Here is a 45,493-nt window from a genome sequence, read left to right as displayed (position 1 = left end):
ACCCTTCACCCTTCACCCTTCACCCAGAGATTAAAAAATAAATCCCATTCGCAATAAAAATTGCGTTACATCAAACAAAGTAAAAGTTGCATTAAAAACTCCTTTTTCGAACGCGATGCCAGGATTACCTTTAAAAAGGCATAATAAATACAACTTTAAAAGAGGGTTTTCCATGTACTGCGTTCAATGCGAGCAAACCATCCGTACCCCGGCCGGCAATGGCTGTTCCTACGCCCAAGGGATGTGCGGCAAGAGTGCTGAAACCTCCGACCTGCAAGACCTGCTGGTCGCCGCACTGCAAAGCCTCTCCGCCTGGGCGCTGCTGGCCCGCGAGCTGGATATCCGCGATCGCACCATCGACAGCTTTGCGCCGCGCGCCTTCTTCGCCACCCTGACCAACGTCAACTTCGACTCTGCGCGCATCATCGGCTACGCCCGCGAGGCGCTGGCGATGCGCGACAGCCTGCGCACTGCGTGCCTGGCCAAGGCACCGGGCACGCAGTGCGACCATCCGCTGGCCGATCTGCGCCTGCAGGGAGAGGATGTGGCGACCCTGCGCCGCCAGGCGGCAGAGTTCGCCCTGGACAGCGATCGGGCCGAGATCGGCGACGATATCCACGGCCTGCGCATGCTCAGCCTATACGGTCTGAAAGGCGCCGCGGCCTATATGGAGCATGCCCATGTGCTGGGCCAGCATAGCGAGGCGATCTACGCCCAGTATCACCACTATATGGCCTGGCTCGGCACCCGGCCGTGCGATATGGATACCCTGCTGGACAATGCCATGGGCATCGGCAAGATGAACTTCGCCATCATGGCGCAGCTGGATAAGGGGGAGACCGAGGCCTACGGCGATCCCACCCCGACCTCCGTCAACGTGCGGCCGCTCGCCGGTAAATGCATCCTGATCTCCGGTCACGATCTGAAGGATCTGCAGATGCTGCTGGAGCAGACCGACGGCCTCGGGATCAACGTCTATACCCACGGTGAAATGCTGCCGGCCCACGGCTATCCCGAACTGCGAAAATACCGCCACCTGGTCGGTAACTACGGCAGCGGCTGGCAGAATCAGCAGCAGGAGTTTGCCCGCTTCCCCGGCCCGATCCTGATGACCTCCAACTGCATCATCGATCCCAACGTTGGCAACTACAGCGATCGCATCTGGACCCGCAGCATCGTCGGCTGGCCGGGCGTACGCCATCTGGAAGGCGATGATTTCAGCCAGGTGATCGCCCAGGCGCAGGTCTGCGATGGCTTCCCCTACAGCGAGATCGAACACCTGATCACCGTCGGCTTTGGCCGCGCCACCCTGCTCAACGCGGCGGACAGCGTGATCGATCTGGTTGCCCAGAAAAAGCTGCGCCACGTATTTCTGCTCGGCGGCTGCGACGGCAGCCGCGATGAGCGCAGCTACTACACCGATTTTGCCCGCGCCATCCCACAGGATTGCCTGATCATGACCCTGGCCTGCGGTAAGTACCGTTTTAACAAGCTGGAGTTCGGCACGCTGGAGGGGCTGCCGCGCCTGCTGGACGTCGGCCAGTGCAACGACGCCTACGGCGCCATCATGCTGGCGGTCAATCTGGCAGAGAAGCTCGGCTGCGGCATCAACGATCTGCCGCTCAGTCTGATCCTCTCCTGGTTTGAGCAGAAGGCCATCGTCATCCTGCTGACCCTGCTGGCGCTGGGCGTCAAAAACATCTACACCGGGCCGACCGCACCGGGTTTCCTGACGGATAATCTTCTGGCGATCCTCAACCAGCGCTTCGGCATGCGCGCCATCAGCACGGTCGACGCCGATCTGAACGGTATACTCGGCCACGCCTAACCCGGCAATCTGAAGTGCCCCGAGCCGTCTGGTACGGGGCGAAATACTGACTGCGAGACGCCATCACCATGACCATGCCAACCCCCCTTTGCCCCCACCGGATGCAGGTTCACTCTCTGCGCCGGGAGACCCCCGATGTCTGGACGCTAAACCTGATCTGTCCCGACTTTTATCCCTACCGTCCCGGTCAGTATGCACTGGTCAGCATCGACGGCAGCGAAGAGACCCTGCGTGCCTACACGCTCTCCTCAACCCCAGGGCTCAGCCCCTTTATTACCCTGACGGTACGCCGCCTGGACAACGGCGTCGGCTCCGGCTGGCTGACCGGCCGGGTACGGCCGGGTGACGAACTGTGGCTTTCACCGGCGCAGGGCAGCTTCACCTGCCCGCAGGCGGACGCCACCCGCTATCTGATGCTGGCAGCCGGGTGCGGCGTAACCCCGATCATCTCCATGACCCGCTGGCTGCTGGTTAACCGACCCAGCACGGATGTCGCGGTGATCTACGCGGTCCGTACACCGCGCGACCTGATCTTCGCCGACGAGTGGCACCAGCTGGCCGATGCTCACCCGCAGCTGCAACTGATCCTGCTGGCCGAAGCGGAAGCAACAGGCGCTATCCTGCCGGGACGCCTAAATCGCGGGGTGCTACAGGGCCAGATCCGCGCCCTGACGGAGCGTACGGTGATGATCTGCGGCCCGGCGCCCTATATGCAGCAGGCTCAGACCCTGGTTGGTGAACTGGGGGTCAGCCCACAGCGGGTGCATCAGGAGATCTTTCGCCCGCAGGTGGGAAACAGCTGCGGCGGCGATCTGCGCATAACTTCCTGCAGCCACCCCGGCGAATATCGTACCGCCGTCGGCGTTACCCTGTTGCACGCCATGGAGCAGAACCGGCTGCCGGTACAGGCCGCCTGCCGCGCCGGGGTCTGTGGCTGCTGTAAGACCCGTATCCTGCACGGTGACTATCAGGTCAGCAGCACCATGACCCTCACCCCGCAGGAGATAGCCCAGGGCTATGTATTGGCCTGCAGCTGCCAGCTGGAGAGTGACATTACGCTGGCCTGATAACAGTATCCCCACTCCGGTACAACGAGCCAAAGCGGCCATGGGCAGGGCACCGCATGATCATCAATGGTATGTTCTGGGTGCTTTGTTCAGACGCACCATGATGTGATTTACCTGAACGATACGGCCCATGGAAAACCGTTTACAACCGATTTAATCGATGATCAAAGCGTTACATCCCCACCATTCGCTGTGCGCTTTGCATCCAGGATTCCTTGAATGCAGGATCATTGGCGAACAGCTTATAAAGCGCCAGCTCGTCTTTCCTTCGTGCCAGCATGACTTCTCTCATGATCTTTTCGAAGGCCAGCTCGCGGTTAATCGGATCACTATTGTTTTGATACTTTGATTCAAAGTCTGGGTGTTTTTTCACGTTATCGAGGATATTCACGAACTTCACCCGCTGCTCTTCCGGAGTTGAACTCCAGCCCTGGAACCACTTCTCGTTAAAGCTCTTGATGATCTCATCCAGCGGATCAGTTTCCTCGCCCGAACCGTGGACGCCACGTGGATTGGAGTTTTGCGGATCCAGCACTGACTCATCAGCATCTAAGGTGATCGCGTGGTTAAGCTTCACACGCTGTAGACCGTAGGAGGAGAGGTCCACTGACTCAAGCAGCTCATCAAGCAAGTCGGTATCCGGGTCCTGCACCTTGAGTTTAGGGATCAGAAACTTGAGGAACCAGAACAGCTTCTCCCAGGTCAGCATATCGTAAGGCATGATGGCGGCCATCTGACCGTAGATCTTCACGAACTGCTTGGCCTTGATCTTGATATCGGCTTTTTCTTCGTTACTCAGTTCCAGCTCATGGTTGAAGCGGTCCGCGGCCACATCGATGATGGCACTGAGCAGTTGCGCATCTTCGTTATTGAAGTAACGTGCAACAAACTTTTCGACTTCGAGCCACTCATAGACGCCGGTATCATCCAGTGCATCCTTGAGTTCATGCAACACATTGATGTCGGTGGCGCCAGAGAGCGAGGTCGCGGTATAGAAGGGATCAAACGATGCCTTGATCGCTTCAACCGGATTGAAGAAATCGAGAATAAAGAGATCTTCGGTCTTCTTGCCCCATTTTGGCGCAGCCCGGTTAAGGCGGGATAGCGCCTGCACGCACAGAACACCACTCATTTTTTTGTCGACATACATGGTGCACAGCTTGGGCTGATCGAAACCGGTCAGGTATTTGTTGGCCACGATGAGCAGGCGATATTCGTCGGTATCAAACTTGTCGCGGGTATCGCCCTCGGCAAAGCCGTTGAGCTCAGCCTCAGTGTACTCGACGCCATCTACCTCCTTGCTGCCGGAGAAGGCAATCAGCACCTTGAACGGGTTCCCCACCGCCTCCAGCTGGCGGGTGATGGCCCTGTAATAGCGGATAGCAGAGACGATGCTCTGCGTCACCACCATCCCCTTGCCTTTGCCCTTGAGCTTCTTGGCATTCACCACATGGGGGATGAAGTGCTCGAGCATGATCTCAGCCTTGACGTCGATCGTCTCCTGACTGCCTTCCACATAAGCCCGCAGCTTCTTCTGCGCCTTTTTGCTGTCAAACAGCGGGTTCTCGTCGATGGACTTTCTGATCTCGTAGTAGCTGCAATAGGTGGTGTAGTTGGCTAATACGTCAAGAATGAAACCTTCCTCAATCGCCTGTTTCATCGAATAGAGGTGAAACGGCTGGAAGGTGCCATCCGGCTGCAACTGGCCGAACTTCTCCAGCGTGGTGTTCTTCGGCGTGGCGGTAAAGGCGAAATAGGAGGCGTTGCCACACATTTTGCGCGAGCGCATGGCCTGCAGGATCAGATCCTGGGTGTCCTCCATCTCCTCTTCCTGCTTCTTGCCCATCGCCGCGTTCATCTTGCCGTGGGCATCACCGGATTGTGAGCTGTGCGCCTCATCGATAATCACCGCAAAACGCTTGTCGCTCAGATCGCTGATGCCATCGACGATAAACGGGAACTTCTGGATGGTGGTGATGATGATCTTCTTGCCGTTCTCAAGGGCCGACTTGAGCTCGGATGACTTGTTGGCTGGCGCAATGATGTTCTTGACCTCAGAGAACTCCTTGATGTTCTCACGCAGCTGTTTGTCCAGCAGTCGCCGGTCGGTAACCACGATAATCGAATCAAACAGCGGCTGATCGACGGCCTTGGCACCCTGTACGTCAGCGCTATGCGGGTAAACCTCGATCAGCTGGTATGCCGCCCAGGTGATGGAGTTGGATTTGCCAGAGCCCGCTGAGTGCTGAATAAGATAGGTCTGGCCAACCCCATGTTGAGCGGCATGGTCCACCAGCTTGCGCACCACATCCAGCTGATGGTAGCGGGGGAAGAACAGGGTGCGTTTGTTCAGTAACTCTTTGGTTGACCCATCCAGCCGCACAAAGTGCTGGATGATATTGGCCAGACTCTCCTTGCTGAAGACCTCTTGCCACAGATAGGCGCTCTTATGGCCGTAGGGGTTGGGCGGATTCCCCTTGCCATGGCGATGCCCCTGGTTAAAAGGCAGAAAGAAGGTCGCCTTGCCAGCCAGCTTGGTGGTCATATAGACCTCGTCGGTATCCACCGCCATATGCACCAGAGCGCGACCAAAGTGCAGCAGGGGTTGGCTGATATCGCGATCTTCCCGGTACTGCTTCTGGCCGTGATAGCTGGCATTCTGGCCGGTCCAGTGGTTTTTCAGCTCAAGGGTTATCAGCGGGATACCATTGATAAACAACACTATATCAATCTCTTGCTTGGGGTTTTGCGCCGAGTAAGCCACCTGGCGGGTGCAGCTAAAGAGGTTGGCGGCAAAATTCTGGCTCACCGTCGCGCTGCTGCTGGCCAGCGGCGCCGGGTACATCAAGGTCAGGTGGGCATCATCAACGCTCAGGCCCTTTTTCAGCAGATGCAGCACCCCCTGCTTTTTAATGATGCGATCGAAGCGCTCGAGTACCTTGCGTTGCCAGTCTTGGGGGTGATGCTGCTGGAGTTTGGCCAGCTCCATAGCCTGGGTGGTTTCGAGAAACTGCCAGAACAGCCGCTTATCGATGGCGTACTGTTTGTCAAAATCGCAGGCTTGCCCCAATACAAAACCATGGTGGGGTATGGTGTAGACGGCAGCCCCCTCGCCAATGCCATTGCCGAGCGTTTCCAGACACTGGCCGGTCAGGGCCTGCTCAATGGCCGCTTCAAGGGCCTGTTCTTTGGTGTTGCTGACCATCTGTATCCCCGCTCGTTATTGCTTGTTAATCTGCCAGTGGCCGTTTTTCTTGGGCCCGATAAATGTCAGCGCCCCTTGGGCTTTAAGCTTGGCGACGGCTCGCTCGACAGTGGACGGAGCCTTACCCAGCCGCTGCGCTACCTCAGCCAGACTGATCTGCGGATGCTGTTGCAGCAGACTCAGGATCTGTTCCGGGGTTTTGGGCGGTGTTTGTACCCGCATTTCCACCTGCGTTTCTACCCGCACTTTACCCTCTGATTGGGTATGGATGGCGTCTTGCAGGCTGTCTTCAATCGCTTGCAGCAAAAACTCAATCAAGGCGGCGCAATCGCTTTTCTGATCCGATTCGGTCAGCAACTGGTAATAAGTTTGCTGGCGATGTTTGATGACGGTTTCCACCGGCAGAAACGCCAGCATGGGTTGCCAGTGGCTTAAGATCAGGGTTTGCCACAAGCGCCCGATACGGCCATTGCCATCACCAAACGGATGGATAAATTCAAATTCGTAGTGAAAAGCGGCTGAGGCGATCAGCGGGTGGGCATCGGTGTGCGCTAACCAGTCGAACAGATCGGCCATCAGGCGCGGGATCTGACTGGCCGGTGGGGCCATATGCACTAGCTGTTCACCGCGATAAATACCCGCCCCTTTACTGCGCCAGTGACCGGCATCATCAATCAAGCCATGCAGCAACAAGGCGTGTGCAGCCAATAAATCGTCGATGTGATGCGGATACCACTGCTCCATCGCTTCATAAGCGGCAAAGGCGTTGCGCACCTCCTGGATCTCTTTGGGTAGCCCCAGCACGGTTTTGCCCTCTAACACGGCCGTGACCTGCTCCAGCGTCAGGGTGTTTTGCTCCACGGCCAGCGTGGCCTGAATGGTTTTGATGCGATTGCCACGGCGCAGCTCTGGCACCAGCCGGTTTTGGTTGGCCGCTTTCCACATGCCAATCAGTTCGCCGATACGGGCCACATGGCGCAGCATGGTGTGGGTGAGCTGAAACGGTGGTTGATAGGGCATGGCTAGACCACCTTAATCTTGCCAGTGACGGCACTATTAATCAGGGTGGTTTTGTATTCCTTTAGTTTTTCTATTTGACCTTTAAGGTGTTCAACCCCCTTATTAATCTTTCCTTTTTCAGACTCTATAAATTCAACGATTTTTTCTTGCTCATCAGAAGGTGGCAGCACCATAAACCTAGAGGCCAAATTATTAAATCTAATCCTGACTGCACGCTGCCTTACTGCATTGCAGATAACTTGAATGTATTTTGCCAATGCCATCTCACGAAGCAAATAGGCGAAATAGTATTGGGAGACATCTGCTCTAACAGGGTCACAAATTACGTATTCAGGAGTACACTTACCATCAGACTCAGATACTCCTATAGCACCTTCAAACGCATCCATTGAGTTTAGAACGAGCTGCCCCTTTCGAATACCCTGATACCCCCCCTCAATAATGGCTTCTGTGTAACCGTCTAATCGCCGATTTGAACGAAGAGTGACCTGCCCATCTCGATACGAAGTCACTACTCCATCTTCTTTCCGAACAGGGATTCGGCTTTGTGAAAACAAATTTTTAAATCGAATGACCTGCCAATGTTCTGGAATTTTTCCAATCCAATCAACACCGGAATCTTTCATCGGTACACAGGGGTCGAGGCCTTGAGTTGCTGCCTGCTGAATCAGGATCTGCTTGCGCTCTTTTAGCAGGCTAATTTGCTGCTCTTTAGTCGTAATCGCTTCATCTATTTGAGATAACTTTTTACTGAGAAAGCTAGCAATGGCTACTTGTTCAGTTGGCGAAGGCAATACAAGCCAAAAATTCTTGATTGCTGAAATTGAAACCCCACCGATCAAACCTGTCATTGAGTTAAAAAACTGACTTTTAAAAGTAACACTGCTTAAGTAGTAATAAAGGAAATGACTATCAATGCGTTTACTTGCCAAAAAACACGCCAGCTTATTAACAAAGCAAACCTCTTGATTGGTATATGCAATCTTCTTACCTGCGCTACCACCCTCAATACACATTAAAGTTGAGTTCGATGGGCAAACCTTATAGCTACTTCCTTTAGGAATACGTAGTCCATTCTGGTAGTTGATTTTTGAGTAATTTACATCTATATCCTTTGATGAAATATATGAGCGATGACTCTGGTCCTCAGATTCATACTTGGCTTTTTGTTTATCATTTAAACTATCACCATTAAAAACATCAGCGTAGTTCTTAATTTTTACGAGCCCCCATCCCTCTGGAACTTGCTCAATCCACTCGACCCCAGAGTTTTTATAGGTATCATATTTCGGCATGGCAGTTAGCGTCATCTGTATTGTCTCCTGCTTATGCCTGGGTATTGGGTGCAGTGAGCCCCAAAATCTGGGCAATCAAGCCATCGGCCTGCTGTTCCAGCGTCAGGATCTCCTGGGCGACTGTCTCGAGTGAACGCAGCGATTTATGGCGGTAGAAATATTTGTTAAAACTCACCTCATAGCCAATCTTGACCGACTCCATATTGAGCCAGGCCTCTGCCACATGGGGCTTGACCTCGTCAAGGAAGTACTGGTAGATACTCTGGGTAAGCGGCACCGATTCGCTATCGCGCAGATCGCTGCTGCTCTCATAGGTAACGAACTCGCCTTTTTTGCCCCCTTGTTCTGGCGGATAAGGGTAGTAACCAAAATCGGGCAGGTCGGCCTCTTCACAGCTGTAGAGCTCCAGCAGTTCACCCAGCTTGTCGGCACTGAGCTTCACCACCTTTTTCACCACCTTAGCGGCAGTTTCGTCATACCAGCTCACGGCATTGAACAGGGCATTTTTTTCTGTGACGGAGAGTTTGAGCTTTTGCGCCTTGAGCGTTGCCTCAACCTGGGCCTTAAACCGGTTGAAATCGTTAAACTCGGCTTCGCCGATCTCCCGCATCAGGGTATGCGCCGTGTCGAACAGGGTGCGGGCCGCGCACCAGAAAGTGCTGCTCTGCAGCTTCTCTTTGGCCTTGTTGTTCAGACTTATCTCATTTTTCTCGCACCACTCCAGGATCGGCTTGCTGTGGCGGGTCAGGCCCCCCTCCTGATAGACCTGCTCGCCATACTCAGCAAAGCAGTGTGCCATCACCTCGTGTAAGGATTTATCAAAACGCAGGGCGTTGAGACGTTCACTACTGAACTGGGCCTTGCGACGATCCGGGCGCTCTACTGTCACCTTGTAGTAACCAAAGTCCTCGTTTTTAAACACCTTGCTGGCGATGCCGACCGGATCGTTATTGCTATCCAGCTGGCGCTCTACATTGGCACAGGCGAGGCAAGTTTGGGTGATCTCCTCGATATGTTCGGGAGAGAGTTCGCAATTTTTTTCGCCCAGATTCTTGCGCAGCTTGCGATAGAGCAGGCTGGCATCGATAAGCTGCACCTTGCCTTGGCGAGAGGCAGGCTTGTGGTTGTTCAGCAACCAGATATAGGTGGTGATGCCGGTGTTATAAAACAGGTTGTTCGGCAGCTGGACAATCGCCTCGAGCATGTCGTTTTCGATAAGGTAGCGACGGATATTGCTCTCGCCACTGCCCGCATCGCCGGTAAACAGGCTGGAGCCGTTATGCACCGAGGCGATTCGGCTGCCCAGCGGGCTTACCGATGGGGATTTCATCTTGTTGACCATCTCCATCAGGAACAGCAGCTGACCATCGCTGGAGCGCGGGGTGGCATCACAGTCTTTGGGAGCGACCACACCCCAGTAATCGGCCAGTTTTACCTTGAAGCGGCTGTCGATCACCTCGTTGCCATCTTTGATGTGTTTTTGCTCTGAGGCCCAGCTTTTGCCGTAGGGTGGGTTGGAGAGCATAAAGTCAAAGCGCATATGGGAGAATTCATCGGTGGACAGGGTGGAGCCCACCTTAATGTTGGCCGGGTCATTGCCCCGGATCATCATGTCGGACTTACAAATCGCATAAGTCTCGTCGTTGATCTCCTTGCCATAGAGGTAAATATCACGGCTGACACCGGTAGCTGGGTACTTCTCTGCGATAAAGCCCTGGGATTCGGTCAGCATACCGCCGCTGCCACAGGCGGGGTCATAGATCGTCATGGTGAGCGGCAGTTGATCCTTGATAGGATCAAATACCAGGTGGGTCATCAGTTCGATCACCTCGCGCGGGGTGAAGTGTTCCCCGGCCTCCTCGTTGTTCTCTTCGTTGAATTTGCGGATTAGCTCTTCAAACACATACCCCATCCCAAGGTTGGTCAGCGCAGGCAGCTTGTTACCTTCCGGATCTTCAATATCGTTGGGGGTGAGGTTGATATAGGGGGAGACGAACTTCTCGATCACATCGAGCAGCACCTGCTTGTCAGCCATATGGCGGATCTGCGCCCTGAGGTTAAAGCAGTTGACGATCTCCGTGACGTTATCGCTGAAGCCGTTGAGGTATTCATTGACGTTTGCCAGCAGAATTTGCTGGTTGTTGGTGGCTGCGTTCAACAGGGATTTGAGCGTCCACTTGGAGATGTTGTAGAAGACATAGCCAGAGGCGGCCTTGAGCGGCTCTTCGTCCAGTTCAACTGCGTTCATCTCCTGCTGCTGGAAGCGGACCTCTTCCAGAACCGCTTCCTTGGTGGGTTCGAGCAGGGTATCCAGGCGGCGCAATACCACCATCGGCAAGATCACATCACGGTATTTGCCACGGACGTAAACGTCGCGCAGGCAGTCGTCGGCGATGTTCCAGATAAAAGAGACGAGTTTGTTATGAACACTGTGATCCATGTTGTTTTCCTGTCTCCGGGTTACCCCGGAATGCAAAAAGTGGGGCCTGAGGGATTCACCGCATACGCATGGCCCTTGGTTTTGCCGGATGATGGGAAGCGATAGCGGACTTCAGGTGGAGGAGTATCGCCAACCCTTTATCACGACGATCAAATCGGCATTGGCTCGTGATGGTTCGGGGAGATTGGCACAACCTCAAAGTGACGGTAAGTCTACCAGAAATGGCAGACCGATTGCAGGCATGCGGCCTTTAATTAACAGCAGAAAAAACAAGAGAAAATCACTTATTGGCACTCTTCTCGGCTGAGATGGTTATCATGGGTAATGCGAAAAGTCTGGTAAAACATATGACAGTGAGAACCTACCTCCTCTCGTTGCGACTTTTTTCGCCGCTTTTTCTTTTGGCACTCTGCCGACAGCATGATACAACAGGAATTTCCCCATGGATTTTGCCGACCAAGGAGTACCCCATGTTAGATCTGCGCAGCGATACCGTTACCCGCCCGAGCGAGGCTATGCGTCTGGCCATGTCACGCGCCGACGTCGGTGATGATGTCTACGGCGACGATCCCAGCGTCAACCGCCTGGAGCAGGAGGCCGCCGAGCTGAGCGGTAAAGCGGCGGCGCTGTTTCTGCCCAGCGGCACCCAGGCCAATCTGGTGGCACTGCTGAGCCACTGCCAGCGCGGTGATGAGTATATCGTCGGGCAGAAGGCCCATAACTACCTGTATGAGGCCGGTGGCGCGGCTGTGCTCGGCAGTATCCAGCCCCAGCCCATCGATGCCGCCGCAGATGGCACCCTGCCCCTGGATAACGTGGCAGCGGTGATAAAACCGGACGACTTCCATTTTGCCCGCAGCCGTCTGCTCAGTCTGGAAAACACCCATAACGGTAAGGTGCTGCCACTGGACTATCTGGCGCAGGCCTGGACATTCAGCCGTGAGAAGGGGCTGGCGCTACACATCGACGGCGCCCGCATCATGAACGCAGCGGTGGCCCTTGACGTGCCGCTGACGGCCCTGACCCAATACTGCGATACCCTGACTGTCTGTCTGTCCAAGGGGCTTGGGGCACCGGTCGGCTCCCTCCTGTGCGCCGATGCCGAGTTTATTCAGCGTGCACGTCGCTGGCGCAAGATGACCGGTGGCGCCATGCGTCAGGCCGGTATTCTGGCGGAGGCCGGGCGCTACGCCCTGCGCCATAACGTCGAACGCCTGCGCGACGACCACGCCAACGCCGCCTGGCTGGCGCAGGCCGTGCAGGAGTTAGGATTGACGCTGCTGCCTCCCGGCGCCCAGACCAACATGCTGTTCGTTCGCATGCCTGCCGACGAGGCCGCCGCACTCGGCCCCTGGATGCAGCGCCACGGCATCCTGATCAGCGCGGCAGCCACCACCCGCCTGGTGACACATCTGGATGTCAGCCGAGCCGATCTGGAACGGTTGATCGCCCTGTGGCACACCTTCCGTCAGGCGTATCGTCCGGCGAACGGCGCGGTGCCGGCCCCAACCCCTTACGGCTAATTGATTCCCTGCGAGGTGTGCATGCGCGGATTGCGTATTCTGGTATTAGGCGCCAGCGGCTACATCGGCCAACATCTGATCCCCCAACTGTGCGCCCAGGGGCATCATGTGCGCGCCGCTGCGCGCCGTATTCGCTGGCTGCAAGAGCGTAACTGGCCCGGCGTCGAATGTCAGTATGTCGATCTCTACCAGCCGCAGAGCCTGAGCACGGCGCTGGATGGCATCGATCTGGTCTACTATCTGGTGCATGCCATGAGGGACGGCGATGACTTCGTACGCGCCGAGCTCCAGGCGGCGCAAAACGTCAGCCGCGCGTTGAGCATCTCACGCGTCCAGCAGGTGATCTTTCTCGGGGCGCTGCAGCCACCCGACGATCCTTCACGTCACCTGGCCGCACGGCGTGAGACCGGCGAAATCCTACGCACCAGCGGAGTGCCGGTCACCGAGGTCCGCTCCGGGATCGTCATCGGACCCGGCTCCGCGGCCTTCGAGGTGATGCGTGACATGGTCTATAATCTGGCCATCCTGACGCCGCCGCTCTGGGTGCGCTCCAAAAGCGCGCCCATCGCGCTGGAGAACCTGCTGACCTACCTCTGCGCGCTGGCGAGTCTGCCGGACAGCGACAACCGGGTGTTCGAAGTCGCCGGCCCCGAATACATCAGCTATCAGACCATGTTCGAGCGCTTTATCCGCGTCAGCGGCAAGCGGCGCTGGATGATCCCGTTGCCGATCCCCACCCGGTTGATCTCGGTCTATTTCCTGCACCTGATCACCTCCGTTCCCACCAGCATCGCCCGCGCGCTGATCGAAGGGCTAAAGCACGATCTCCCGGCCGACGATGCGGCGATCACCCAGTTGATCCCGCAGACGCTGATCGGCTTTGATCGCGCGCTGAGCGACACTCTTGCCCGCGAGCGCGAGGTGGTCGACTGCGCCGATTGGGGCTACGACACCCAGGCGCTGGCCCGTTGGCGGCCGGGCTACGGTTTCTACCCTAAACAGGCGGGGTGCCAAATCGAGACCTCCGCCTCGCGCCGGGCGCTGTGGCATGTGGTACAACAGATCGGCGGCGACAATGGCTACTTCTTTGCCAACCCGCTGTGGCAGATCCGCGCCCGCCTTGACGATCTCACCGGCAACCGGATCACCTATGGCCGTCCGGCGCGCCAAACCTTGCAGATAGGCGATCTCATCGACGGCTGGAGAGTGATCGCCCTGCGGCCCGGGCATCAGTTGACCCTGCTGTTTGGGATGAAGGCACCGGGGCTGGGACGTCTCAGCTTCACCCTGGACGAGCACAACGGCCTACGCACACTGGACGTACGCGCCTGGTGGCATCCCGCCGGTTTTTCCGGCCTGCTGTACTGGTTTGCCATGATGCCAGCGCACCTGTTTATCTTTCGCGGCATGGCACGGCGCATCGTCGAGCTGGCCGAAGCCTGGGACGATGCCCAGCCGACGCCGGGCAGCGATAGCCGCAGCGCGACGCTTGACGGCACACCAGGCGCCTCTGAAGTGGCCAGGGGGGCGGGCAACGCCCCCGGTGAGTAAGTCAAGTGGATAGGCAGGCACAGACCCGGTAGCCGCCACTCCTGAGCCTGCTGTCGCAGGCGCGAAAGCAGGCTCACCGTTTTAGGTCATCCCCGTGATAAGCGAACGAGATAAATGCAGCAAGATGGCCACAGACGGGGGCATATAAGGCAGAACGACGCCTCACCGCACGCACCTATGGCCGCTCTAGCGATTGGGCGGGATCATCTACCGTGGTGTGGGCCATTTCTGGAAAGGATAAAAGAGTTTGTTCAACGTTTTCATGACGATTTGTATCCGTGCACTATTCAGTGTGTCCGTATGGGTCACTAGCCATAGCTCATAGTTACTGTTCGTTTCATCCGCATCCAGAAGCGCGACTAGATGATCTCTTTCCGCCATGAATGCCGGGAGAAAACCTACGCCGATCCCTTTCTTTATGGCATCTCTGAGCAATAGGCTGCTATCCGCTAAAAATGCGATGCGCGCATGTTCTAATGACAATCCGAACAACGTACTTGAACAGTGAGCCAGCATTGGCGCATAGATCACCACATCCCGATCATCCAGCGGCGAGGGGCCATCAGGATACCCATGTGTCTGCACATATTCGGCACTCGCATACAGCTTCATCGGAGAGGTCAATAGCTGCTTAGTCACCAGATCCGGCGTATTAGGTCGAATATTTCGAATAGCAATATCGACACCGCGGCGTGTCATATCACACAGCGCCGTACTCGCATCCAGTTTGATTCTAATTCCTGGTGCCAACATGCCTAACTCTTTTACTGCCGTAGTAATGAAGTCGACCGCGACTGAGTCGGTAGTAGAAATAACAACATCCCCACTTAACTGTTGGTCATAGTCCGTCACCTTTTTGACCAACAATGCTACGGCCCGTTCAACGTTCTCCGCCTCATCAACAGCACTATTCCCCACAGGGGTTAATTCATATCCTTTATTACTTCTTAGAAAAAGTTTACATTTAAGTTGATTCTCCAAAACTACGATTCGTCTCGCCACAGTCGCCTGATCAACAAATAAACGTGCGGCGGCTTTACGTAAAGTTTTCTCTCTGGCTAATGCCAATAAGTACTGCGTATCATCCCAATTCATAACATGCTGCAAACTTGTCTATGTATCACTACATTATTGCAGCATTAACACGCCATGTCTTCTTTTATAATGACGGATAAAACATTACTGTCTATGTCATTGATTCAGTGGCATAGACACCGCTATAGCCGAGGTAACCATCATCGTTTCTTCGCGCTATCCTCATTATGGAGTCAAATATGAAAGCAAATGATCTATATGGAACATGGCGTCTACGCTCTTTTAAACATACGGTTCTGGAGAGTGGCATCGAGAGTAATATTATGGGAAATCAGCCGCAGGGTGCGATTACCTTCACGCAGGATCATTGCGTCACCGTTATTATTACTGCTGAGCGCCAACATCAAATAGCAGAAAACGAAACTGATATCAGGGAAAAGTTACTGTATGAAAATATGATGGCCTATATGGGTAGGTTTGTACTGCATGACGACCTCTGCGACTTCTACATTGATATTGCTTGGAAACCCGCTTGGGTCGGCTTGCAGTTACAACGGAAAATTACGTTGCAAGATGATATATTAACCATTGATACCCTACCGCAGCTCGGTATCGATGGCAAGAGGATTACAGCCAAGCTGGTCTGGCAAAAACAGCCAACCCCATCCCTGTAAGATCAGACGATAAGGGTTCAGCCATGCTTACAACAAAAAATATGCCAGCCAATGCTGGGCTGGCAGCGTTTTCTGCTCAACAGAGAATCGCTTTCATATTAATCGTGTCCATATCTTTTTTGATGGGAATCAGCATCGACCTTTACGTACCATCGCTTCCCGCCATCTCACACTATTACCACTCCACCATTGCGAGTGTCGAGATCAGTATTAGCCTATACTTGTTAGGTTATGGTCTCGGGCAAACAGTATTGGGTATTTTATCCGATAGCTATGGCCGAAAAAAAATATTCATTTACTCCTCGCTGTGTTTTTTATTATCCAGTATCTTCTGTGTCCTATCAGACTCTAGCACCATGATGAACGGCTGGCGATTTGTGCAAGGTGTTGCGGTTGCAGGCTTAGCCTCTGGTATGAGGGCCATTATCGTCGACTTGTTTTCCGGCCTGACACTAAAGAAAATGGCTAACTATTTTGCGTTGAGTTGGGCATTAGGTCCTATCATCGCCCCCTGGATTGGCTCTAATCTGTCTCACTATTGTGGCTGGCAAGCTAACTTTTATTTATTTGCCGTTTATGGTGGGGTAATATTTCTGATTTGCCTATTTCTTTTCCGAGAATCCAATCACAACCCCAGCAGATTCGAACTTAGCTCTATCAAGAATAATTTCATTGAGATTATCAGAAACAAGAAATTCACTCTATTAAGTATTATCTATGGCTTAAGTTATAGCTCAGTCTTAGTTTTCAATACTGCTGGACCATATTTAATCGAAGTGGTCATGCACCATAGCGAGTTATTCTATGGCTATCTTGCCATGTTCTTAGGATTAGCATATTTTGTTGGCACAATTATTAATAGGTACCTTATCACAAAATTTGATAACGAAGCCATTCTCAAAGTGGGTGGGACCATGGCTCTCATCGTAGCCATATTGTTATGGCTTCTATTATCTTATGTGCCAAACATTTTTACCCTTATCATCCCCATATTTTTAATGTTTGTCTGTATTGGGCTTATTGTTCCTAACGCTATTGCCATTACCATGGTTATCTTTCCTGAAAAAGCAGGTTTTGCCACATCGCTGTGTGGTACTATCGTGGGATTGGTCGTTTTTTTAGTGACTTATCTCATCGGCCACGTCAAGATCTCTGCCCTGGAACTATCCCTGTGCTACTTCGCTCTTTTCCTGTTGCTCAATGTCATTAAACTGGCTGTCTATCATCAGAAAAACAGACCATCACCACCAGAGCATCTTCCCCCTTGCTAAGCGGCTAGCCATGACAGCACACGACCGCGATGTGAAGCCAAAGGTGCAACATCGCGGCCACGTCTGACGCCTCAATAGCCCCGTAACGCCCGGCACTCCCCTAGACCAGCCTTCTCGCGGCGTACCGCATTGCATCGCGTAGACGTGTCGTCGGAGACATCCGAACCCTTATCCATACTGCACTACACTTATATCGCCATAGCGCCTCATTCAGACACAGACGACAACAAATCTGCTGAGTAATCCGATTGCATGTCGGGCGGATTCACGGAAAAATGGCACCCTTATTACACAGTCGGAGCCGAATCGTGTTCCCGGCAGTCAGAACGGCCGCTAACTGGCCGCAACGAATGGCCTGATCAAAGCAGGCTCACGGTGGATAGGCAAGTATGAAAGTTTTAGTGACCGGTGCAACCAGCGGTCTCGGGCGTAATGCCGTTGAATATTTACGTCAGCGGGGGATCAGCGTCCGCGCCGCGGGGGATAATCTGGCCATGGGGCAGATGCTGCAGAAAATGGGGGCAGATTTTATCCACGCCGATCTGAGCAACTTGGTATCCGCGCAGGCAAAAGCGATGCTGAACGGCGTCGATACTCTGTGGCACTGCTCTGGATTCACCTCGCCATGGGGGGCGCAGGCGCTGTTTGAAGCCGCCAACGTACGGGCCACCCGCCGCCTGGGCGAATGGGCTGCTGCCTACGGCGTGGGTCAGTTTATCCATATTTCCTCCCCCGCCGTCTACTTTGACTATCGCCACCATCACGACATTAAAGAAGAGTTTACGCCTACGCGCTACGCCAACTACTATGCGCGCAGCAAGGCTACAGGCGAAGAGGTGATCCGCACCCTGGCGCTGGCCAACCCACAGACCCACTTTACCATTCTACGTCCGCAGGGACTGTTTGGTCCCCACGATAAAGTGTTGCTGCCCCGCCTGATGGGTACGATGAAAAAGCATGGCTATCTGCTGCTGCCGCACGGCGGCTCCACCCTGCTGGATATGACCTATGAAGAGAACGCGGTGCACGCTATGTGGCTGGCCACTCAGCACCCCGACACCGCCTCTGGACGGGTATATAACATCACCAACCACCAGCCGCAGACGCTGCGCCTGATGCTGCAGCAGCTGATCGATGAGCTGGGGATCGCCTGCCGCCTGCGCACGATCCCCTATCCGCTGCTGGATATTATCGCCCGCAGTATGGAAAAACTGAGCATGCGCAGCGCCAAAGAGCCGACGTTGACCCACTACGGCGCGGCCAAACTGAACTTTGATATGACGCTGGATACCGCCCGGGCACAGAGCGAGCTCGGCTATCAGCCTATCGTGACGCTGGAAGAAGGGATCGTGCGTACCGCCCGCTGGCTGCGCGACCATGGCCACCTGCAGCACCGCTGAGCGATTAACCGGCGGTGCCGTACTGCGCGATCAGCGCATCGACGATAGCAATGGTTTCCGCATCCGGTTCCCCGCGGAAATCCGTCGGGCGGAAGTGCATCTGAAACGCCGCAATGGCCCGGCGGGAAGCCACGTCATTAATGCCGCTGGGCACAATCTGATATCCCCACTGTGCCAGCCGCCGCTGTAGATAGGCGACGTCCGGCAGGTGTTGCCGATAGCGCTGCAGATAGACCCTGACCCGCGCTGCCTCCGGCCAGGCGCCGATCCCCTGCTGCGCCAACATCTGCCAGGGAAACAGCGGACCGGGATCCACCTTGCGCTGTGGCGCAATATCCATATGCCCGACCACATTCTGCGGCGCGATGGCGTAGCGTCGGACAATATCCTGTGCCAGCGCGCGGACGGCGGTCATCTGCTGAGGAGTAAAGGGATACCAGACAATACCGTACGGCGTACGCCGATAGCCTGGGTTTTCAATTTCAATACCGATCGAGTTATCGTTGAGGTGGGTCTGGCCACGCCAGTAGCTGACCCCGGCATGCCAGGCGCTACGCGACTCTGGCACCAGCTGCCACACCACCGGCCTGCCGTCCCGCTGCGGCGGCAGGCCGGGGACCAGATAGTGTGCGCTGACCTGTTTGCCCATCAGCACCCGCAAGGACGCCGGAAAATCCTCTGCGGTATAGTGCAGCACCAGATAGCGTACCCGGGGCTCGGCGCGCAGCGCGCGCTGGCTATCATCCACCCAATAGCCGCCGCGCTCGCGCAGCACCGGTGGCTGCTGGCAACCGACCAGCAGTAATAGCGCCAATAGGACAGACGTTTTTACCCTCATCGCTTCTCCTTGCGTATTCTCCACCGCAGATATTACCCACCGTGGCCTACGACGTCAGCCCCGCTGCTGATACCCTCCCTATCCACACAGGTGAGTATCGGCCCATATCACCGCCTGGATCCGATTTTTCACTGATATTTTCTTAAAAATATTATATACATGCGTTCTTACCGTATTTTTACTGATATACAGGATGCGCGAGATATCCAGATTACTGGCCCCCTGCTGCATCGCCTTCAGTACCTCCAGTTCACGCAGAGTCAGGCGAGGCGTGGGAGTCATATAGCCCGGCCCCTCCTCCTGCGCGGCCATCAACAGGGTTCGTAGCCGGCGGATCAGTGCCTGCTGATGCGTCTTGGCTGGAAAAACGGCAATGATATTCCCATGCTGGCACCACGCCAGCACCTCATCATAGGTACCCACGTTGATCAAAATAATTCGCGGGCCTACCCGCCGGTTAAATATAGCCTCAAGCCAACACGCTCGCTGCGTCGGATCACCATCAAGTAACATTGTATCAAATATAATCAGACTACAGTCACCCAATAAATAATTTGAATTTCTGGTTGCATCACACAGACAAATTGGCACACCAAGGTAATTATTAAGCACATCGACCAAAAGCATCGACTGTAGCGTGGGGTAGGTAATTAATGATAGTCCGTTTTTTTTCTTAAGTATGTTATGGCTGGTCGCCATCATGAAATCCTCTTCATGGAAACGCAGATGCTAATTTTTAACGATAAGGCCAAGCACTGACTAATAACCAATTGAAATATCATAACGTGTTCTAATTATAAAAAAGAAATATAAAGATGGCTCCACATCCACGCCCTCTACACAAACGATACATTACGCAATAAAAAACATATATTTCAATACATTATCACCGATATCACGCCGTTTTCCTCAGGAGGGAAAGGCCCATACAAGATAATGGAAGGAAGCCTGCCAGATAATTATTCAGCTGTAAAAATATCCTATCCTAATATTGCCACAATAAAAATCACTCATTCCGATAGAGTGATAATAAGTATGATGCTTATCATTTTAAATTAGATAACAATACCAGCAAATTAAAATACTATTTTTCCCGAGATAAATACGACTTTAGCATTAGTTACAAACTAAAAAACCAAGACAAAATAAAGAAGACAGAAAAAGCAATAGCCATTCAGTCGTGATTTTATTTTTTAACGATGAGAGTTCCCGCCCAGTGATACCCCCATCACACGGCGAAATACCCTCCATCCTAAAACAAGGAATTGTCATGAAGATCGGTATTATTTCCATAACGATATTAAGCGGACTTTTTATTTCATCTACGGCATTCTCCGCATCCGTCCCCTCAGGTCAACTGCGGATTCAGGGCGAAATCGTGGGCGCCTCCTGCACTATGCAAAACTCAGATCAGCTACTCCAGCTGCCGCTGGTCGGCGCCGATCAGTTTACTGACATCAATCCGGGTGAAATTTATACCGGTGCCTCCGCGCAGGCCGATATTAATATCCTCTGCAGCGGCTATGAGGGTGATACCCTGACGCTCAGCTTCGCCAATAGCAATATGACAGACAAAGGCGTGATCACCCCGACCAGCGGTGCCACCACCGGGGTCGGGTTTCAGCTGAAAATCGATAATACGCTGATCAATGGCTATAACACCCAGCATACGCTGACCGGCTCGGGCGGTAGCTATGTCCTGCCCATTACCGCCTACTACCACAAAATCGGCGACACCGTGGCCAAGGGCACAGTGAGCTCTGCCGTCACCTACACCATTACCCACGATTAACCTTAACCAGCGGGACTCCGCAGGGAGTCCCGGTTCCCAGTGGTGACCCCATGAAAAAAACTCTGCTCGCCCTGCTGTGCGCCATCGCTGCCTGGCCAGCTTGCGCCACCATCGTCATTTACGGCACCCGGGTTATCTACCCGGCCCAGCGCCAGGAGATTACCGTTCAGCTGGCTAACCGCGGTGACAAGCGCTCCCTGATCCAGGCCTGGATCGATGACGGAGATCCCAACGTCCCCCCTGAAGAGGTTAAGGCTCCCTTCCTGCTGACACCACCGATCGCGACCGTCACAGCCGGTAACGGTCAGCAGCTGCGGATTAGGGTGCTGCCCAACACCCTGCCGCAGGATCGTGAATCGCTGTTTTACCTCAACGTGATCGACATTCCGCCGGATAACCCGGCGCGCAGTGGTAACCTGCTTAAACTGGCGATGCAAAACCGCATCAAACTGTTCTACCGTCCCCAAGGGATCGCAGCGCTCGACGAAAAAACCGTCGGCCAGCTCTCCGCCCGCCGCGATGTGCAGGGTGTGACGCTGAATAACCGTTCGCCTAACCACATCACGATTACCGCGATCGGCACCGGTGAACGGGAGCAACTGCTAAAGGCAACCCTGATGCTGGCCCCCTTTTCCCAACGGCACATCGCCGTCTCCGCTCTGCCGGGCAGTATCTCCACGCTGAGCCTCTCCTATCTGAATGACTATGGCGTTAAACGCCAGCAGGCCATTCCCCTTAATTAATCGCAGCGAGTGAGAAACGGATGCTCAGGTTAAACGCCATTACCCTCTCCCTGGCCCTGCAGCCTCCCGCTGCCTGCGCCATGGCCAGCGCGACAGATACCTTCGATACCCATTTCCTTAAAGGCACGGCGAAAGACCGCCAGCCGGGCCGGATTACACTGGATCCCAATACACCCTACCCCGGCGAATATCCGTTGGATATCATGGTCAACGGTGAATGGCGCGGCGTGTATACATTGACCGTCCGCCAACAGCCCGACGATACCTGTCTGAACGGGTCACAGCTGCGCGGACTGGGCATTAAGCTTCCCGCAGCACCGAAGGATACGCGCTGTATCCCGCTGCGCCAGGCGCTGCACGGCGGTAGCTACCGCTTTAACACTGGCCTGCTGCAGCTGGATCTGACCGTTCCACAGGCCTTCGTGATCGGCAGGGAAAAAGGCTATATCGCTCCGGAAAGCTGGGATCGCGGCATCAACGCCATTTTCACCAGCTATAACGCCAGTTACTACTACAGCGACTATCGTGTCGGCGGCCACAGCAGCAATACCTATCTCAATCTTAACAGCGGGTTGAACCTGTTCGGCTGGCAGCTGCGCGCTGCCACCAGCTATAATCAGCACGATACCCAACGCGGCAGCTGGAGCAGCAACAGCGCCTATCTGCAACGCAGCTTTGCCCCGATCAACGGGATGCTGCGCGCCGGCGACATGTACAGCGCCTCCGATCTGTTTACCGGCGTGCGCTTTCACGGCGTCCGTCTGTATAGCGATCTGCGCATGCTGCCCAGCGCCAAGCAGAACTTCACCCCACTGGTGCGCGGCGTAGCCCAGAGCAACGCGCTGGTCACCGTCGAGCAAAACGATATCATCGTCTATCGCAAAGAGGTGCCGGCAGGGCCGTTCTCTATCGAAGATCTGCAGCTGGTCGGCGGCGGCGGCGATCTCAACGTCAGCGTGCAGGAGGCGGACGGGCGCATCACTCGCTTTATTGTTCCCTACTCCTCCCTGCCTAACATGCTGCAGCCGGGGATTGGCAAGTACGATCTGGCGCTGGGGAAAACCTATCTCAATAACATCAACGATCAGCGCAGCTTCTTTCAGGGCAGCTACCAGCACGGTATGAGCAGTCTGCTGACCCTCTATGGCGGCGCCCAGGCCAGCCAGGACTACTATGCCCTGCTGCTGGGCAACGCCCTTAACACAGCCATCGGCGCCTTCTCGCTGGATATCACCCACTCCACCAGCCGCCTGACGGATCGCGGCGAGCAACGCGGACAAAGCTACCAGATAGCCTACAACAAATACCTGACCGCCACGGCAACCCAGTTTTCGCTGGCCGCCTACCGCTACTCGTCACGCCACTACCGCACCCTGAGCGATCATCTCTATCTCAACGATAACTGCGGTAGCCCAACCAGTAACTGGGACTATTACCGCTACGATCCGGGCCGTAAGAATAGCTATGCCATCAACCTGAGCCAGACGCTGCCGCAGGGCTGGGGCTCCGTGTTCTTCTCCGGCACCTGGCGCGACTACTGGGACAACGGCGCCCGCCGTCAGGATTACCAGGTGAGCTACAGCAACGGCTGGCAACAGCTCAGCTATACCCTGGCCGCCAGCCAGACCTACGATCAGGGGCTGAACAGCGACCGCCGCATCTATCTCTACTTCACCCTGCCGCTGAGCTTTGGCGAGCCGCGGCGTACTCTTTATCTCTCAAATGCCACCACTTTTGATCGCGATGGCTACCAGTCCGGCAACACCTCCCTGAGTGGTTACGCCGGCGAATGGCAGCAGTTTAACTACAGCGTTAGCCTCAATAGCCAGCGCCAGGATCGCCTCACCGCGCTGGGCACCAACCTCAGCTATCGGGCCCGCTCTGCGACCCTGAACGCCAGCTACAGCCAGTCGCAGGATTACCGGCAGGCCAGCGCCGGCATCAGCGGTGGCGTGGTGGCCTATCGCGGTGGCATGCTGTTCAGCAACGCCCTGACGGACACCATGGCGATCGTCGATGCCCCGGGGCTGCGCGACGCCAGCGTCAATGGCTATGGCTATCACGCCACCAACGGCGCTGGTCAGGCGCTCTACGCCGCCCTGACCCCCTACCGCGAAAACAGCCTGCGTCTGACGCCGTCACCGCAGGACGCTACGGTGGAGCTGAAGGGGAACATGCAACAACGGGTGCCCTATGAGGGGGCCGTCGTGCTGGCACGCTTTGAGACCGATACACGTCAAAGCTTCTACTTCAAGGCGCGCCGCGCCGACGGAACTCCGCTTGGCTTCGGCTATCCGGTCAACGGCCCCGACGGAGAGACGGTGGGACTGGTCGGTCAGGGCAGCATGATCTCCCTGCGCAGTGACTCCCTGCCTGTACAGGTGACAGTACCGCTGGATCCGCAGGCGGATACCCGCTGCACCATTACCCTCTCAGCTGCCACGCTGAGCAGCCAAACCCACCTTTGCCGCTGAGTCTAATGAGGTTGCATCATGAAATATCACCGTTATTTTTTTACCGCGCTGTTACTGCTCAGCGGCCCTGCGTTCTCCTGGTGCAAGTTGGATAGCCCGGGCATAGAGAGCCAGCGAGGGCAGGTGCTGATGAGTAACCAGAATATGTTTCCCGGCGGGCAGCAGATGTCGGTGCCGCTGCCGTTATTCAGCAAGCAAACCCTATGCTCCGCCTATAGCAGTGAGCAAAACGAGGTACATCTCGGCACGCCCTACGAGCGGGGTGTCGTGGTCAAGTTCTATGACAATGTCTTTATCGATATCGCCATCCAGGCACCGCCCCTGGCGACCATCAAGCTACAGAAGGGCAACTATACGGCGGCACAGTTTCTCGATCGGCTCACCGTCACCGCCAGGCCGGTCGCCCCCACCCAGACCAAGCGGGTAGCCATAGACGGAGAGTATCTGTTGGAATCCGCGATGGTGATCAGCGCCGGCAGCGGTACCTCCGGCTCTCTGGGGGAGTTTCTCCGGCGCTTTATCACGTTTCTCTTTACCGGGAAATGGCCCGCATCGGAAAACGATCTGTACCAGGTGCACCTTAATCTGACGCTGGATTACAAAGCGACCACCTGCCAGTTTACTGACACCCTGATCAGGCTGCCGCCCCTCTCCATCAGTGACCTGACGCAAGGCGGTGCTGTCACCAGCGCGATTGCCAACCACTCACTGGTCGCACAATGCGACTCGCTCAGCGGTGATGACAGCAGAGCTCAGACCAACCGCACCCTACGGGTGACCCTGAGCAGCGACGCGCTGCTGCCGGAGAATCCCCGCGTCGTACTGCCACACTCGGGGACTGGCGGCGTCGGCTTTATACTGTACAACGAGCAGCAGCAGCCTATCACGCTGGGCGGCGCGGCGGCTCAGCCCAGCGTCATCCGGCTGATCCCCCAGTGGACGACGCTGCCCGAGCGTGGATTCAATATCCCCATCCACGCCGGTTACTATGTCTATAACCGCAGCCTGGCGCAGCCCGGCCCGCTGGAAGCCAACGTTACCATCAACATTGACTATGACTAAACGATAGTCGGGCGGCCTCAGACCGCCCGCGCCGCCTTAGCACACCCTTTTTCCCTGCGCCATCCGACGAACCATAACCCGATATCGTACTCTTTCTGAGCGGTCAGGGTACGCATTCTTAAATTTTAAACCACAAATATTGCATAGTTATTCTGATGAAGTTACTCTTTGCCTTATCAATTGCTATTCAGATTAAGCGCATGAGTATTCAGATTGACGGAATTAACTGCTACTACGGCGCACACCAGGCGCTGTTTGATATTACCCTGGCATGCCCGGCCGGCGAGACGCTGGTCCTGCTTGGGCCGAGTGGCGCAGGAAAAAGCTCCCTGCTACGGGTGCTAAACCTGCTGGAGATGCCACGCTCCGGCGCCCTGAATATCGCCGGCCACCAGTTTGACTTTCGCCAGCCGCCGGGGGAAAAGGCTATCCGCGATCTGCGTCGTAACGTCGGCATGGTATTCCAGCAGTACAACCTGTGGCCGCACCTGACAGTGATGCAAAATCTGATCGAGGCGCCTTGCCGGGTGCTGGGGCTGTCAAAAGAGGCGGCGCTGGCGCGGGCCGACAAACTGCTGCAGCGCCTGCGTCTGGGCAAGTTCGTGGCACGCTATCCACTGCACCTCTCCGGCGGTCAGCAACAGCGTGTCGCCATCGCCCGCGCGCTGATGATGGAGCCACAGGTGCTGCTGTTCGACGAGCCGACCGCCGCGCTGGATCCAGAGATCACCGCACAGATCGTCAGCATTATTCGAGAGCTTGCCGAAACCGGGATCACCCAGGTGATCGTGACCCACGAAGTGGAGGTCGCGCGCAAGACTGCCAGCCGCGTTGTCTATATGGAGCAGGGGCGCATTATTGAGCAGGGCGATGACAGCCACTTTAGTGATCCGCAGACCAGTGAGTTTGCCGGATATCTGTCCCACTGATGGCCACGAGGCCAAGGGTAACCCGTTGGAGTCTGCGATGAAAAAAATCATAATTGCTGCGATATTAACCGGTATCAGCGTCTCTGCCACGGCGGCACAAACCATCCGTTTTGCCGCCGAAGCCTCATATCCGCCATTCGAGTTTATGGATGCACAGAATAAAATGCAGGGATTCGACGTCGATCTGGCCAACGCCATCTGCCAGCAGATGAAGGCCACCTGTACCTTCAGCAACCAGTCCTTTGACAGTCTGATCCCCAGTCTGCGGTTCAAACGTATCGATGCGGTGATCTCCAGCATGGATATCACGCCAGAACGGCAGAAACAGGTCGACTTCTCCCAGCCCTACTATGACAATTCCGCACTGTTCATCGCCGAAAAAGGCAAGGTTGCCGACGTAGCCGCGCTGAAGGGCAAGCGCGTCGGGATCCAGAACGGCACCACCCATCAAAAATACCTGATGGATAAACACCCCGAGCTGACGCCGGTGCCCTATGACAGCTATCAGAACGCCATCCTCGATCTGAAGAATGGCCGTATCGATGCGGTATTCGGTGACACGGCAGTGGTCAATGAGTGGATGAAGCAAAACCCCAATCTGGCGCCGGTCGGTACCAAGGTCACCGATGCCGACTACTTCGGTACCGGGCTGGGGATCGCCGTGCGCAAGGGCAATGGCCCGCTGCTGGAGCAGTTCAACGCGGCGCTGAACCAGCTCAAACAGGATGGCCAGTATCAGACTATCTATGACAAGTGGTTCCAGAAATAACCCCCGGGAACACCAGTAGGGCCTCTCTCCGTAGGCGTTATGGTTAGGATCATCCAGGCGGCGCGGGTCGCCTGATGGGATAGGCGTCAGAAAATGATTGAATTGACCCCCTTATTACATGCCGCCGGCATCACTGTCGGTCTGGCTCTCTGCGCCCTGCTGCTCGGCCTGGTGTTCGCCATGCTGTTCGCCGTCTGGGAATCCGTCCGCTGTCGTCCGATGGCGCTGCTGGGCACCGCCTGGGTCACTCTGCTACGCGGACTGCCGGAGATACTGGTGGTACTGTTCATCTACTTCGGCTCGGCCCAAATGCTGCTGTGGCTCTCCGACGGCATCGGCCTGAACCTGGGCTTTACCACGCTGCGACTGCAGCTGAATATCGAGAATTTCGAAGTCAGCCCGTTCCTGTGCGGCGTGCTGGCGCTGGCGCTGCTCTACGCCGCCTATGGCTCGCAGACCCTGCGCGGTGCGCTGAAGGCCGTACCGCAAGGGCAACGTGAGGCCGGAATGGCACTGGGGCTGAGTAACAGCCAGATATTCTTCCGCCTGGTGATGCCGCAGATGTGGCGCCACGCCCTGCCGGGGCTGGGCAACCAGTGGCTGGTGCTGCTCAAGGATACCGCGCTGGTTTCGCTGATCAGCGTCAACGATCTGATGCTACAGACCAAGAGCATCGCCACCCGAACCCAGGAGCCCTTCACCTGGTACTGCATCGCGGCGGCGATCTACCTGGTGATCACCCTGTTCAGCCAATACGTTCTCAAGCGTATTGAGCTGCGTACCACCCGCTTTGAACGGAGTGCCGCATGATGTTGAGCTATATTCCGGATCTGCTGCAGGGGCTGCATACCAGCCTGTCGCTCACCGTGGTCTCCCTGCTGGTCGCCCTGGCGCTGGCGCTGTGCTTTACCGTGATCCTGACCCTGCGGCCGCTGATCCTGACGCCGCTGGTGCAGGGTTACATCACTCTGTTTACCGGCACTCCGCTGCTGGTGCAGATTTTCCTGATCTACTACGGCCCCGGGCAGTTTGCCTGGATCCGTGATACACCCTGGCTGTGGAGTGCCCTATCTCAGCCCTGGCTGTGCGCCATGCTGGCGCTGGCGCTCAACAGCGCCGCCTACAGCACCCAGCTGTTTTATGGCGCGATGCGCGCCATTCCCAACGGCCAGTGGCAATCCTGCGCGGCGCTGGGCATGTCCAAGGCCCAAACCCTGCGGATTCTGCTGCCCTATGCCTTTAAGCGCGCGCTCTCCTCTTACTCCAACGAGGTGGTGCTGATCTTTAAGAGCACGTCGCTGGCCTACACCATCACCCTGATGGAGGTGATGGGCTATGCCCAGCAGCTGTATGGGCGCACCTACGACGTGATGGTATTCGGCGCCGCCGGCCTGGTCTACCTGTGCGTCAACGGCCTATTGACGCTGATGATGCGCATGATTGAGCGCCGGGCGCTGGCATTTGAGCAACGTAGTTAAACGGTTCAATGTCTTGAAAGGTCGGTTATCCACGGCCTTTTTTTACACCTGACAAGAAATACAGAAAATATATTTACCCACTTCTATTGCATAATAATGCACTCGGTGGCACATTCAACTCCAGCCCCGTCTGTGCCATCGCGCCGATCGTTTCCGGCACGCGCCCAAGGCAGAGGGGAATCGACAGACGCCCTCTATCCTTATCGGGATTAGCCTTGTACAGGAGTTAAGCATGAAGAAGTTACTGGCCTGCGCCATCGTTGTCGCCTGCAGTTTCAGCGCCCAGGCGGCAGAGAATATCCGCTTCGCCTCATCGGCCACCTACCCGCCGTTCGAATCCCTGGATGCCAGCAACAACATCGTCGGCTTCGACATCGATCTGGCCAAGGCGCTGTGCCAGGAGATGAAGGCGAACTGCACCTTCAACAACCAGGCGTTTGACAGCCTGATCACGGCGCTGAAGTTCAAACGCTACGACGCCGTTATCTCCGGCATGGACATCACCCCGGAGCGACAGAGGCAGGTGGCGTTCACCCAGCCTTACTACGCCAACTCGGCGATCATCATCGCGCAGAAAGGCAAATATCACTCGATAGCCGATATGAAGGGGCTGCGGGTCGGCATGGAAAACGGGACCACTCACCAGAAGTACCTGCAGGATAAACATCCGGAGATCAAGCCGGTGGCCTATGACAGCTACCAGAATGCGATTCTGGATCTGAAAAACGGGCGTATTGATGGCGTCTTCGGCGATACCGCGGTGGTCAATGAGTGGCTGAAAAACAATCCGCAGCTGGCGGCGGTCGGCGAGTATGTCACCGATCCGCAGTACTTTGGCATCGGGCTGGGCATCGCGGTGCGCCCGGACAACCAGGCGCTGCTACATCAGCTGAATCAGGCGCTGGCCGCCATCAAGGCGAACGGCACCTATCAGAAGATCAGCGACAAGTGGTTCCCGGCGTCCTGAATGCATCCGGTTGGCGCTCCGGGCGCGATTTGTTAGCATGTCGCCTCCGCCCGTCGGCGCCACGCCACGCTTCAGGATACGCTATGGACTATGACCACTATGACTCCCCCCTCGGCCCACTGCTGATGGCCGCCGATGGCGGCGGCCTGAGCCAGCTATGGCTGCCCAATGAGGTGATCGCGCGAGTGATCCCCACCGACTGGCGCCGCTGCGGCGCACATCCCCTGCTGCGGCGCACCCGCGCCCTGCTCGATGCCTACTTCGCCAAAGAGCGTCCCTGCTGGCAGGATCTGCCACTGACGCCGCAGGGCACCGCCTTTCAGCGACAGGTATGGCAGCAGCTGAGCGAGGTTCCCTATGGCCAGTGCAGCCACTATGGTGAACTCGCCCGGCGGTTGGACAATCCGCGCGCCGTGCGGGCGGTCGGCGGCGCCGTCGGGCGTAATCCGATCGCCATTCTGATCCCCTGCCATCGCATTCTTGGCAAGGGCGGTAACCTGACCGGCTACAGCGGCGGACTGGCCATCAAACGGGCCCTGCTGGCGCTGGAAGGGATCCCCTACCGCCCCTGACGTTCGGCGGCGGTCTATGCAGATGCGCGCACCAGCAGCGTAAGGACCTCATAGTGCGCGGTATGGGGAAACATGTCGAACAGACGGACCTTTTCGATCCGGTAGTCGGCCAGACGCTCAATATCCTGCACCATGCTCTGGGCATTGCAGCTGGAGTACAGAATATAGGGCGGCGCCATGCGATTCATATAGTCACACAGCGCCGCACCGATACCGCGCCGCGGCGGGTTTACCAGCACCAGCTGCGGCACAGCGCTGTGCGCGTCGGCAAAGGCGCCGGAATCCAGGGCGGCGAAGCTTACCTTCGTGAGCCCCAGCTGGGCCGCAGAACGGCGGGCGCAGGCGATGGCCCCGGCGCTGATCTCAATGCCGGTCAGCGTCATCTCCGGGGTCGCACAGTGCAGGCCAAACCCCCCGACACCGCAAAACAGATCCCACATTTCCGTCACCCCCAGCGCCTGAACCCAGTCGCGCGCCTGCGCGTACAGCGCCTGAGCCACCGCGGGGTTGGTCTGAAAGAAGCTCTGTGGGCGGATATAGAGCGGCACGCCGTTAAAAGACTCACTCAGCACCTGCTGCGACGTCAGAAAAATCTCCCGCTCTCCCTCCAGAATGGCCATGTGCACCGGCTGGATATTGACGCTGATTACCGCCAGCTGCGGCAGCTGCGCCTGTAGCCACGGCAGCGCCTGACGCAGCTGCGCCAGCTTGGTCTCTGAGCGCAACACAAAGCGCAGCATCATCTCGCCATTGAGACGGCTTTCGGTAAGCAGCAAATACTTAAGCTCCCCGCGCCGACGCGCTACGCTGTAGGGGGTCAAACCGGCACGGGGAATAAAGGACTTCAACGCGGCGAAGACGACGGCAAAGCTGTCCGGATACAGCGGACAATCGCACAGATCCACCCCACTGCCGTCGCGCTGCAGCATGCCCAGCAGAGGGCGCTCGACGCTTCCGCTGACCACCATTTTCGCCTTGTTACGCATCGCCAGCTCAGCGCTGGGCTGCGCTGACAGCCACTGCGCAACGGAATGCCCACTCAGCAGCGCGGACAGGTGCCGCTGTTTATCCTCCAGCTGACGGGAATAGGGAATGGAGAGCCACTGGCAGGAATGACAGCGGCCCGCCTGATACTGGACACAATGCATCACAACTCACTTGATGGAAATGAAAATGGAAACGGACGGGGTGGCGGATTGTATCACAGCCGCTGCCGGAAGTAGCGACGGCTGGCAGAGGGGATAAATAACAGCGCCAGGATCAGCAGGTCGGGCAGCTTTTGCCCCAGCAGCGCGCGCACGATTTGGCCGCTGTCATCGCCATCCACGCTGAAAAGCTCAGGATGAAAACCGCCGAGAGAGGAGCACAGCATATAGCCGGTCACCAACAGCTGGCAGCCGAGGTAAATCCCGCAGCCGTAGGCGCTGCCACGCATCACCGCCGCACCGCAGCCCAGCTCAGCCAGCCACAGCCCCAGGCAGGCCAACAGCAACGCACCACCCTCCCAGGTCTGCCAGGCGCCACCGATAAAGTCAGTGAGCCCCGCGACCCCCTGCGTCACCAACAGCAGTAGGGCGCCAGCCAGGCGAATGCCAATGATAGCCATACCGGCAACCAGAACCGGAACCGGCGCGAAACCGCCTCCATCGCTGCGCGGCGGCACTTGAACCCTCTGCAACATATCATCCAGCCCTGAGAAATACCGGGTTTTCTACTATAGGGACTCCACACGGATGACACAAGTCAACCATGCATGTTCAGATGCGATATCAATATATTAGATGATAAATGTCAGTGGATGACCGGTCCGCTGGCACTCTCGGCGCTAAACTCACCCTCGCCCTCTTCACCTTCCCCCAGGAACAGCATACCGTTGGCCCGTGCCTCCATCATCACCATCGAGATTTGCTCCTCGCCCTGCTGCATAAAGGCGGCAAACTGCGCTTGAGACACACCGACGCTGACATTCAGCGACATACAGGCAATAAACTTGGGTAAGTTGTCATCCTGAATATCAACAAAGGCCTTGACGCCCAGCGTGCTGGCATTAATCTGACTAAGCTCGCCCACCAGCGCGATCAGCGCCGTAGGACGCACCTCTGCCAGTGCGGTGAACAGGATAGTGTTATCGATTAGGTCAACCTTCGCGTCGAATACCCCGTCAAAATTCTGCATGTGCGGTAAATGCAGCGCCTGGCAGGAGTCACACTCAAAGAACGTGATGCCCAGTTGATCCAGCCAGTGCCGCAGCACATCCAGATCGGGGACGATTAGTGGATCCATAGCGCTCTACCTTACAAAGATAAATCAGGTAATAATAAACTGTCAGAAAGGGGACATAGCTTACGGAACTTTAGCCACTTTAGCCATGCCCGGGGGCAATTTATTGCCCCCGGGCATGGCTGCCCACCAACCATCAGGAGACTGCCATGCCGCTATCCCGCTACGCCACGATGGAACCACTGATGCTGCTGAGTATCATTAATATGAAGCTGCGCGACGAGTGCGACTCGCTGCAGGCGCTATGCGATACCACAGCCCCTGCTGGAATCGCGCCTCGGCGCCGCCGGCTTCCGCTACTACCGCGACAGCAACCAGTTCAGCGCCCACTGAGCACTGCGCGCCGGCGCTCAGTGGGTGATCCAACCCTGACGCCGCAGGTAGGCCAGCATAAAGGGACGCTGCTCCTTCTCCAGGGTACGGCTCATCTGTTCGCTCCAGCTCTCTTGGCGGACGTTATCGCTACGCTGGGCATAGTAGGCAGTAACGTGGGCGTCGTATTGCGCCAGCGCGGCGCGATCCAGCAGCTGATAGCCATTCTCATGCACCAGAATACTCAGCGGCAGACGCGGCTTTTGCTGCGGATGCTGCGCCGGATGCCCCAAGCACAGACCCATTAGCGGCAGGACATGCTGCGGGCAGCCCAGCAGCGCCGTCACCTGCTCAATATTATTGCGTATGCCGCCAATGAATACCCCGCCAAGCCCCAGCGACTCGGCTGCCGTCAGCGCATTTTGCGCCATCAGCGCCGTGTCAACGCAGCCCAGCAGCAGCTGTTCAGCCGACCCCAGATCCGCCTGCGGAAAGATCTGATGGTGACGCTGAAAGTCTGCGCAGAACACCCAGAACTCGGCGGCGTCCAGCACGTACTGCTGCCCACCGGCCAGCTCGACCAGCTGCTCACGTAGCGCGCGCTCGGTGATCCGGATAATCGACGTACACTGCAGAAAGCTGGACGATGACGTTGCACGCGCCGCCTCCAGAATAGCCAGCCGCTGTGCTTCGCCGATCTCTTCGGCGCTAAACTGGCGGATAGAACGGTGATCACGCAGTAGATCGATGGTCGACATCATAACGAAACAGTGCTCCCCGGTAAGTCGTTTGAGACGGAAATGGCCGCACCAATGGCTGACGGTACGGCGTAATCTGGTAGTCAGTCTACCCCTTAATGCTCTCCGGCGGAGACACCGCGTGCGCAGCTATCGGCCAAACAGTGATCCCCGGTAAGTCGTTTGAAACAGAAATAGCCGCGCCAATGGCTGACGGTGTGACGTAACCTGATGGTCAATCCACCCTTTATACTCTCCGGCAGAGATACCCCGTACACAGCCATCGGTCAAACCTTGTCATTGAATAGACCAAATTTATCAAAGTAACAGGCAAATCCTACTTCTTTTTACCGACGCTAACAGGCATAGTAACCTCAATTCCGAGCGTCCGTCGAACCCGGTCTGGATTCAGCGAGCGCCTCTATCTCTTTAAGGAGTCCTACCATGTTTGCTGTAATCTTTGGGCGTCCGGGCTGCCCCTACTGTGTCCGTGCAAAAGAGTTGGCTGAAAAACTGGCCGCCGAGCGCGACGACTTCACTTTTCGCTACGTCGATATCCACGCAGAGGGCATCAGTAAAGAGGATCTCTCCAAGACTGTGGGCAAACCGGTCGAAACCGTTCCGCAGGTGTTCATCGATCAGCAGCATATCGGCGGCTGCACCGATTTTGAGGCCTATGCCAAAACGCATCTGCAGCTGTTTGATAAGAGCAAATAACGCCACCTGCACAGCAAAAAACCCGCCGCGGCGGGTTTTTTATTTTGGCGCAACGCTACCGTTAAAGCGATAGAGATTAATCGGTATAGACTATCTAACCGCCCGCTGGCCACACAACGTCGCGGCAAACCAGTACAGCAGGGCACCAAACACGCACCAGAACACCATGCTAGTGGTGTAGGGCAACAGCTGCAGCGGCGTTTCATCATCGGCCAGCCACAGCATATGCAGCAGTTGACAAAACACCGCCGATACCAGCGCACCACAAAAGACCGTCAGCACCCGCTGACGGCGCGCCAGCGGACACAGGATAAACCCCGGCAACATATAAAGCAGCAGCCCCGGGCGCATGCCCGGCGGCTCAGCGATACCACCGTGGGCCTGGACATAGCAGTGTGACAACAGAAACAGTGTCGTCACCATCAAAAAACAGAGTATCAGGGTAAACCAACGCCGTCCGTTCGCCATGCTCTCCCTCCCTATAGCGAAACGCTAAATCTGCTCACCTTGTGACAGGCATGCCCTATTGGGCGGGCCCGACGACGGTGAACAAACCACTTCCCGGCGCAGAAAAACAACGAACCATCAACTGAAAACGGCTTTTTACTGGCTGTCCGCCAGTCAACCGTCTAATATGAGCGATCATACCCCCGCGGGTATCCACCATTCACCAACGCAGAATCTTAGGTGAATTCTCTTATATTCTATGGTTGAATTTAGCTCTAACAGTCAATCATATCAAGAACCTGATAGTTAACGATAAGTTATTCTACATGAATATTGATGTTGCTAATTTGTTAACGGGCAATTATATCCTGCTGCTGTTCGTAGTACTGGCACTGGGGCTTTGCCTCGGTAAGCTGCGCCTTGGCTCCATTCAACTGGGTAACTCCATCGGCGTACTGGTGGTCTCCCTGCTGCTCGGGCAACAGCACTTTTCAATGAACACCGATGCCCTCAACCTGGGGTTCATGCTGTTTATTTTCTGCGTAGGTGTAGAAGCCGGCCCCAACTTCTTCTCTATTTTCTTCCGCGACGGTAAAAACTATCTGATGCTGGCGCTGGTGATGGTTGCCAGTGCCCTGTGCATCGCGCTGGGGCTGGGTAAACTATTCCGCTGGGATATCGGCCTGACCGCCGGTATGCTGGCCGGTTCGATGACCTCGACCCCGGTGCTGGTCGGCGCCGGCGATACCCTGCGCCAGACCATGGCCGATAACCCCCAGCTGGGGCAGCTTCAGGATCATCTCAGCCTGGGCTACGCCCTGACCTACCTGGTCGGCCTGGTCAGCCTGATCTTCGGCGCCCGCTATCTTCCCAAGCTACAGCACCAGGATCTGCCAACCTCCGCCCAGCAAATTGCCCGCGAGCGGGGGTTGGACAACGACACGCAGCGCAAAGTCTTTCTGCCGGTGATCCGCGCCTATCGCGTCGGCCCCGAGCTGGTCGCCTGGGCCGACGGTAAAAACCTGCGCGAGCTGGGCATATACAGTCAGACCGGATGCTATATAGAGCGGATCCGCCGTAATGGCATTCTGGCCACACCGGACGGCGATGCAGTACTGCAGGTCGGCGATGAGATAGCCTTGGTCGGCTACCCGGACGCCCACGCCCGTCTCGACCCCAGCTTTCGCAACGGTAAAGAGGTCTTCGACCGCGATCTTCTGGATATGCGTATCGTTACCGAAGAGATCGTCGTAAAAAACAGCAACGCCGTCAGCAAACGCCTGAGCCAGGTTAAACTGACTGACCACGGCTGCTTTTTAAACCGGGTGATCCGCAGCCAGATAGAAATGCCGATCGACGATAACATCGTTCTGAATAAAGGAGATGTGCTGCAGGTCAGCGGTGACGCCCGCCGCGTCAAGAGCGTGGCCGATCGCATCGGCTTTATCTCTATCCACAGCCAGGTGACCGATCTGCTGGCGTTCTGCGCATTCTTCATTATTGGTCTGATGATCGGTCTGATCACCTTTCAGTTTACCGGCTTCTCCTTTGGCATCGGCAACGCCGCCGGCCTGCTGTTTGCCGGCATCATGTTGGGATTCCTGCGCGCCAACCACCCTACCTTTGGCTATATTCCCCAGGGGGCCCTCAATATGGTCAAAGAGTTTGGTCTGATGGTGTTTATGGCCGGAGTCGGCCTGAGTGCCGGCGCTGGCATGCGCCACGGGCTGGGTGAGGTCGGCGGTCAAATGCTGATAGCCGGGCTGATCGTCAGCCTGGTGCCAGTGGTGATCTGCTTTCTCTTCGGCGCCTTTGTGCTGAGAATGAACCGCGCGCTGCTGTTTGGCGCCATCATGGGGGCCCGTACCTGTGCCCCGGCCATGGACATCATCAACGATGCCTCACGCAGCAACATTCCAGCCTTGGGCTACGCGGGGACCTACGCCATCGCCAACGTACTGTTGACGCTGGCCGGTACCCTTATCATCATTGTATGGCCTGGCGTCGTCGGCTAACCCCCGACGCCGCTACGCAAAAACGCATGACTTTTTTAGCGGCGACTGAACTTTCCCCGTCGCCGTCAGTCTGAATTAGTGCCACTGCTTTTCTTTGACGTCCCCATATTGAGGAGCCCGATAATCCCGCCGCTTAGGTTCAAGATTATCGGGTTTTTTATTGCCTGCAGAAAAATTACTTTATAATCAAATGTTTAAATAAACAGCGTGTACGATGTGGAGACATACCTTCAACAACCACCTGTATGATCAACCTATCGCCCCCCTTACCCCTTTTGTAACATGTACTCATCCGTAACAAAAATGCGGCAAGAGGGTTTCTTGACACAATTTTTGCACACTGCTTTAGATGTTTAGTGGACTGCCCCCACCCCGGTAGACGGTCGAGTCCGTAAAGGTGGTGTCAATTCAGTTACAGCCTTCCGGCCCGGTAACGGACCTCTTATGCGCTGATTGGCAGCGCGTCGATTACTTCTTTTTCAGCGGTCTGCTCTCTCTCCGCCATGTTGTGTTGTGGCAGGTAGCGCTTCTGCAGCAGCCATTCTTCGTTCTGCTCCGTCAGTAACGCATCCAGTAGCCGCATGATGCTCTCTTCGTTGGGGAAGATGCCCACCACGTCTGCACGCCGTTTCACCTCTTTGTTCAGGCGCTCCAGCGTGTTGGTCGAGTGGATTTTCACCCGGTGTGCTTTCGGGAGGCCGAAGTACGCCAGCACGTCCTCTTCCGCTTCGTCCATCATCTCCGTGACCGCCGGGAAGCGCTTCTCCCGCTGAGCCGCCACCTCGCGCCAGGTGGCATGAGCACTTTTCTCCCCGGTCTGCACGAACACCTGCTGCAGCGCGGCGCGGACCACCGACTGACTGGTACGGCTGACGCGCCCCAGCACGTTGCGCATGAAGTGGACCCGGCAGTGCTGCCCGCTGGTAGAGAACACCTGCCGGATTGCCGCCTTAAGGCCGCTGTGCGAGTCGGAGATAACCCGTTTCACGCCTTCCAGACCGCGCGCCTTCAGGCTCAGCAGGAAGGCCAGCCAGAACGCTTTGGCTTCTGACTCACCGATACCCATCCCGATAATCTCCCGGCGACCGTCCGGGCTGACCGCGCAGGCGATTATTACCGCCACGCTGACCACCCGACCGTTCTTGCGCACCTTCACGTAGGTCGCATCCAGCTACAGATAGGGCCACTCCCCTTCCAGCGGCCGCTGCAGGAACGCCTGCACACGTTCGTCGATGCCGTGGCAGATGGATGACACCTAAATAGCTGCGCCTAATACCGCTACACTTTTGCTAGACCATGTTTCCCTCCGGGGAATGGACTGACGATTTCCATAAAATGACGAGCCTTTTTCAACAGTTGCCACATTGAACGGCACTGATGATTACGCGTTATCGTGTCGTGAAGCGCTTGCCATAGCCGCTCAACATGATTCACCCACGGCGAGTAAACTGGCGGGTAAATCACCCTGAACTTCGGATTTTGCTTCAGCCAGCGCTGCGTTTCCCGGCTTTTGTGGATAATGTAGTTGTCCACGATCAGAGTGATGGTTTTCGCCCGCCGGTACATCGCTTTAAGCTGCTTCAGCAACTTGATGAATAGTAATGAACTTTTTCTGTTTCCGCCCACGTAGCTGACTTTGCCCGTTCCGCAGTGCAGTGCTCCGGCCAGAGAGTATTTTTCGTTCTGTCCCGGCGTCACCACCCGTTTTTGCTGCCCGCGTAGCTGCCAGTCCGCACCGATTTTGGGATTAAGATGGATATCTACCTCATCTTCATAAAATACCGGATGCTCTGCGCTGCATTCGTTCAGTGCTTTGTGGATTGCCGCCATCTTCTCATCCTTATACGGGTCACGGATACGCAGAGTAGGCGCGGCCCTTCGCCATACCAGACCCGCAGACGGCAACCAGTGGCGAACAGTTCCGGTATGTCACTGGAAACCGGTTATCTCATTGATTTTTATTGTCAGAAGTTCTGTACTCCAGCGTGAACGCTGGTAGCCAAAATCATCGGGAGCGTGTTTTACCAGCTCACGTAACAGCGAGCAGATATGCTCGAACGGCCAACGGCGGGAACGCCCGGCGGGTAATGATTTCAGTCCTGCAACACCTGACAGCGTAAACCAGTTAATCCAGCGTCCCACCGATGAGCGGGCGCAGCAGAGCGTTCTGGCAACGTCGCTGACACGGTCGCCCCGATGCAGCATCAGCATAGCGGTCAGCCTGCGGGAATGATTTTATCACGCGTTTGATGGATAGTTTTCTGCATCAAGCGTCGGTCAGTTCGGGGAATGGGTGCTATGATCGGCATTGCTCAGTCCGGTTGGTGATTTTGATTGGTTTAGCGATTGATCAGATCGCACAATCCGGGCTGAGTTCCCTCAAAGTGATCTACTATTCCGCGCAGCTATTTAGGAGGCGTTAGTCCGTAGGCCTTTGAACGGGCCTCGTCGTGAGGACAGAATTTGTCTATGGTTTTGTGATCAGTCCATAAATGACTTTGAGGTGTCTGTTAAACCCATGTCTATTCAATCGGTTAAAATTAAGATCCGAAAAACAAAAGAAAAATAGTTATATAAATGTTAATTTAATACTCATCTTTTCCATATTACATTTTTTGCAAATATTATTTACTATTCCCTTGATGTTTATTATTAAATAATGGTGCTATTTACATGCCCTTGCACAAAGTTGAAACACCGTCTTCTCAGTCACTTTCTCGAGTCCCATCTATTAGTAAACTCACTAATGAATCATTAGGAAAATTAACTAACAGACGTGATGTTGTGTTAATTAATCCAATCTGTGGTGGTTCTGGGGATATTTCTTTAGCTAATAAGATTGCAAATCTTGCTTTAGAACAAGACTGCCGGATAACCATTGTTCCTGTTGATTGCACTTTGTTTGGTGACCCTACATTCAATAATAATCACCGTAATATTTCACATTGCTCCGTAGAGCACAGTATAGGTGATTTTTATGATCCGATTTTTGTCGTTGCACCTGCAGCCATATGCTCACCAGCGAAGCTTCATGATATTATTGAAAGTTTGTGCCATGAATATCATCTTAATAAAGATGATGTTGCTTGTATTGAAGAGATGGATTTTATTTCTCCTGATAATGCCAGAGTTCTTGAACGCGAGGATATGTTTAAAAAAAGCGGCTTTAATAAAAGCATGTATTATTCATTAGGGTTTTCGGAGGGGGCTATTGGCTATCTTCCCGTTGATAAACATACTGTCGATATTGTAAGGGAACGGTGTGAAAGGGACTTGGTTAATTTGCTTGATAGTTATAACTTTTCTTTAGAAAAACAATCAAGATATAATATTGCTTATATTAGCTCACCAAATATATATAATGCAGTTCGTGTATTTGTCACTAACACACTATCTGAAAATCAAAGTGGTAACGCTAATTACATTATTGTTGTGAGATTATTGAATGAAAAAAATGAAGATAAATTAATTAAATATACAGAGGGGGTTTTATCTCATGGCGGAGATGATTATAATCCTCAAGATTTATTTTCATCAGCAAATATCTATGTTGCCAAACCTGACGATGCAGAAAAACAAACAATCCATCATAAAGTTAATGTTGATGGGGAAGGAGGAGGTAGAATAAATATCGTTTTTGTTAATTCACTACCTCAAAATATACTCTATGATTTTATGGCCCTTGCTGATTCAGGGATGGCTAGTGGTGACCAATCTTTAGGTGAGTTTTTATCATTGAATGGTCAAGTACCTTACTATGAAGTACAGCCATGGAAAGTTAATCTCGGTAATGCTCTTGTGGCGCATGCTAAAGATATTGGTGGTGATGAATTGTCTGGTGTTATATCAAGCAGGATAGTGGGAATTAATGATCATATCCTTACGAGTGTTGAGAGGAATCGTGCAACTGAGCAGAGTGATGGATTGAAGGATTTTAACGAGAGAATTAGATCCAGAACAGCTGATTCACAAATTTCAGAATTGTTCAAACCAAATAGAAAAGATGATGAAGATCTAATTAACTGATCCTAATACCGCTACACTTTAACCAGTCTATGTTCCCCTCCGGGGAATGGGCTGACGGTATCCATAAAATGACGAACCTTTTTTAACAGTTGCCACATTGAATGGCACTGGTGATTTCGGGTTATTGTCTCATGAAGCGCCTGCCACAACTGTTCGATATGATTGACCCACGGCGAGTAAATCGGCTGGTAAATCACCTTGAACGTTGGGTTTGCTTTCAGCCAGCGCAATGTTTCACGGCTTTTGTGAATGATGTAATTATCGACAATGAGCGTAATCGTTTTTGCCCGCCGGCATGTCGCCTTCAGATCTTTTAAAAGCTTGATAAATAAGGATGAATCTTTACTATTTCCACCAACGTAGCTGACTTTACCCGTACCACTGTGCAGTACGCCGGCAAGAGAGTACTTTTCATTCTGGCCCGGCGTGACGATGCGCTTTTGCTGCCCGCGTAGCTGCCACTCAGCGCCGATTTTGGGATTGAGGTGGATATCCACTTCATCTTCGTAAAACACAGAGTGTCTTGTGGTACAACTGGCTAACGCCACATTAATCGCTGCCATTTTTTCTTCCTTATTCGGCTCCCTGATACGCAGTGTTGGTGCTGCTCTGCGCCATACCAGTCCGGCTGCAGGTAACCATCGCCGGATGGTTGAAGCATGTAGCGGACAACCCGTGATATCACGGATTTTGATCGCCAGCAGTTCGGTACTCCAGCGGGAACGCTGATAACAAAAATCACCAGGAGAATGCTTAACAAGCTCACGCAGCAATGCGCAAATATGCTCAAACGGCCAGCGCTTCCCACGTCCTGACGGCAATGACTTCAGGCCTTCAGCACCAGACAGTGTGAGCCCGTTAATCCAGCGACCAATCGACGAGCGGGCACAGCAGAGCGTTCTGGCTACATGACTGACGGTGTCACCACGATGCAGCATCAGCATGGCTGTCAGCCGCCGGGCGTGGTTTTTGTCCTTTGTTTTATGGATCGTTTTCTGCATGAAGTGTCGTTCAGCTCTGGGTATTGGTGCGATGATCGGCATTGCTCAGTCCGGCTGGTGATTTGGGATATTCAGCGATTGATCAGATCGCATAAACCGGACTGAGTTCCCCCTGAGTGATCTACTATTCCGGGCAGTTATTTAGCTTCGCCACTCTTACCGCCGACAACCGCCATCAGGTACAGGCAGCGCTCGCCGACGCTATCGGCCTGATCGGCTCCGGTGCCACCATCAATACCGCCCTGTTAGCCCATGCGCCACGACTGCGCGCCATCTCGACCATCTCTGTTGGCATCGATCAGTTCGACGTCGACGACCTTTCTCAACGCGGCATCGCGCTCATGCATACCCCGGGCGTTCTGACTGAAACCACCGCCGATACACTGTTTATGTTATTGATGATGACTGCCAGAAGGGCACTGGAACTGGCTGAATGGGTCAAGGCCGGAGCATGGCAGAACAGCATAGACGCCCGTCATTACGGCATCGATGTGCATCATAAAACCATCGGCATCATCGGGATGGGGCGAATCGGCTATGCCTTGGCGCAACGCGCGCATGCCGGCTTTAACATGTCGGTGTGCTATCACAGTAACCATGCACATCCCGAAGCAGAGCGTGTATTTTCCGCCCAGCGCTGCTCATTGGAAGCCTTGCTCGCCCGTGCCGATTTCGTCTGTTTGACACTTCCGCTGACCGCCAAGAGCCAAGGATTGATCAATGCGCAGCGACTTGCCCAGATGAAACCTGGCGCGATCCTGATCAACGGTTCCCGGGGGAAAATCGTCGACCAACAGGCCCTAATCCAAGCGCTGCAGTCAGGCCAATTACGCGCTGCCGGGTTGGATGTTTTTGATCCTGAACCGCTCTTTGCTGACGATCCGCTACTCCATTTAGCCAATGTAATAGCACTGCCGCACATCGGATCGGCGACGCATGAGACCCGCTATGCGATGGCACGCTGTGCGGTGGAGAATCTGATCGCCGCACTGGCTGGCAATATCCGGCACAACTGCGCCAATCGCCACTCACTCTGTCAGCTCGCTCACTCTTCACGGGCAGAATAAGGTTTCCTTAAGCCTGACCGATTATTCTGTAGTTAAACCCGGCAATAACCACCGCGCATTAACATTGGCGTAGGCGGGCGCTTCTCCCTATAGTTTAGTGTCCGCCACTCGCAGTAGGCGAGGTCAGGCTGCCGTCCTCCCTGTTCCGTTGTTGATTGAGTCTGTTTGAATGGAAGAGTTTAACCGCACCCTGTTTCTGTGGATCAACGCCACACCGCACGCGCCACTGGCCTTGCTGATGTTCGCCCGTTTTATCGCCAAAGATCTGATCCTGGTGGTCCCACTCACCATTGTGGTCGGCTGGTTATGGGGTAACGCCGCACAGCTTCCCGCACGCCGGGTGATCATCAGCCAGGCGACGCTCACCCTGATAATCACCCTGCTGTTGGCACAGATCATCGGCTGGCTGCTGCCCCATCCACGCCCCTTCACCATCGGGATCGGTAACCAGTTCCTTCTCCACGCACCCGATAGCTCCTATCCCAGCGATCACGGCTGTGCCATCTTCAGCTTTGCACTGGCGTTTCTTTTCTGGTCTCCACGCCGTAGGATCGGCAGCGTGCTGATGCTCTGTGGTATCGCTATCGCCTGGTCTCGTATCTACCTCGGCGTGCACTGGCCGCTGGATATGATCGGCGCCTTTTTGGTAGCACTGGCCAGCTGTGGACTGGTTCATGTGCTATGGCCACACTACGGCGATGCGCTGCACTGCGTGCTGCTGCGCCTGCACCGACAGATCTTCAGCTACGCCATCCGCCGCGGTTGGGTTCAAGCCTGAATAACGCCGCGCCGCCTTCTGCACACGTTGCCCCAACGCCGGGCGCGCATGTCATCGCAGACAGGCGCAGCCCTCTCCCAAACCATCGATAGCTCAACGTATGACGGATAAAAATGTCACGTAATCATCAGAATTCGGCGTATCATGTAGAAGAATTAACATTGTCTGCGTCTGTCGCTACCGTACGCTACGGACGTAGCAAAATGCTTGATCCATCTATCAATGAATCCAGGTATCAGGCATCGCCAGGGTGGCAGATTACCCTGTGCTGCAAATTTTTACGGCCAGCGACGATGAGCTACTGCACGCCATTCACAGAATCATTTAACGAGAGAGATTATGGAAGCCCGGCGTTACGATCGTATCAACCGCCTGTCCCAGGCACTGAAACGTACCGATAAGCTGCACCTGAAAGATGCGGCCGAATTGCTTAATGTCTCTGAAATGACGGTACGCCGCGACCTGGCAGCCCAGAACGGCGACGTGGTATTACTGGGGGGCTACGTCGTGCTCGATCCCAAAATCCACCAGAGCGTGCGCTACTTTGTCAGCGATCAGCAGGAGCGGCGGGTCAAAGAGAAACGCCATATCGGAGCCCTGGCCGCCCAACAGGTACAGGAAGATGACGTGGTATTTTTTGACTGCGGCACTACGGTTCCCTTTATCATTGATGCTATTGATGAACAGAGGCATTTTACCGGCATCTGCTATTCGCTCAATACCTTCATGGCCCTTCAGAGCAAGCCCCACTGCCGGGTGATCCTGTGCGGCGGTATTTTTAACCCGGACAGTGCCATTTTTGCCACCAGTGATGGGATCAGCGAACTGGACAACCTGTGTCCAACCCTGGCCTTTATCTCTGCGGCAGGCATCTCGGTACAGCAGGGAGCCACCTGTTACAACCTGGACGAAATCGCGATCAAGCGTAAAGCAATGCTGCGTGCCAACCGCACGCTACTGATTGCCGACGCCAGCAAGTTTGGCGAAGTCCGCAGTGCCTGGATAGCGCCGCTGGAAAACTTCAGTACGCTGATCGCCGATCAGGCGCCACACGGCGAGCTGAAAGCATACCTTAACGCCCATAAGGTTCAGTTACTGTACTGAGGCCTATTCCGCCGTCGTGCGCGACGGCATCCCCCTCTTCAGCATCGGTTCGTGGGGTTTACGTCTATTTTTTTCCAGCACCGCCTCTCCCCATAATCGATACTGCGATTAAATAATCGCCACCCCTGTGTAAAACATCGCCTCATCCTTTCTATTTTAAAATGTGAGCTGCTTTCCAGAAGGAATTTTAATCATCATACATAATATTAAATAATCATCTTTCGGTTTTTCCTATTATTCATTTAGTTGGCTGGAAGATAACGATCGCTCTATTTTCAGCCACCCAGGTTAATAATTCATCCAAATTTAAATAAATTGACCTTTCAACAATAAATCATTTAAAAACAATGGATTAAAAACACAAATAACGCGTACCCTATAAGAGTTATTTCACCTGAACATAATTGATTCGAGGGTGACGGTATAAAATTAGTTATGACATAATATATACAAATATTTACTTATCACTCATCTGGTGTTAAAAATCACAAATCTGTTTGTTAATTTTATGTTTTATGATTAGACAAAAATTTGGCAAACGGCGCTAAAAAATAAATGAATATTGCATTTGCGAGTCTGATCACGGACGTTTAAACTATAAAAATATATCTTAGCGACCGAAAAATGCTGTAGCACACCAACAAGAAAAGTTGTTTTGTGAACGGATTCAATCGGTTCGCTGTTTAAATCAGACAGCGTTCGGTTACTGTTTGTACTCTTTTTCGCGCAGCAACTTTATTTAACGGATTAAACTTTTTCGTTTTTTCATTAGGAATTATTAACTCACTCAGTTCCCTGATTGAGTGTCTGTCGGCCTTAGAGCGGGCAGACCGATCAGAACAAATGTGTTCAATTTGGAGACCCTATGGACACCACTCAGACTGGTACTATTGCTTCTACCTCCGGTTCCAAGAGTGCCTGGCGTAAGTCAGATACTATGTGGATGTTGGGCCTGTACGGTACAGCCATCGGCGCGGGCGTTCTGTTCCTGCCGATCAACGCCGGCGTCGGCGGCCTGATTCCGCTGATCATCATGGCGATCCTGGCGTTCCCCATGACATTCTTTGCCCACCGCG

Annotated in this window: 37 protein-coding genes and 3 pseudogenes (1 of these 40 running past the window's edge); 25 read left to right on the top strand and 15 right to left on the bottom strand. The window is 54.8% G+C overall.

Going from position 1 to position 45,493, the window contains the following annotated elements; all coding sequences use genetic code 11:
* Window positions 1–172: 172 nt before the first annotated feature.
* Together hcp and hcr are read left to right on the top strand one after the other, a co-directional pair.
* Window positions 173–1,828 (top strand): hydroxylamine reductase, encoded by a 1,656-nt coding sequence (hcp, locus tag EIEH_RS13635; RefSeq protein ID WP_015871782.1) that lies wholly within the window; start codon window positions 173–175, stop codon window positions 1,826–1,828.
* Between the two features lie 68 nt (window positions 1,829–1,896).
* Window positions 1,897–2,895, top strand: a complete 999-nt coding sequence (hcr, locus tag EIEH_RS13630) for an NADH oxidoreductase (RefSeq protein WP_015871783.1) — start codon at window positions 1,897–1,899, stop codon at window positions 2,893–2,895.
* Between the two features lie 172 nt (window positions 2,896–3,067).
* Here hcr and EIEH_RS13625 read toward each other — a convergent pair whose 3' ends face one another.
* From EIEH_RS13625 to EIEH_RS13610, 4 genes are read right to left on the bottom strand one after another with little or no spacing between them, the layout of a single operon-like run.
* On the bottom strand, window positions 3,068–6,100 hold the full coding sequence (locus tag EIEH_RS13625) for a type I restriction endonuclease subunit R (RefSeq protein ID WP_015871784.1): 3,033 nt from the start codon (window positions 6,098–6,100) through the stop codon (window positions 3,068–3,070).
* A gap of 15 nt (window positions 6,101–6,115) precedes the next feature.
* Window positions 6,116–7,120 carry a Fic family protein gene (locus EIEH_RS13620; RefSeq protein ID WP_015871785.1) on the bottom strand — a complete coding sequence of 335 codons (1,005 nt, stop codon included), beginning with the start codon at window positions 7,118–7,120 and terminating at the stop codon, window positions 6,116–6,118.
* 2 nt (window positions 7,121–7,122) lie between these two features.
* Complete coding sequence (locus EIEH_RS13615; protein WP_015871786.1) at window positions 7,123–8,430, bottom strand: restriction endonuclease subunit S; 1,308 nt, start codon at window positions 8,428–8,430, stop codon at window positions 7,123–7,125.
* 16 nt (window positions 8,431–8,446) lie between these two features.
* Window positions 8,447–10,855, bottom strand: a complete 2,409-nt coding sequence (locus EIEH_RS13610) for a type I restriction-modification system subunit M (RefSeq protein WP_015871787.1) — start codon at window positions 10,853–10,855, stop codon at window positions 8,447–8,449.
* Between the two features lie 470 nt (window positions 10,856–11,325).
* Here EIEH_RS13610 and ltaE point away from each other — a divergent pair, with 470 nt between their 5' ends.
* Window positions 11,326–12,378: a low-specificity L-threonine aldolase gene (ltaE, locus tag EIEH_RS13605; RefSeq protein ID WP_035609920.1), complete on the top strand. Its 1,053-nt coding sequence runs from the start codon at window positions 11,326–11,328 to the stop codon at window positions 12,376–12,378.
* A gap of 21 nt (window positions 12,379–12,399) precedes the next feature.
* The gene (locus EIEH_RS13600) at window positions 12,400–13,929 is read left to right on the top strand and encodes a DUF2867 domain-containing protein (protein ID WP_015871789.1); all 1,530 of its coding nucleotides are present in this window, start codon (window positions 12,400–12,402) and stop codon (window positions 13,927–13,929) included.
* 207 nt (window positions 13,930–14,136) lie between these two features.
* On the opposite strand, the gene EIEH_RS13595 is transcribed toward EIEH_RS13600, so the two are convergent.
* The gene (locus tag EIEH_RS13595) at window positions 14,137–15,024 is read right to left on the bottom strand and encodes a LysR family transcriptional regulator (RefSeq protein WP_015871790.1); all 888 of its coding nucleotides are present in this window, start codon (window positions 15,022–15,024) and stop codon (window positions 14,137–14,139) included.
* Between the two features lie 179 nt (window positions 15,025–15,203).
* Here EIEH_RS13595 and EIEH_RS13590 point away from each other — a divergent pair, with 179 nt between their 5' ends.
* The 3 genes from EIEH_RS13590 (at window position 15,204) to EIEH_RS13580 (ending at window position 18,309) form a co-directional block, all read left to right on the top strand.
* Window positions 15,204–15,638 (top strand): lipocalin-like domain-containing protein, encoded by a 435-nt coding sequence (locus EIEH_RS13590; protein ID WP_015871791.1) that lies wholly within the window; start codon window positions 15,204–15,206, stop codon window positions 15,636–15,638.
* 23 nt (window positions 15,639–15,661) lie between these two features.
* The gene (locus tag EIEH_RS13585; RefSeq protein WP_198077112.1) at window positions 15,662–16,909 is read left to right on the top strand and encodes a multidrug effflux MFS transporter; all 1,248 of its coding nucleotides are present in this window, start codon (window positions 15,662–15,664) and stop codon (window positions 16,907–16,909) included.
* 389 nt (window positions 16,910–17,298) lie between these two features.
* Window positions 17,299–18,309, top strand: coding sequence for an NAD-dependent epimerase/dehydratase family protein (locus EIEH_RS13580; RefSeq protein WP_015871793.1), 1,011 nt, complete (start codon window positions 17,299–17,301; stop codon window positions 18,307–18,309).
* 4 nt (window positions 18,310–18,313) lie between these two features.
* Here the strand turns inward: EIEH_RS13580 and EIEH_RS13575 are convergent, their stop codons facing one another.
* Window positions 18,314–19,147 (bottom strand): N-acetylmuramoyl-L-alanine amidase, encoded by an 834-nt coding sequence (locus EIEH_RS13575; RefSeq protein ID WP_015871794.1) that lies wholly within the window; start codon window positions 19,145–19,147, stop codon window positions 18,314–18,316.
* Between the two features lie 78 nt (window positions 19,148–19,225).
* Entirely contained in the window at window positions 19,226–19,849 is a 624-nt protein-coding gene (locus EIEH_RS13570) for a LuxR C-terminal-related transcriptional regulator (protein ID WP_035609916.1), read from the bottom strand.
* 694 nt (window positions 19,850–20,543) lie between these two features.
* Here EIEH_RS13570 and EIEH_RS13565 point away from each other — a divergent pair.
* From EIEH_RS13565 to EIEH_RS13520, 10 genes are all read left to right on the top strand, one after another.
* On the top strand, window positions 20,544–20,939 hold the full coding sequence (locus EIEH_RS13565; protein ID WP_226092346.1) for a fimbrial protein: 396 nt from the start codon (window positions 20,544–20,546) through the stop codon (window positions 20,937–20,939).
* 50 nt (window positions 20,940–20,989) lie between these two features.
* On the top strand, window positions 20,990–21,682 hold the full coding sequence (locus tag EIEH_RS13560; RefSeq protein WP_015871797.1) for a fimbria/pilus periplasmic chaperone: 693 nt from the start codon (window positions 20,990–20,992) through the stop codon (window positions 21,680–21,682).
* 20 nt (window positions 21,683–21,702) lie between these two features.
* Window positions 21,703–24,156 carry a fimbrial biogenesis outer membrane usher protein gene (locus EIEH_RS13555; protein ID WP_015871798.1) on the top strand — a complete coding sequence of 818 codons (2,454 nt, stop codon included), beginning with the start codon at window positions 21,703–21,705 and terminating at the stop codon, window positions 24,154–24,156.
* Between the two features lie 18 nt (window positions 24,157–24,174).
* Window positions 24,175–25,218 (top strand): fimbrial protein, encoded by a 1,044-nt coding sequence (locus EIEH_RS13550; RefSeq protein WP_015871799.1) that lies wholly within the window; start codon window positions 24,175–24,177, stop codon window positions 25,216–25,218.
* A 200-nt stretch (window positions 25,219–25,418) separates the two neighbouring features.
* The gene (gene artP / locus EIEH_RS13545) at window positions 25,419–26,147 is read left to right on the top strand and encodes an arginine ABC transporter ATP-binding protein ArtP (protein WP_035609913.1); all 729 of its coding nucleotides are present in this window, start codon (window positions 25,419–25,421) and stop codon (window positions 26,145–26,147) included.
* A gap of 37 nt (window positions 26,148–26,184) precedes the next feature.
* The gene (gene artJ / locus EIEH_RS13540; RefSeq protein WP_015871801.1) at window positions 26,185–26,916 is read left to right on the top strand and encodes an arginine ABC transporter substrate-binding protein; all 732 of its coding nucleotides are present in this window, start codon (window positions 26,185–26,187) and stop codon (window positions 26,914–26,916) included.
* A 93-nt stretch (window positions 26,917–27,009) separates the two neighbouring features.
* Window positions 27,010–27,726 (top strand): arginine ABC transporter permease ArtQ, encoded by a 717-nt coding sequence (gene artQ / locus EIEH_RS13535; RefSeq protein ID WP_015871802.1) that lies wholly within the window; start codon window positions 27,010–27,012, stop codon window positions 27,724–27,726.
* Window positions 27,726–28,394, top strand: coding sequence for an arginine ABC transporter permease ArtM (gene artM / locus EIEH_RS13530; protein ID WP_012849063.1), 669 nt, complete (start codon window positions 27,726–27,728; stop codon window positions 28,392–28,394). The genes artQ and artM overlap by 1 nt, the downstream gene beginning before the upstream one ends.
* Window positions 28,395–28,626: 232 nt before the next feature.
* The gene (locus EIEH_RS13525; RefSeq protein WP_015871803.1) at window positions 28,627–29,361 is read left to right on the top strand and encodes an arginine ABC transporter substrate-binding protein; all 735 of its coding nucleotides are present in this window, start codon (window positions 28,627–28,629) and stop codon (window positions 29,359–29,361) included.
* Between the two features lie 83 nt (window positions 29,362–29,444).
* Entirely contained in the window at window positions 29,445–29,933 is a 489-nt protein-coding gene (locus EIEH_RS13520; protein WP_015871804.1) for a methylated-DNA--[protein]-cysteine S-methyltransferase, read from the top strand.
* Between the two features lie 14 nt (window positions 29,934–29,947).
* Here EIEH_RS13520 and rlmC read toward each other — a convergent pair whose 3' ends face one another.
* The 3 genes from rlmC to EIEH_RS13505 form a co-directional block, all read right to left on the bottom strand.
* A complete protein-coding gene (rlmC, locus tag EIEH_RS13515) occupies window positions 29,948–31,081 on the bottom strand; it encodes a 23S rRNA (uracil(747)-C(5))-methyltransferase RlmC (RefSeq protein WP_015871805.1) in 1,134 nt (377 codons plus the stop codon).
* A 53-nt stretch (window positions 31,082–31,134) separates the two neighbouring features.
* On the bottom strand, window positions 31,135–31,614 hold the full coding sequence (locus EIEH_RS13510) for a YbjO family protein (RefSeq protein WP_035609910.1): 480 nt from the start codon (window positions 31,612–31,614) through the stop codon (window positions 31,135–31,137).
* 110 nt (window positions 31,615–31,724) lie between these two features.
* Entirely contained in the window at window positions 31,725–32,216 is a 492-nt protein-coding gene (locus EIEH_RS13505; RefSeq protein WP_015871807.1) for a type III secretion system chaperone family protein, read from the bottom strand.
* A 146-nt stretch (window positions 32,217–32,362) separates the two neighbouring features.
* Between EIEH_RS13505 and EIEH_RS20135 the strand changes: the two are divergent.
* Window positions 32,363–32,428 (top strand): annotated as a pseudogene (locus tag EIEH_RS20135) (DUF4250 domain-containing protein); the annotation flags it as partial.
* 135 nt (window positions 32,429–32,563) lie between these two features.
* On the opposite strand, the gene nfsA reads toward EIEH_RS20135, so the two are convergent.
* Window positions 32,564–33,286: an oxygen-insensitive NADPH nitroreductase gene (gene nfsA / locus EIEH_RS13500; RefSeq protein WP_015871808.1), complete on the bottom strand. Its 723-nt coding sequence runs from the start codon at window positions 33,284–33,286 to the stop codon at window positions 32,564–32,566.
* A gap of 420 nt (window positions 33,287–33,706) precedes the next feature.
* Between nfsA and EIEH_RS13495 the strand changes: the two genes are divergently transcribed.
* Window positions 33,707–33,979, top strand: a complete 273-nt coding sequence (locus tag EIEH_RS13495; RefSeq protein WP_035609907.1) for a GrxA family glutaredoxin — start codon at window positions 33,707–33,709, stop codon at window positions 33,977–33,979.
* A gap of 90 nt (window positions 33,980–34,069) precedes the next feature.
* On the opposite strand, the gene ybjM is transcribed toward EIEH_RS13495, so the two are convergent.
* Window positions 34,070–34,447 (bottom strand): inner membrane protein YbjM, encoded by a 378-nt coding sequence (gene ybjM / locus EIEH_RS13490; RefSeq protein WP_015871810.1) that lies wholly within the window; start codon window positions 34,445–34,447, stop codon window positions 34,070–34,072.
* 305 nt (window positions 34,448–34,752) lie between these two features.
* On the opposite strand from ybjM, the gene EIEH_RS13485 reads away from it, so the two are divergent.
* Window positions 34,753–36,441: an aspartate:alanine antiporter gene (locus tag EIEH_RS13485; RefSeq protein WP_015871811.1), complete on the top strand. Its 1,689-nt coding sequence runs from the start codon at window positions 34,753–34,755 to the stop codon at window positions 36,439–36,441.
* Window positions 36,442–36,883: 442 nt separating this feature from the next.
* Here the strand turns inward: EIEH_RS13485 and EIEH_RS13480 are convergent.
* Together EIEH_RS13480 and EIEH_RS13475 are read right to left on the bottom strand one after the other, a co-directional pair.
* A pseudogene (locus EIEH_RS13480) lies at window positions 36,884–37,696 on the bottom strand (IS256 family transposase); the annotation flags it as partial.
* Window positions 37,697–37,719: 23 nt separating this feature from the next.
* A pseudogene (locus EIEH_RS13475) lies at window positions 37,720–38,750 on the bottom strand (IS630 family transposase).
* Between the two features lie 364 nt (window positions 38,751–39,114).
* Between EIEH_RS13475 and EIEH_RS19085 the strand changes: the two are divergent.
* On the top strand, window positions 39,115–40,467 hold the full coding sequence (locus tag EIEH_RS19085; RefSeq protein WP_015871816.1) for a hypothetical protein: 1,353 nt from the start codon (window positions 39,115–39,117) through the stop codon (window positions 40,465–40,467).
* An 11-nt stretch (window positions 40,468–40,478) separates the two neighbouring features.
* On the opposite strand, the gene EIEH_RS13465 is transcribed toward EIEH_RS19085, so the two are convergent.
* Window positions 40,479–41,510, bottom strand: a complete 1,032-nt coding sequence (locus EIEH_RS13465; protein ID WP_015871817.1) for an IS630 family transposase — start codon at window positions 41,508–41,510, stop codon at window positions 40,479–40,481.
* 74 nt (window positions 41,511–41,584) lie between these two features.
* Here EIEH_RS13465 and EIEH_RS13460 point away from each other — a divergent pair, with 74 nt between their 5' ends.
* The 4 genes from EIEH_RS13460 to EIEH_RS13445 form a co-directional block, all read left to right on the top strand.
* On the top strand, window positions 41,585–42,535 hold the full coding sequence (locus tag EIEH_RS13460) for a bifunctional glyoxylate/hydroxypyruvate reductase B (protein WP_015871818.1): 951 nt from the start codon (window positions 41,585–41,587) through the stop codon (window positions 42,533–42,535).
* A gap of 169 nt (window positions 42,536–42,704) precedes the next feature.
* The gene (gene ybjG, locus EIEH_RS13455; protein WP_015871819.1) at window positions 42,705–43,313 is read left to right on the top strand and encodes an undecaprenyl-diphosphate phosphatase; all 609 of its coding nucleotides are present in this window, start codon (window positions 42,705–42,707) and stop codon (window positions 43,311–43,313) included.
* A 339-nt stretch (window positions 43,314–43,652) separates the two neighbouring features.
* Entirely contained in the window at window positions 43,653–44,417 is a 765-nt protein-coding gene (gene deoR, locus EIEH_RS13450) for a DNA-binding transcriptional repressor DeoR (protein WP_015871820.1), read from the top strand.
* A gap of 865 nt (window positions 44,418–45,282) precedes the next feature.
* Window positions 45,283–45,493, top strand: partial view of an HAAAP family serine/threonine permease gene (locus EIEH_RS13445; protein WP_015871821.1) — the 5' portion only. 1,082 nt of this gene lie beyond the right edge of the window; only the first 211 of its 1,293 coding nucleotides appear in the window; its start codon is at window positions 45,283–45,285; its stop codon lies beyond the right edge, outside the window.

The organism is Edwardsiella ictaluri ATCC 33202 (genome assembly GCF_000264785.1).
Lineage (GTDB): Bacteria > Pseudomonadota > Gammaproteobacteria > Enterobacterales > Enterobacteriaceae > Edwardsiella > Edwardsiella ictaluri.
This window is presented reverse-complemented; position numbering and strand designations above follow the sequence as displayed.

Bases quoted from the DNA above. Each gene is read 5' to 3' on its own strand.
- EIEH_RS13560 (WP_015871797.1), top strand. From the start codon at position 20,990: ATGAAAAAAACTCTGCTCGCCCTGCTGTGCGCCATCGCTGCCTGGCCA.
- EIEH_RS13615 (WP_015871786.1), bottom strand. From the start codon at position 8,430: ATGACGCTAACTGCCATGCCGAAATATGATACCTATAAAAACTCTGGG.
- EIEH_RS13610 (WP_015871787.1), bottom strand. From the start codon at position 10,855: ATGGATCACAGTGTTCATAACAAACTCGTCTCTTTTATCTGGAACATC.
- EIEH_RS13550 (WP_015871799.1), top strand. From the start codon at position 24,175: ATGAAATATCACCGTTATTTTTTTACCGCGCTGTTACTGCTCAGCGGC.
- EIEH_RS13600 (WP_015871789.1), top strand. From the start codon at position 12,400: ATGCGCGGATTGCGTATTCTGGTATTAGGCGCCAGCGGCTACATCGGC.
- artQ (WP_015871802.1), top strand. From the start codon at position 27,010: ATGATTGAATTGACCCCCTTATTACATGCCGCCGGCATCACTGTCGGT.
- EIEH_RS13580 (WP_015871793.1), top strand. From the start codon at position 17,299: ATGAAAGTTTTAGTGACCGGTGCAACCAGCGGTCTCGGGCGTAATGCC.
- EIEH_RS13485 (WP_015871811.1), top strand. From the start codon at position 34,753: ATGAATATTGATGTTGCTAATTTGTTAACGGGCAATTATATCCTGCTG.
- EIEH_RS13570 (WP_035609916.1), bottom strand. From the start codon at position 19,849: ATGATGGCGACCAGCCATAACATACTTAAGAAAAAAAACGGACTATCA.
- EIEH_RS13565 (WP_226092346.1), top strand. From the start codon at position 20,544: ATGCAAAACTCAGATCAGCTACTCCAGCTGCCGCTGGTCGGCGCCGAT.
- ybjG (WP_015871819.1), top strand. From the start codon at position 42,705: ATGGAAGAGTTTAACCGCACCCTGTTTCTGTGGATCAACGCCACACCG.
- EIEH_RS13525 (WP_015871803.1), top strand. From the start codon at position 28,627: ATGAAGAAGTTACTGGCCTGCGCCATCGTTGTCGCCTGCAGTTTCAGC.
- hcp (WP_015871782.1), top strand. From the start codon at position 173: ATGTACTGCGTTCAATGCGAGCAAACCATCCGTACCCCGGCCGGCAAT.
- deoR (WP_015871820.1), top strand. From the start codon at position 43,653: ATGGAAGCCCGGCGTTACGATCGTATCAACCGCCTGTCCCAGGCACTG.
- EIEH_RS13625 (WP_015871784.1), bottom strand. From the start codon at position 6,100: ATGGTCAGCAACACCAAAGAACAGGCCCTTGAAGCGGCCATTGAGCAG.
- EIEH_RS19085 (WP_015871816.1), top strand. From the start codon at position 39,115: ATGCCCTTGCACAAAGTTGAAACACCGTCTTCTCAGTCACTTTCTCGA.
- hcr (WP_015871783.1), top strand. From the start codon at position 1,897: ATGACCATGCCAACCCCCCTTTGCCCCCACCGGATGCAGGTTCACTCT.
- EIEH_RS13465 (WP_015871817.1), bottom strand. From the start codon at position 41,510: ATGCCGATCATCGCACCAATACCCAGAGCTGAACGACACTTCATGCAG.
- ltaE (WP_035609920.1), top strand. From the start codon at position 11,326: ATGTTAGATCTGCGCAGCGATACCGTTACCCGCCCGAGCGAGGCTATG.
- rlmC (WP_015871805.1), bottom strand. From the start codon at position 31,081: ATGCATTGTGTCCAGTATCAGGCGGGCCGCTGTCATTCCTGCCAGTGG.
- artP (WP_035609913.1), top strand. From the start codon at position 25,419: ATGAGTATTCAGATTGACGGAATTAACTGCTACTACGGCGCACACCAG.
- EIEH_RS13510 (WP_035609910.1), bottom strand. From the start codon at position 31,614: ATGTTGCAGAGGGTTCAAGTGCCGCCGCGCAGCGATGGAGGCGGTTTC.
- EIEH_RS13590 (WP_015871791.1), top strand. From the start codon at position 15,204: ATGAAAGCAAATGATCTATATGGAACATGGCGTCTACGCTCTTTTAAA.
- EIEH_RS13585 (WP_198077112.1), top strand. From the start codon at position 15,662: ATGCTTACAACAAAAAATATGCCAGCCAATGCTGGGCTGGCAGCGTTT.
- EIEH_RS13520 (WP_015871804.1), top strand. From the start codon at position 29,445: ATGGACTATGACCACTATGACTCCCCCCTCGGCCCACTGCTGATGGCC.
- EIEH_RS13505 (WP_015871807.1), bottom strand. From the start codon at position 32,216: ATGGATCCACTAATCGTCCCCGATCTGGATGTGCTGCGGCACTGGCTG.
- EIEH_RS13495 (WP_035609907.1), top strand. From the start codon at position 33,707: ATGTTTGCTGTAATCTTTGGGCGTCCGGGCTGCCCCTACTGTGTCCGT.
- nfsA (WP_015871808.1), bottom strand. From the start codon at position 33,286: ATGATGTCGACCATCGATCTACTGCGTGATCACCGTTCTATCCGCCAG.
- artJ (WP_015871801.1), top strand. From the start codon at position 26,185: ATGAAAAAAATCATAATTGCTGCGATATTAACCGGTATCAGCGTCTCT.
- EIEH_RS13595 (WP_015871790.1), bottom strand. From the start codon at position 15,024: ATGAATTGGGATGATACGCAGTACTTATTGGCATTAGCCAGAGAGAAA.
- EIEH_RS13620 (WP_015871785.1), bottom strand. From the start codon at position 7,120: ATGCCCTATCAACCACCGTTTCAGCTCACCCACACCATGCTGCGCCAT.
- ybjM (WP_015871810.1), bottom strand. From the start codon at position 34,447: ATGGCGAACGGACGGCGTTGGTTTACCCTGATACTCTGTTTTTTGATG.
- EIEH_RS13575 (WP_015871794.1), bottom strand. From the start codon at position 19,147: ATGAGGGTAAAAACGTCTGTCCTATTGGCGCTATTACTGCTGGTCGGT.
- artM (WP_012849063.1), top strand. From the start codon at position 27,726: ATGTTGAGCTATATTCCGGATCTGCTGCAGGGGCTGCATACCAGCCTG.
- EIEH_RS13555 (WP_015871798.1), top strand. From the start codon at position 21,703: ATGCTCAGGTTAAACGCCATTACCCTCTCCCTGGCCCTGCAGCCTCCC.